The organism is Rubrivivax sp. A210 (assembly GCF_904426505.1).
Lineage (GTDB): Bacteria > Pseudomonadota > Gammaproteobacteria > Burkholderiales > Burkholderiaceae_C > Rubrivivax.
Genome location: NZ_CAJGBN010000012.1, coordinates 557,960 through 613,444 on the forward strand (window position 1 = coordinate 557,960; position 55,485 = coordinate 613,444).

A 55,485-nucleotide genomic window follows, 5' to 3' on the forward strand; every position below is an offset into this window, starting at 1 on the left:
TGGTCATGGTGAGCGTGGTCGTGATGGTCGTGATGATCGTCGTGACCCTGGTGACCCTTCTGTGCCGCCTCGCCGCCAGGGCCCGCCTCCGGCGCCGCGCCGCGCGTCAGCAGCCAGACGCTGGCCAGGTTGACCACCAGCCCCAGCACCGCCACGCCCAGCGCGTCGCGGTAGGCCACCGGGTGCGGCGCGCGCAGCGTGGCGATGCCCTCCCAGGCCAGCCACAGCGCCACCGCCAGCAGCACCAGGCCGCTGGTGTAGGCGGCCAGCACCTCGATCTTCCAGCCGCCGAAGGCATAGCCGGCCCTGGCGCCGGCACCGGCACGGCGGCCGGCGGCGCGCTGCGACAGCCGGTAGGCCAGCACCGCGCCGCCCAGGGCCAGCGCGTGGGTGCCCATGTGCCAGCCGTCGGCGGTGAGGGCCAACGAGCCGGTCCACCAGCCCACCACCAGTTCCAGCAGCATGGTCAGCAGCGTCAGCGCGGTGACGGCGGCCAGCGCGCGCTCGCGCCGGCTCTGGCCCTCGTCGCCGAAGCTGTGGCTGTGGGCCAGGGCCTGCAGATCGTGGTGGTGGGAATCCATCGCAGGACTTGTCACGGCGCCTTGACCAGGGCCGTGACGACGTGGCGGCCCTCCAGGCGCTCGGCCGTGAAGCGCACGCGGTCGCCGGCGGCCAGGCCTTCGAGCAGGCTGGGGCTGGCCACCTGGTAGGCCATGGTCATGGGCGGCATGTCCAGGTGTTTGATCTCGCCGTGCTTGAGCGTCACGCGGCCGGCCGCGCGGTCGACGCGCACCACCTCGCCGCGCGTGCTGGCCGCCTGGGCCTGGGCCTCGAACGCCGCCAATGCCGGTAGCGCCAAAGCCAGTGCGCATATCGCCGTGCGCAGGAAGCTGCCTCTGTGCATCACCCACCTCCGCGCCCGCGGGCGCCTTGTCGACCCCCCAGTTTGCCGCAGACCGGCAGCGAAGGCCGTCCCGGGCCGGTGTCGACCGCCTTCCTACAATGCCTCACCCCATCAAAACCAGCCCACCCACCATGAGCGACGAGCACAGCCTGGCCCACATCACGCCGCGCGACCAGGCCGAGATCCTGGCCCAGGCCCTGCCGTACATCCGCAGCTACCACGGCAAGACCCTGGTCATCAAGTACGGCGGCAACGCCATGACCGACCCGGCGCTGCAGCAGGACTTTGCCGAGGACGTGGTGCTGCTCAAGCTGGTGGGCATGAACCCCATCGTCGTACACGGCGGCGGGCCGCAGATCGACGACGCGCTGGCCAAGATCGGCAAGAAGGGCACCTTCATCCAGGGCATGCGCGTCACCGACGAGGAGACGATGGAAGTCGTCGAGTGGGTGCTGGGCGGCGAGGTGCAGCAGGACATCGTCGGCCTCATCAATGCCGCCGGCGGCAAGGCCGTGGGCCTGACCGGCCGCGACGGCGGCATGATCCGGGCGCGCAAGATGAAGATGGCCGACCGGGACGACCCGAGCAAGGAACACGACATCGGCCAGGTCGGCGAGATCACCGCCATCGACCCCAGCGTCGTGAAGGCGCTGCAGGACGACCAGTTCATCCCCGTCATCAGCCCGATAGGCTTCGGCGAGAAGAACGAAAGCTACAACATCAACGCCGACCTCGTGGCCAGCAAGCTGGCCACCGTGCTGAAGGCCGAGAAGCTGGTGATGCTGACCAACATCAAGGGCGTGCTCAACAAGGCCGGCGAGCTGATCACACGGTTGACGCCGCGCGAGATCGACGAACTGGTGGCCGACGGCACCATCAGCGGCGGCATGCTGCCCAAGCTGGCCGGCGCCATCGACGCGGCCAAGAGCGGCGTCAACGCCGTCCATGTGGTGGACGGGCGCGTGCCGCACGCGATGCTGCTGGAAATCCTCACCGACCAGGCCTACGGCACCATGATTCGCTCGCATTGAGCATTCCTTCCATGCTGCCCACGCGAGTCTGGCTGTTCGATCTCGACGACACGCTGCACGACGCGAGCACGGCCGCCTATGCCGGCATCAACGAGGGCATGAACAGCTTCATGCAGCGCGAGCTCGGCCTGTCGCGGGCCGAGGCCAGCGCGCTGCGCGCGAAATACTGGCAGCGCTACGGCGCCACGCTGCTGGGCCTGGTGCGCCACCACGGTGTGGACGCGGCCCATTTCCTGCACCACGCCCACCTGCTGCCGGGGCTGGAAGAGCGCGTGTACGGCCATCGCCACGACCTCGCCGCGCTGGCCGCCCTGCCCGGCCGCCGCGTGCTGCTGACCAACGCGCCGGCCGCCTACACGGCGCGTGTGCTGGGCGTGCTGGGCATCGCCCACCTGTTCGAGCGCATCCTGTCCATCGAAGACCTGCGCATGTTCGGCCACTGGCGCCCCAAGCCCGACGCGCGCATGCTGCGCGCGCTGGCGGTGGGCCTGGGCGTGGCGCCGTCGCGCTGTACCCTGGTCGAGGACACGCTGGTACACCAGAAGGCGGCGCGCAGCATCGGCATGCAGACGGTGTGGATGCAGCGCTGGCTGCGCGCCGGCGGCAGGGCGCGCCGGCTGGCGCGGCGGCCGGCCTACGTCGACCAGCGCATCACGCGGCTGCGCCAGCTGCGCTGACGCCCTCATCCGCAGGGAGGACAGGCCGGGTCGGGCGGCGCCGGGGTCGGTGTTTTCCTGCGGGCAAGCCCCTACAGGCCGTGTGCCAGAATGCCCCGGCCGTCCCTCCCCCCGCCCGCCCATGTCTGCCCTGCCCGACGATTTGCCCCCGGCAGACGCAGCCGAGCCACCGCGCAAGCGGCCGCGCCCGGGCGAGCGCCGCGTGCAGATCCTGCAGACCCTGGCCGGCATGCTGCAGGAGCCGGGCGCCGAGCGCATCACCACCGCCGCGCTGGCGGCGCGGCTGGCGGTCAGCGAGGCCGCGCTCTACCGCCATTTCGCCAGCAAGGCGCAGATGTTCGAGGGCCTGATCGACTTCATCGAGACCAGCGTCTTCACCCTCGTCAACCAGATCGCCGAGCGCGAGCCCGACGGCTCGGTTCAAGCCCGCCGCATCGCCACCGTGCTGCTGCAGTTCGGCGAGAAGAACCCCGGCATGGCGCGGGTGATGGTGGGCGACGCCCTGGTCTTCGAGCACGAGCGCCTGGGCGCGCGCATGAACCAGTTCTTCGACCGCGTCGAATCGCAGCTGCGCGCCGGCCTGCGCGCCGCCGCCGAGGCCGCCGGCTCGACCACGCCCACGGCCGATGCCCAGGCCCTGGCTTCGGCGCTGACGGCGCTGCTGATAGGCCGCTTGCAGCGCTATGCGCGCTCGCAGTTCAAGCGCCTGCCCACCGAGCACCTCGAGCCGGCACTGCAACGCCTCTGCAGCTGAGCCGTGGCGTAGTCGGCGCCCCGCGCGCCCCTAAACTCCGCCGCCATGAATGCCGCCTTCGAACACCTGCTGGTGCGCGCCGAGTCGCTGCTGGCCCGCCTGGAAACCATCCTGCCGCACGCAGCCACGGCGCCCGACTGGGCCGCCTCGGTCGCCTTCCGCTACCGCCGCCGCGGTGGCGTCAGCAGTGCCGGCGTGCTTGAGCCGGTGCGCCATGTCGCCGGCATCCGCCTGGCCGACCTCAAGGAGGTCGACCCGCAGAAGGAGCGCCTGCTGCGCAACACCGAGCAGTTCGTGGCCGGCCGCGGCGCCAACAATGTGTTGCTCACCGGCGCCCGCGGCACTGGCAAGAGTTCGCTGGTCAAGGCCTGCCTGAACGAGTTCGCGCCGCGCGGGCTGCGGTTGATCGAGGTCGACAAGGCCGATCTGGTGGACCTGCCCGACCTGGTCGATCTGGTGGCGGCGCGGCCCGAGCGCTACATCGTCTTCTGCGACGACCTCAGCTTCGACGAGGGCGAGCCCGGCTACAAGGCGCTCAAGAGCGTGCTCGACGGCTCGGTGGCCCAGCACAGCGACAACCTGCTGATCTACGCCACCAGCAACCGCCGCCACCTGCTGCCCGAGTACATGAAGGAAAACCTCAGCTACCAGCACACCGAGGACGGCGAGGTCCACCCCGGCGAGGGCGTGGAAGAGAAGATCTCGCTGTCCGAGCGCTTCGGCCTGTGGATCAGCTTCTACCCCTTCACCCAGGCCGAGTACCTGGCCATCACGGCGCAGTGGCTGCGCGCCTTCGGCGTCGCTGAAGGGGCAATAGCCGCAGCGCGCCAGGAGGCCCTGGTGTGGGCACTCGAGCGCGGCTCGCGCTCGGGCCGCGTGGCCCAGCAGTTCGCACGCGACTACGCGGGGCGGCATGCAGCAGTCTGAGCGCACGCCGGTCGACGTGGCGGTGGGCGTGCTGATTGCGCCCGACGGCCGCTTCCTGCTCACCAGCCGGCCGGCCGGCAAGGTCTATGCGGGGCACTGGGAGTTTCCGGGTGGCAAGGTCGAGCCCGGCGAAAGCATCGAGCAGGCGCTGCGGCGCGAGCTGCACGAGGAACTCGGCATCACGATTGGCGCGGCCGAGCCCTGGCGCATCGAGCTGATGGACTACCCGCACGCCCGCGTGCGCCTGCACTTCTGCCGCGTCCACGCCTGGCGCGGCGAATTCGAGATGCGCGAGCAGCAGGCCATGGCCTGGCAGACCTTGCCGGTGCAGGTGGCGCCCGTGCTGCCCGGCACGGTGCCGGTGCTGGCCTGGTTTGCGGCCGAGCGCGGCCACGTCGGCCCGACTCACCGGGGCTGACGCTACGGGCGCCCCCTGTGCAGGTGATTGCAGACGCCGACCACGCACCGCTAGAGTGCCGAACGTGCCGGGCCGCTGCCGGGCCCGTGCCAACCCCTGGAGCCCGCATGCGCCGTGTGCTGATGCTGTCCCTGGTCGCCGCCAGCCCGCTGGCGCAGGCCCTCGAAATCACCTGGGTGCCGATCCAGCACAAGCTGGAGCTGATCGGCACCTGCGCCGCCGCCGCCAGCAATGGCGCCGGGCAGTGCGTCTTCCCGTTCAACAGCCTGGGCTCTGCGGCCAGTTTCGACGATTCCCTGCTGCCCGCGCCGGTGGTGGATCGCAACGACGCGAACGACGAGATTGCGGTGGCCTTCGGCTCGGCATCGCAGGCCACCTTTCTGCTCGCGCTGGGCGCCGATTCCAATGGCAATGTGACCACCGGCAATTCAATCTTTCGCGCCGGGGATTCACGGGCCATCGCACTGACGGAAACGAAGTCGCGCTTCTTCGCCTCCGAGGACTTCTACTTCCGCATCGACGCCCGTGTCGGCTGCGCCCTGGCCACGGCATCGAGCGATTGCGAGTCCTTCGTCACCATCCTGGAAGACCTGGTGCCGGTGTTCGCATTGCGCAGCACGCAGGGCAGCCTCGGTGACTCGATGGCCGGCCAGTTGCAGGCCAACCATGTGTACACCCTGTGGGCCAGCAGCCGGGCCGCCGCGGTCCAGAGCACGCCGGGCCTGAACTCTGCAAGTGGCGACTACAGCCTGCAGCTGCAGTTCGCCACCGGGCCCATCACCACGCCGGTGGTGCCCGAGCCCGCCACCTGGGCGCTGGGGCTGGCGGGCCTGGGCGTCGTCGCCGCGGCGCTGCGCCGGCGCCGCCGGTTCTGAGACGACGGGGCGCGGCGGCGGCAAGCACTAGACTTGCCGCCATGAACTGGCTGCAAGACATCAAGTGGGACCGCGACGGCCTGGTGCCGGTGATCGCGCAGGAAGCGGCCACCGGCGACGTGCTGATGTTCGCCTGGATGAACGCCGAGGCCCTGGCCGAGACCGCCGCCAGCGGCCGCGCCGTCTACTGGAGCCGCTCGCGCCAGCGCCTGTGGCGCAAGGGCGAGGAATCGGGCCACGTTCAACAAGTGCATGAGTTGCGCCTGGACTGCGACAACGACGTCGTGCTACTCAAGGTCACGCAACTGGGCCACGAGCCCGCGTCACCCTCGATTGCCTGCCACACCGGCCGCCACAGCTGCTTCTACCAGCGCCTGCAAGACGGCGCCTGGCAGGCGGTCGAGCCGGTGCTGAAAGACCCGCACCGCATCTACACAAAATAAGCCGCATGAGCAACGACACCCTGGCCCGCCTGGCCGCCGTCATCGAAAGCCGCAAGCCCGAGCACGGCGGCGACCCCGGCAAGAGCTATGTCGCGCGCCTGTTCGCCAAAGGCCACGACGCCATTCTCAAGAAAATCGGTGAAGAAGCCACCGAGGTCGTGATGGCGGCCAAGGACGGCGACCGTACACGCATCGTCGGCGAGGTCGCCGACCTCTGGTTCCACAGCCTCATCGCCTTGGCCCACCACGGCCTGGCGCCGGCCGATGTGCTGGCCGAGCTGGAGCGGCGCGAAGGGCTCTCCGGGCTGGAGGAATTCGCGCTGCGCAAGGCCCAGCAGCGGGAAGCCGAGCGCGAAGGCGGGACGCCGTGAGCCAGGTCATCGTGCCCGGCAGCGAGGCCGCGCGCCTGTCCGACCTGCGCCTGCTCACCCATGTGCTCTATGCCCTGCACGCGCTCTCGGCCTTCTCGGGCGGCACCTTCGCGGTGGTGGCCATCATCGTCAACTACGTCAAGCGCGGCAGCCTGCCCGACGACCACTACCGCAGCCACTACCGCTGGCAGGCGCGCAGCTTCTGGTTCACGCTGTTCTGGCTCGCGCTCACGTCGCCACTGTTCCTGGTCTTCATCATCCCCGGCGCCATCGCCTGGGGCCTGGTGTGGCTGTGGTACCTCTACCGCTTCATCCGCGGCTGGCTGGCCTTCCACGAAGGCCGCTCCATGCCGATGCCCAACCCCTGAACCTCGCACCGCCATGAACGCAGACCCCACCTGCATCTTCTGCAAGATCGTCGCCGGCCAGATTCCCGCCAAGAAGGCCTACGAAGACGAGGAACTGCTCGCCTTCCACGACATTCACCCCTGGGCGCCGGTGCATGTGCTGGTGATTCCCAAGACCCACATCGCCACGCTGGCCGATGTCGGCCCCGAGCACGACGCCCTGCTCGGCCGCATGCTGGGCCTGGCGCCGAAGTTGATGCGCGAGTTGGGCGTGACGAACGGCTTCCGCACGCTCATCAACACCGGACCCGACGGCAAGCAGGAGGTCTACCACCTGCACATGCACGTCATGGGCGGGCCGCGGCCCTGGTCCAAGGGCTGAGCCAGGACACGGGACCGTCCCTGCGGACTGTCCTGCGCCGGGCGAAGGCCCCGGTCCTGTCGCGCACGCGCGGGCCGAGCCCGCACGCGCAGGGCTGACATCGTCGGCCCCGTAGAATTGCACGCATCAGAATTGCAGGAGATCGGTCATGGGTGGATTCAGCATTTGGCATTGGCTGATCGTGTTGCTGGTGGTCATCGTCATCTTCGGCACCAAGAAGCTGCGCAACATCGGCGCCGACCTGGGCGGTGCGGTCAAGGGCTTCAAGGAAGGCATGCGTGGCGCCGACGAGGTGGCCAACGAGGCCGCGGCGCAGCAGCCGCCGGCCCAGCAGGTGAGCACGGCCAAGCGCGCGGTCGACGCGAACACGGTCGACGTCGAGACCAAGGCCAAGAGTTGACCGGCGTCTTCGCGACCCGCGCTCGCACCACGCGGCGGCCTGACCGCCTGCCCCTGACATGATCGACTTCGGCTTCGACAAGATTGCCCTCATCGGTGCCGTGGCCCTGGTCGTCATCGGGCCCGAGAAGCTGCCCAAGGTGGCGCGCACCATAGGCCATCTGTTCGGCAAGGCGCAGCGCTACGTGGCCGACGTGAAGGCCGAGGTCAACCGTTCCATCGAGCTCGACGAGCTCAAGAAGATGAAGACGCAGTTCGAGGATGCGGCGCGCAATGTCGAGAGCACGGTGAGGCAGGAGGTGCATTCGGCGCAGTCGGCCTTCGAGACCGAATGGAGCAGCGCCACCGCGGCCATCGAAGGCGGCAGCAGCAGCAGCGGCAGCAGCTATGAGCCGCTGGAAGCGCCGCCGCCGAGCTACCGCCATCCGGGCAAGAAATGGCGCCTCAAGCGCGGCGCCACGCCGCAGTGGTACAAGCAGCGCCAGGGCATACGCACCAAGGCGCAGTCGGGCGCGGCGCGTGTGGCGCGCTTCCGGCCTCCCGGCCTCAACACCAAGGGTCCGCGATGAGCGAGGGCCCGCAGAAGGACGAACTCGAAGGCACGGAAGCCCCGTTCGTCTCGCACCTGGTCGAGTTGCGCGACCGCCTGGTGCGCGCCGTCATCGCCATCGCCATCGCCTTCACGGTGCTGGCCTTCTGGCCCGGCCCGGCCGGCCTGTATGACCTGCTCGCCGCGCCGCTGGTGGCCCACCTGCCCAAGGGCGCGACGCTGATCGCCACCAACGTCATCTCGCCGGTGCTGGTGCCGCTGAAGATCACGCTGATGGCCGCCTTCATGCTGGCGCTGCCGGTGGTGCTCTACCAGCTCTGGGCCTTCGTGGCGCCGGGCCTGTATTCACACGAGAAGCGCCTGGTGCTGCCGCTGGTCATCTCGAGCACGGTGCTCTTCGTGATGGGCGTGGCCTTCTGCTACTTCCTGGTGATCCCGGGCATGAGCAAGTTCATCCAGGCCTTCGCCCCTGCCAGCATCACGGCGGCGCCTGACATCGAGCAGTACTTCGGCTTCGTGCTGACGCTGTTCCTGGTGTTCGGCATCGCCTTCGAGGTGCCCATCGCCGTCATCGTGCTGGCCCGCATGGGCGTGGTCACCATCGAGCAGCTGCGCAAGTGGCGCGGCTATTTCATCGTCGCGTCCTTCATCGTCGCTGCCGTGGTGACGCCGCCTGACGTGATCTCGCAGCTGGCGCTGGCGGTGCCGATGTGCATCCTCTACGAACTGGGCATCATCGCCGCGCAGATCTTCATCAAGACCACCAAGGCGCCGGAAGACGCGGCCGAGGACAAGACAGCGGCCTGACCGGCCGCTACTTCACCCAAGTATTCAGCTGGATGATGGGCAGCAGCACCGCCAGCATGATGACCACCACGATCAGGCCCATGCCGACGATGAGCAGGGGCTCGAGCAGGGTGGCGGCGGCCATGGCGCGGCGCTGCACCTCGGCCGAGAGCTGGGTGGACGCGCGGCCCAGCATCTGCGGCAGCTGGCCGGTCTGCTCGCCCAGGCGGGCAAACATCGAAAGCAGGCCCGGAAAGCGCTTCTTGGCCGCCAGCGCGCTGGCCAGTGGCGCACCTTCGCGAACCTGGGCCAGGGCGTCGAGGGCGTCGGCGCGCATGGCGCGGTTGCCCAGGGTCTCGGCGGCGGCCTGCAGCGCCTTCAGGATGGGCACGCCGGCGCCCGCCAGCATGGCCAGCGTGCCGCCAAAGCGCGCCGCGTTGTAGCCGCGCGCCAGCCGGCCCAGCAGCGGCAGGCGCAGCAGCGCTGCGTCGCTGCGCTCGCGGAAGGCCTCGTTGCGGCGCATCAGGCCGAACAGGCCCACCGCCGCCGCCGCCGCCAGCGCCAGCAGCCAGCCCCAGTTGCGCAGAAAGCCGCTGATGGCGAGCATGCCCACCGTCAGCGCCGGAAGCGCGCGCTTGGAGCTGGTGAAGACATTGGCGATCTGCGGCACGACCCAGGTCATCAGCACCATCACGATGACCAGGGCCACGGTGGAGACGATGGCCGGGTAGAGCATGGCGCCCAGCACCTTGCTGCGCAGCGCGTGCTGCTGCTCCAGGTCGTCGGCCAGCTTCTCCAGCACCTGGCCCAGCGCGCCGCTCTGCTCGCCGGCGGCCACCACGGCGCGGTAGATCTCGTCGAATTCGCGCGGCGCCGTGGCCAGCGCGCGTGCGAAGGAACTGCCGGCGTTGACCTCGCTCTTGAGGTGGGCCACCAGCTCGCGCTGGTGGTCGCTTTCCGATTCCTCGGCCAGCGCCGTGAGCGCGCGTTCCAGCGGCAGGCCCGAGCCCACCAGGCCGGCCAGCTGGCGCGTCCACACCGCACGCTCGGTGGCTGAGAAGGCGCGCCGCGTGTAGCGCGGCGCGGCGCCATCGCTGCTGGCGGCGGTGACCGGCGCCACGTCCAGCGGCACCAGGTTGCGCGCCCGCAGCTGCTGGCGCGCGGCGCGGGCGTTGTCGGCCTCGAGCAGGCCGCCTTGCGGCTTGCCGGCGGCGTCGAGCGCCTCGTAGCGGTAGGCGGGCATGGCGGCAGCGTCAGTCGCGCGTCACGCGCACGACTTCTTCCAGCGACGTGACGCCGCTGCTGACCAGCCGCTCGCCATCTTCACGCATGGCCCGCAGCCCGGCCGCACGCGCCGCGGCCAGCAGTTCCTGTTCGGGGGCGCGGTTGTGGATCAGTGCCTGCACATGTTCGTCCACCCTCATCAGCTCGTAGACGCCGGTGCGGCCCTTGTAGCCGGTGTTGCCGCAGTGGGCACAGCCCACCGGATGCCAGCGGCCATCGTCGCCCTGGCGCCGGCACTGCGGGCAGAGCTTGCGCACCAGGCGCTGGGCCAGCACGCCCAGCAGGCTGCTGCTCAGCAAAAAGGGCTCGACCCCCATGTCGATGAGCCGCGTCACGCTGCTGGGCGCGTCGTTGGTGTGTACCGTGGCCAGCACCAGGTGGCCGGTGAGGCTGGCCTGGATGGCGATCTGCGCCGTCTCGAAATCGCGGATCTCGCCGATCATGATGACGTCCGGATCCTGGCGCAGGATGGCGCGCAGCGCCTTGGCGAAGGTGAGGTCGATCTTCGGGTTGACCTGGGTCTGGCCGATGCCGGGCAGCTCGTACTCGACCGGGTCTTCCACCGTCAGCACATTGGTGGTGCCGGTGTCGACGCGGCCCAGGCTGGCGTAGAGCGTGGTCGTCTTGCCGCTGCCGGTGGGGCCGGTGACCAGCACGATGCCGTGAGGCTGCTGGATCAGGCGGGCATAGGCCTCGAGCACCGCACCGTCCATGCCCAGGCCTTCGAGCGTGAAGCGGCTCTCGGTCTTGTCCAGCAAACGCAGCACGGCGCGCTCGCCGTGCGAAGACGGCAGCGTGGAGACGCGCACGTCGATGGCACGCCCGCCGATGCGCAGCGAGATGCGGCCGTCCTGCGGCAGGCGCTTCTCGGCGATGTCGAGCTCGGCCATGATCTTGAGCCGGCTGATCAGCGCCGCATGCAGCGCCTTGTTGGGCTGCACCACCTCGCGCAGCGTGCCGTCGACGCGAAAGCGCACGCTGCTGCTGCGCTCATAGGGCTCGATGTGGATGTCGCTCGCGCCGTCCTTGGCCGCCTGCGTGAGCAGGGCATTGAGCATGCGGATGATGGGGGCGTCGTCGGCGGCTTCGAGCAGGTCTTCCACCGCCGGCAGGTCCTGCATCATGCGGCTCAGGTCGACGCCGCTCTCGACCTCGCCGATCACCGCCGCCGCGCTGCTCTCGCCTCCGGCATAGGCGGCGGCGATGCGCTGGCCCAGCGTGGCCGTGGCCTCGCGCTCGAAGCGGGCCACGTCGAAGAGCCGGCCCACCTCGGCCAGCGCCGGCAGCGGTGTGGTCTCGCCGGCCCACAGCACCAGGCGCTCGCCGTCGTCCTCGAGCAGCAGGGTGTGGGCCTTGGCGTAGGCGTAGGGCAGCGGGTGGCGGGTGGCCATCGCGCAGCCTCCTCAGGGCGCCCTGGCCGGCGCCGGCGCGCTGGCGCCGGCGGCCGGCATCAGGCTCTTCAGCTCGGGCAGCACCGGCGCTTCGTTGATCGGCATCAGCACGCTGGGCGCCGGTTGCGCGCCCTGCTGCTGGCCGCGCATCTGCTCGTAGCGGTCGGTCGAGAAGCGGGTGGCCGACTCGGCATCGCGCATCACGATGGGCCGCAGAAAGACCATCAGGTTGGTGCGCTTGCGCTCGCGGCTCTCGCTGCGGAACAGCGCCCCCAGGAAGGGGATGTCGCCCAGCAGCGGCACCTTGTTCTTGGTGGTGACGAAACGGTCCTCGATGAGGCCGCCCAGCACCAGGATCTGGCCGTCTTCCACCGACACCGTGCCCTCGATGGAACGCTTGGTGGTGGAAGGCCCGGCATTGCTGGTGCCGGCCGCGGTGGTGGGCTGCACCGCGCTCTGCTCCTGGAAGATCTGCATGCGGATGGCGCCGTTCTCGCCGATCTGCGGCCTGATGCGCAACGTGATGCCGACGTCCTTGCGCTCGATGGTCTGGAAGGGGTTGGTGGTGGCGCCGCCGGTCTGCGTGAACTGGCCGGTGATGAAGGGCACGTTCTCGCCGACGACGATCTTGGCCTCTTCGTTATCCAGCGTGATCAGGTTGGGGGTGGAGACGATATTGGTGTCCGACTGCGACTGCAGCACGCGCGCCACCGCCGCCAGCGAGGTGATGCCGTTGATGGTGCGCAGCAGGCCGATGTTGAGACCGGCGCCGACGTTGACCTGGTTCTGGGCCGCCGAGACGTTGGTCTCGATGATGCTGGGCCGGCCGGTGGCGCTGAAATTGGTACCGCCCACGAGGCCGCTGCTGTCGCCGCTGTTGTGCAGCAGGCCCTGCCACTGGAAGCCGAAATCGGCCGAGTCCGAGGGCGAGACCTCGACGATCATGCTCTCGATGTAGACCTGGGCGCGGCGCGAATCCAGCTGGTCGATGAGGGCGCGCACCTGCTTGTACAAGGGTTCCGGCGCCGTGATGATGAGCGAGTTGGTGGCCGGATCGGCCTGGATGAAGCCGCCGGTCGAGGGCTGGGCACTGGCAGTGACGGTGCCGCCGCCCGTCCCCGTGGCCGTGGCGCCGGGCGTCACGGCCGCGGTGGGGGCCGGCGCCGCGCTGGCGGTGGCGGCACCGCCGCCGCTACCACCCACTGCACCGAAGGCGGCGCGCACCACGGTGGCCAGGCGGGCCGCATCGGCATGCTTGAGGTGTACCACCCACATGCCGCCGCCGGCACCCACCAGCGTGCTGGGGCGGTCCAGCCGCGCGATGGTGGCGCGCGCCGCCGCCAGCCGCGCCGGGTTGTTGGCGCGCACCAGCAGCGCGTTGTTGCGCGAATCGGCCACCACGGCAAGGGCACCGCTGCCCTGGGCGCCGGGCACGGCGGCGGCGCTGCCGCCTTCGCTCAGGCGCTGCACCAGCGGCGCCAGGTCGGCCGCCACCGCGTGCTGCAGTGGCACCACCTCCACCTCGGTGCCGCTGGGGTTGTCGAGCGCGGCGATGATCTTGGCCAGGCGCCCCAGGTTCTCGGCGTAGTCGGTGATGACCAGCGAGTTGCTGCCCGGATTGGCGTTGATGGTGTTGTTGGCGCTGATCAGCGGCCTCAGCACCGCCACCAGGTTGTTGGCGTTCTCGTAGCGCAGCGTGAAGATCTGCGTGATGACCTGGTCGCCGCGCACGCCGACCTCGCCCACCGACACGGTGCCGGTCTGCAGCTTGGCATCGGCCTCGGGCACCACCTTGAGCAGGCCGCCGCTTTCCACCACCGCGAAGCCCAGGCCGCGCAGCGCCGACAAGTAGCTGGCATAGGCCTCGCGCACGCTCTGCGGCTGCTCGCTGTAGACGGTGACCGTGCCCTTGACGCGCGGGTCGACGACGATGGCGCGCTCGATCATGGCGGCGAAGGCGCGCGTCACTGCCTCGATGTCGGCGTTGACGAAGTTCACCGTCACCGGCGCACGCGAGCGCGGCGCCTTGGCCTGGGCCTGGCCGTCCTGCACCGCGAGCAGGGCCGCGAGCGCGGCCACCGCGACAAAGGCCCGGGCGCCTGCGGCCCGGAACAAGGCTTGGATCATGGTCATCCGATCGAAATGAGAGACAGGGCGCCCTGGCGCCGGCCGATGATGTTGAGCAGGTTGTCGAGCGCCGCCTCGGCGCCGGGCGCCGCGCTGGCCTGGCCGTTGAAGCGCAGCCGCGAAGCCGCCCACTGGCCGCTGCCCGAGAGCAGCAGCGCGCCGCTTGAGGTGCTGAGTTCCATCCCTGCCGGGCCGCCGGCCTTGCCCTGCAGGCGCAGGTGGTAACTGCCCAGAACCTCGAGCGTGGAGACGCGCGAGGCCATGGCGCCCAGTTCCAGGTCGGCGCGGCCGTCGAGCAGCCAGTGGCCCTGCACTGCTTCGAGCACCAGGCCGGGGCTGGACAGTTGCAGCGAGCCGCTGGGCCGCAGCGTGTTGAAGGGCGTGCCCAGGCCGGCCAGCCAGGCCGCCGGCCATTGGCCGATGGCGCCGGCACTGGGCGGCAACTCGATGCGCAGGCGGCCGATGCCGGGCCTCAGCAGCAGGCGCAGCTCGCCATTGATGCAGCAGGCGTGGCTGGCGCGCAGCGCCAGCGCTGTGCCTTCGGGCCGCAGCGTCCAGTGCAGGCGGCCGGGCAAGGCGCTGGCGTCGCGGCTGCCGGCGCCGCCGGTCAGCACCAGCGCGGCGCTGCCGGACCAGACGCTGCCGCGCGCATCGGCCAGCAGCAGGCGTTCGCCGCTGGCCGCGGCCAGCGCCGCCGCCAGCCAGGCCGCCGGCGCAAAGGCCAGCAGCGCGACAAAGCCGCCCAGGGCAGCGCCGACCAGGCCCCAGGCCATCAGGCGCCGCCTCCGAAGGCCAGCACCAGGGTGCCGGTGTGGCCATTGGCGCCACGCACGAAATTGGCCTCGACCGGCCGCGCACGCGCGCCCGAGCGCGCCTCGGCCAGCCAGTCGCGCAGCTGGCCGGTGCTGACGCCATTGATCATCAGCACCGCGCGGTCGGCCTGCAGCGTGAGGCGGGCCTTGTCGCCCAGGCGCGCGGTGGCGGCCTTGAGCGCCGCCGCTGCCTGCTCAGCGCTGACCGGCGCCGCGGCGCGCAGCTGTTGCGCCTCGGCGGCCAGGCGCTGCATGGTCTGCAACTGGGTTTCGAGCGCGTCGAGCTCCAGCGGCGCGCGTGCGATGCTGCGCCAGGCTGGCAGCACGGCCAGCGCCAGCAGCGCATAAAGGGCCAGCGCAGCGCCGGCCAGCGCGAGGCCCGTGCGCTCGCGCGAGGCCAGGCCGCGCCACCAGGCGGCGATGGGGGCCAGCCAAGGCTGGACGCTGTTCTCGCTCATGTCTTGGCCCCGCCGGCGGCCGGCTTGGGCGCGGCAGCGCGCGTGATGTTGACGCGGCCCTCGGCGAACTCGGCCGCATAGCCGCCGCCGCGCAGGCGCTGGCGGAACTGCTGCACCTGGGGCTCGCCCCAGGCGCCGGCAGCCAGGGTCAGGCGGCCGTTCTCGAAGCGCAGGTTCTGCACCGGGCCCTGGCCGTCGGGCCAGGCGGCGGCGGCGGCGGCCATCAGCGCCTCGAGATCGGCCTCGCCGGGGCGGCCGGCGGCGGCGCGCAGGCGGTCGGTCTCGCGCTCCATCTGCACTGGCGCGTCAAGCACCACGCGCACGCCCGGGTGGGCCGTGCGCAGCAGCGCGTTCATGGCCTCGCGTTTGGCGGCGATGGCCTGGCGCTGCTGCCAGGCGTGAACATTGAGCCCCACCAGCTGCAGCGCCATCAGGGCAGCAAGGCCCCAGCGCACCGGCCGCCATTCACGGCTGAGCAGGCGGCGGCCCACATCGGCCAGCTTGCGCGTGCCGCGCGTCTGTGCCGCCAGATCGAACTGGCGCAGGTTGACCGCGGCCTGGGCCGCCTCGAGCAGCCTTTCGGCCTCACCCAGCAGGGGCACGGGGCGGCCCAGCCAGTGCTCGGCGGCGGCGGCGGCGGCAGGCGTGGCCGACCAGTTGACGGCTGCCTCGGCATCGGCGGGCAGCAGGGCGCGCGCCAGGGTGCCGGCCAGGCGCGTGCAGGCCACGCCATCGGCGCGCGCCAGACTGAGCCAGGGCGCGGCGTCCTCGCCCTCGCTGGCGCGACTGTAGAAATGGCCGCGCACCCTGCCCTCGACCAGCGGCAGGCTGGCCGGCACCACGCGCTGCACGCCGGGGCCGGCGGCCTCCAGCGCCACCAGGGCTGCGGCCAGGCGAGGGCCCTGGGTCACGGCCACCCAGCCTTCACGGCCGGGCGCGGCATCGGGGCCCAGCGCCAGATGCACCGCCTCGTCGCCATCGAGCAAGGCCTCTTCCATGGTGCCGGCCAGCGCGGCGCGCAGGCGCGAGGCCGGCGCCTTGGGCACGGCCACGCGCTGCCAGGCCACGTCGTCCTCGGCCAGCACCAGCACGCTGGCGTCGGCGCGCGGCAGCAAGGCCGTCGCGGCGGTGCCGCTCTGGGTGACGCTGCGGCCATCGGCACTGAGGACGAAGAACCATTCCTGCGGCAGGCGCGCAGCCGCCGCGGCATCGCTGCCGGCCGCACGGGCGCCCAGGCGTTCGCGCGGCGGGAGCTGGATCACGAGTAAGGACATGCGGGGCCGGGGGGGACAGCAGGAATCAGGCCGCTATTCTCGCCTTCAATGATGAAGGCCAGCCGCGGGGCAATCTATCTACACGCAGGCTCATCCGCCAGAGGCCGAAAAGCTGTGGCGCTCGCGGCGCAGCACGTCGATGCGGCCGTCGCGCCGCACCAGCAGCGAGCGCTCCTCGAGCACGCGATCTTCCAGGCGCAGGCGGCCTGCGACCAGGAAATACGCCGAGGCCACGCTCACCCGAGCCGAGTCCAGCGTGATGCCGGGCAACTGGGCCGTCACGTCGGCCAGGCTGGCAAAGGCCTTGCGCTGGCGCTGCTGCACCAGGCGTTCGGCGCTGCCGAGGTCGATGCCGTCGATGGCCGCCACCAGCACCTCGCGCCGGGCCGTGTTGACGTTCACCGGCGTGGCCGCCGGCAGCAGATCAAGGTAGTCGTCGAGCACGGCCAGCGTGGCCGCGTCCAGGCCCTGCCAGGCCAGGTCGGCCAGCCGTGCCGGGCGCAGCGGGGCCTGGAGCGGATCATCGTCGCCCGGGTTGGTGGCGGCCCGCATCACGGCGACGATGCGCGCCGCGGTGTCGGACGCGGTGCCGGCCAGGTTGCACAGGCGCTCCAGCGCCGCCACCTGGGCCGGCACCGGCTTGCCGGCGCTGTCGAGCACGCCGGCGAGGTTGAAGCGCGCCTGGGCATCGCTGATCTGGCCGGAGATGAAGGCCTCGGGCCCGCCCTCGGCGTTGTTGTCGCGGTCGGCGGCCAGGAAGGTGGACAGGCGCGATTCGGCCAGCGGCGTGGCCCAGGGCTCGTCCAGCGAATCGTGCGGCTCGCCGCCCTGCGGGTTCTTGCGCTGGTCTTCGCGCAGGATCAGCCGCGCCCAGTCGAGGGCGCCATTCAGTATCCAGGCCGCCTGGGCGCGCGCTCGCTCGGCCGACTCGATGCTGATGGCGCGCGACTGCTGCCACACCATGCCGGCGGTGGCCGTCACCACCAGCACCATGATGATCATGGCCAGCAGCAGGGCCGCGCCGCGTTGCGATCTGCGCGGGCTTTGCATCAGCCGCCCCCGGGGCCGAGCGCGATGTCACGCGTGAGCTTGGCGCCGCCCAGCGAAATCACCAGGCGCACCGCCGTCGGCAGGGCCTCGCGCGGCGGCAGCACGCCACTGGCCGGCACCGCGGGCGGCAGGGCCGCGTCGCCGGTGGACTGGGCATTGCTCCAACCATTGCCGCGGTAGAAGTAGATCTGCCAGTCGCCGGCCTCATCGGCCACGTTCAGATGGCCCGGCTCCGTGCCCTGGAACTGCTGGCTGCGCAGCCAGTGCTCCTGCAAGCCGCCCACGCTGGCCTGGGGCGGCCCGGCCCAGCGCTGCCAATGGCCCTGGCGCACGCTCCAGGCCACCAGCGCCACGCCGCCTTCCATGCGCCGGGTCAGGCGCAGCGTCTGGCCGTCGAAGGCCAGGGCCGGCACGGCGGCGGTGTCATGGACCGCCTGCAAATCCTGCTCCCACTGCGTCAGCACGGTGGCCAGTCGTGCCGTGCGGTCGACCACGGCCCGGCTGGCATCGCGCGTGCGCATCACGCCGTCGAGCGCGCGCCAGGAAAAGCCCGAGAGGATGGCCATCGCGAACAGCGCCACCAGCACTTCGACCAGGGTGAAGCCGGCGGCACCGCGGCGCTGGAGGTTGCGCCTCATGGCCGCCCCAGCACGGTGGACAGGGTCAGCAGCGGGCGCCCGGCCTCGTCGCTGACCTGGGCGTCGACACGGCGGAAGTTGGGGTTGGGCGTGGGCCGCGTCACCAGCGTGCCGCGGTAGTTGCGGCCCAGTTGCTCGCAGGCGAAATCGGCGTCTCCGACGCCGGGGAAGGTGCGCGCCAGGCGCAGCCCGGTGAGCTGGTTGTCGGCGCACCACTGGGCCGCCACCACATCGGCCAGGCGCTCGGCGTTGTCCGACAGCGCTGCTGCAGCGCGCAAGCCGGCGCCCAGTGCGATGGCCACCACAGCCAGCGCCACCAGCACCTCGAGCAGCGTAAAGCCACGCGCCGGCGGCTTCATGGCTGCGCCGCCCCCTCGACCATCACGAAAGGCCCGAGGCCGTCGCTGGCCAGTTCCAGCCGGCGCTCGCCCAGGCTCAGCACCACGCGCTGCGGCGGCAGGATGGCCTCGGGGCCCAGCAACAGGCTCGCTCCACCCGCCACCTGGGCGGCTACGCGCGCATCCAGCCAGCGCGTGGGCATGGCCAGGGCTGCGGGCAGGCCGATGAAGCGAAAGTCGGACGGCGGCAGGTTCGAGTCGCTCATCGGCTCGGCCTCGCCGGCGCCCCGCGGCACCCAGCGCACCGTCACGCCGCTGACGCGCGCCTCGGCGCGTGCCATCTCGAGCAGTGCGGACAGGCGCGCACCCTCTTCGTCGAGGCGACCGGCGTCGCCATCGGGCAGCGACATCGCGACCAGGCCCACCGAGACCGCGATGATGGCGATCACGATCAGCAGCTCGACCAGCGTAAAACCGGCCGCGCCGCGCCGCGGCGCCGCCGCGCCTGCGCCCTTGTCAGCGTTACTGCCAGGAGCCGATGTCGGCATTCTTGTCTTCGCCGCCCGGCTGGCCATCGGCACCGAAGCTGAAGACATCGATCTCGCCGCGCACGCCCGGGTTCAGGTACTGATAGGGCCGGGTCCAGGGGTCGTTGGGCAGCTTGTCGAGATAGGGCTTCCAGTTCGGCGGCACTGGCGCCGCCGTGGGCTTGGCCACCAGGGCGTCCAGGCCCTGCTCGGAGCTGGGATAGCGCTGGTTGTCGAGCTTGTAGCGCTTGAGCGATTGCACCAGGGTGTTGATGTCGGTGCGCGCCGCAGTGGCGCGGGCATCGTCGAGGCTCGAGAAGAGGTTGGGCACGATGAGCGCGCCCAGCACGCCGATGATGACCAGCACCACCAGCAACTCGATCAGAGTGAAACCGCCCGCAGTGCGGGAGCGGCGGCGTGGCAGTGCGGCGGCGGGCATGTCAGGGGTCATGGGCGGGCCGGGCGGGGCCGGCGCAGATAGGTGGCTGCATGATAATCGCCGCATGACGGCACGCTGGATGAGCTTGGTGGTGTGGGCGCTGGCCGCGGCCAGCGCGCTGTTCTGGGGCTTGCGCCTCTTCGTCAAGGCGCCACAGGCTCCAGCCGCCACGCAGCTGGCCGAGCCCGGCGCCGGCCAGCGCGGCGATCTCACGCGGCTGCTCGGCATCGACCCGCCGCCGCCCCAGGTGGCCGACGACGGCGAGCCGGCAACCGATGCGCGCTTTGCCCTCATCGGTGTCGTCAGCCCGCGCTCGCCGCAGGCGGCGCGCGAAGGCCTGGCGCTGATCGCCGTCGACGGCAAGCCGCCGCGGGCCTACCGCATCGGCGCCGTGGTCGACGGCCAGAACGTGCTCAAGACCGTCAGCGCGCGTGGCGCCTCGCTGGGCCCGCGCGACGGCGCGGCGGCCATTGCGCTCGACCTCGCCCCGGTGGCGCCGGCCGCCACCGGCACCCTGCCCGCGGCGCCGGCCAACGGGGGCGCCGCCCCGCCACCGCGCCAGCGCGCCCTGCCGCAGCGCCTGCCAGTGCAGCAGCAGCCGCAGAACGCGGTGACCAATGCAGCCCAGGCCGTCGCACCCGTGGCGCTGCCGCAGGACGGCGGCGATCCGCCCCACCTGTCGCCGCAGGGCAGCGCCTCGATGCGCTGAGCTCAGTAGAGCGCGTCGCCGAAGGGCGAGGGTTCCAGCGTCGGCGGTGCGAAGGGTTCGATGGCCTCGCTGGCCGCATCGGCCGCCACCGGCGTGTCGTCACCCAGGTTGGCCACCTCGGACAGCAGGGCCCCGGCGCTCTTGACCAGGGGCCAGACCAGGGTGGCGCCGGTGCCGTCGGTGCTGTCCATGCCCAGCTCGAGCAGGGCCGCGGACTGGAAGACATTGAGCGCCTGGTCCAGCCCGTGGTGGTTGTGGCTGCGGCAGAACAGGCAGTAGTCGGTCACCGGCTGGGCAATGCGGGACGCCACCAGCAGCGCGGCGCAGGCCGGCACGCCGTCGACGACGAGCAGGTGGCGCTTGCTGGCCGCCATCAGCATCACCCCGGCCATCACTGCAAGCTCGAAGCCTCCGAAAGCGGCCAGCACCTCGATGGGCTCGGCGACATGGCGGTGGCGCGTCTGCACCGCGCTGAGCAGGCCCAGCAGGTGGCCTTGCAACTCGGGCTCCATGTGCGGGCCGCTGACGATGAAATCGCGCACCGGCCGGTCGCTCAGGCGCGACAGCACCAGGGCCGCACTCTCGTGCGAGCCGACGCCGACACCGGCCAGCAGCGTGACATTGCCGCGCAGCTTGTCGCCGATCTCCATGCCGGCGCGCATGCCGGCGTGGGCCTGCTCGAGCGTCATCGCCACCCCGGTGCGCGCATTGCGGGTGCCGTGGGCGATCTTGCGCATCATCAGGCGGTCGTTGGGCGGCAGGTTCTCGGCCATGCCGCAGTCAACCACCGTCAGGTCGATGTGCTGCGAGCGCGCAAAGGCCGTCACCGGCAGCTGCTGGGCCAACAGCATACGCACGGTGTCCACCGTGACGCGGCCACCCTGGCCCGGTGGCGGCTGGATGCCGTCCACCGCGATGCCGTGGTCAGCCGCGAACACCAGCAGCTGCGGCGCCTTCAGGCGCGGCTTGAGCGTGTTCTGCATCAGCCCCAGGCGGATGGCGAGCGGCTCGAGCTCGCCCAGGCTGCCGCCGACCTCGCTGCGGCGCATCAGCTTGTCGGCCAGCGCCTTTTCGAGCAGCGGGTTGGCGGTGGGCGAGACGAGTGAGCGGTTGGCCATGCGCAGAAGTCTAGCGAAGCCCCGTCAACGCAGGAACAGCGCGTACACCGGGTTGTGCGTCTCTTCGACGAACGGGTAGGCCAGACCGTGCAGAAAGGCGTCGAACTCGGCCTCGTCGCCGGCCGGCACCTGGATTCCGACCAGGATGCGGCCGTAGTCGGCGCCCTGGTTGCGGTAGTGGAAGAGGCTGATGTTCCAGCCCGGGTGCAGCGCCGCCAAAAAGCGCATCAGCGCGCCCGGCCGCTCGGGAAACTCGAAGCGGAACAGGCGCTCGTCGCGCGCCAGCTCGCTGCGCCCACCCACCATGTGGCGAACATGCTCCTTGGCCAGTTCGTCGTCGGTGAGGTTGACGTTGGCGAAGCCCTGCTTGACGAAGAGGCGCTCGATGCGCTCGGCCTCGTCGCGGCGCTGGATGGCCAGGCCAACGAAGACATGGGCCTGGCGCTGGTCGGAGATGCGGTAGTTGAATTCGGTCACCGAGCGCGGGCCTATGGTCTCGCAGAAGCGCTTGAAGGAGCCGCGTTCCTCGGGGATGGTGACCGCGAACAAGGCTTCGCGCTGCTCGCCGAACTCGGCCCGCTCGGCGACGAAGCGCAGGCGGTCGAAGTTCATGTTGGCGCCGCAGGTGATGGCGACGAAGGTCTGGCCCTTGAGCCTGTGCGTGGCCACGTACTGCTTGATGGCCGCCACGCCCAGGGCGCCCGCGGGCTCCAGAATGCTGCGCGTGTCCTGGAACACATCCTTGATGGCGGCGCAGACGGCGTCGGTGTCGACCACCACGTAGTCGTCGACCAGCGTGCGCGCGATGCGGAAGGTCTCCTCGCCCACCAGCTTGACGGCCGTGCCGTCCGAGAACAGGCCGACATCGGCCAGCGTCACGCGCTTGCCGGCCGTCACCGAGCGCCGCATGGCGTCTGAATCGGCGGTCTGCACGCCGATCACGCGCACCTCGGGCCGCACGGCCTTGATGTAGGCCGCCACGCCCGAAATCAGGCCGCCGCCGCCGATGGCGACGAACACCGCGTCGATGGGCCCCTGGTGCTGGCGCAGGATCTCCATCGCCACCGTACCCTGGCCGGCGATCACGTCGGGGTCGTCGAAGGGGTGAACGAAGGTCAGGCCCTGGTCCTGCTGCAGCTGCACCGCATGGGCGTAGGCGTCGGAATAGCTGTCGCCCTGCAGCACAACCTCGCCGCCCAGGGCCTGCACGGCATCGATCTTCAGCCGCGGCGTCGTCACCGGCATCACGATGACGGCGCGGCAGCCCAGGCGCTTGGCCGACAGCGCCACGCCCTGGGCATGGTTGCCGGCCGAGGCGCAGATGACGCCACGCGCCAGTGCCTCGGGCGCCAGCTTGACCATCTTGTTGTAGGCGCCGCGCAGCTTGAAGCTGAACACCGGCTGCTGGTCCTCGCGCTTGAGCAGCACATGGTTGCCAATGCGCCGCGACAGGATGCGCGCCGGCTCGAGCGCGGTCTCGCGCGCCACGTCGTAGACGCGCGCCGTGAGGATGCGCTTGAGATAGTCGGCCGCAATGCGCTGGCCCTTGGGCGCCACGGGCTGGGCAGGGGCTTGCGTCGGGGTCGTGGGGGTGCGGGTTCGGGTTGTGCCGGCGGCCATCGTTGCGCTTTTCTGGGGCCCGTCAGGGGCGGCGGATGATACGGCGGCGCGCGCCGGGCAGCCGCCCAAGAAAAGAGCCCGGGGCCTTTGCAGGCTCCGGGCTTAATCCACCATTGAAGGAGGTGGAGGAGACAATCGGCGGGTGTCCGGCACTGCAGCCTCGACACCCTGGCGGCCAGTCTAACACCGCTATGCTGCAGTGCAATATCCATTGCCGTGACGAATATAGAGAGAAGAGTCGATTTCTCACCCTGCCCCCGGCGCGCCGGCGCCGCCACACCCCCGAAAGAAGCACTGAAGCCATGGAATGCACGATCAACTGGATGCCCGCCACCGGCATGGGCTTTGTCGCCGAGACCGGCAGTGGCCACTTCCTCACCATGGACGGCGCGCCCGACGGCGGTGGCCGCAACCTGGCGCCGCGGCCGATGGAAACCGTGCTCGCAGGCACCGGCGGCTGCACCGCCTACGACGTGGTGCTGATCCTCAAGCGCGGCCGCCACGATGTGCGCGGATGCCAGGTCAAGGTCGAGGCCGATCGTGCCGAGACCGACCCCAAGGTCTTCACGCGCATCCGCATGCATTTCACGGTCAGCGGGCGCAATCTGCCGACCGCCGCGGTGGAGCGCGCCATCGCGCTGTCGCACGAGCGCTACTGTTCGGCCAGCATCATGCTCGGCAAGACGGCCGAGATCACGACCAGTTTCGAGCTCGTCGAGGCCTGACGCCGGGCGCCACGAAGCCGCCGGCGCGCCTCAGTAGCCGTGCAGCGCCTCGTCCGGGAAGCGCCCGGCCTTGACGTCGACGACGTAGCGGCGCAACGCCTCGGCCACGCCCAGCGTGGCACCGCCAGCGTCGGGGTCGCGGGTGAAATCGCGCACGAAGCGCGGCCGGCGGCCCGTGGTCAGGCCCAGCAGATCGTGCAGCACCAGCACCTGGCCGGCCGTGCCGGCGCCGGCTCCTATGCCTATGGTCATCATGGCTGGGTGGGCCAGCGTGATCTCGCGCGCCAGCGCCGAGGGCACGAGTTCCAGCACCAGCATGGCCGCGCCGGCCGCGGCCATGGCCGCGGCATCGGCGCGCAGCAATGCCGCCGCCGCGTCGTCGCGCCCCTGGACGCGAAACCCGCCCAGCGCATGCACACGCTGCGGCGTCAGGCCCAGGTGGGCACAGACGGGGATGCCGCGGTCGACCAGAAAGCGCACCGTGGCCACCATCTCGCCGCCGCCCTCGAGCTTGACCATTTGCGCGCCAGTGCGCATCAGCTGGGCCGCGGCCTCGAAGGCCTGGCGCGGGTCGGCCTCGTAGCTGCCGAAGGGCATGTCGGCCACCAGCCAGCCCGTGGGGCGCGCACGCGCCACGCAGGCCGTGTGATAGGCCATGTGCTCCAGCGCCACCGGCAGCGTGCTGCTCAAGCCCTGGATGACATTGCCGAGCGAATCGCCGACCAGCAGCACATCGACCCCGGCTTCATCCAGCAGGCGCGTGAAGGTGGCGTCGTAGCAGGTGAGCGCGACGATCTTCTCGCCGCGCCGCGCCATCTCGTGCAGGCGCACGAGGTTCAGCGCGGGGCGCGCAGTCGCTGCGGCGGCGGGCTCGCTGGGATGGACGCTCATGGCTTCAGATCCGGTGGGCGGTGGTGGTCATTACCTTGGCCGCCGCGCGCATCAGCCAGCGCACCGGCTGCGGCAGTTCGCGTGCGCCGGCTGCCAGCGCGTTGTCGGCGTGGCGGGCCTCGTCCTGCTTCATCACCTCGACGATGGCGCGCGAGCGCGCGTCTCCGGCGGGCAGGCGTTCCATGTGGCTGGCCAGGTGCTGCTCGACCTGGCGCTCGGTCTCGACGACGAAGCCCAGGCTGACGCGGTCGCCCAGGCGTCCGGCAAGCAGGCCAATGCCGAAGGCGCCGGCATACCACAGCGGGTTGAGCCAGCTCGTGCGGTCATCAAGTTCCGCCAGACGCTGCTGCGTCCAGCCCAGGTGGTCGCCCTCTTCGCGCGCCGCCACCTCCATCTGGCGCCTCAAATCCTCGCTGCGGGCGGTCAGCGCCTGGGCCTGGTAGAGGGCCTGGGCGCAGACCTCGCCGACGTGATTGACGCGCATGAGCGCGCCGGCAAGGCGCTTTTCCTCGGGCGCCAGCGACTCCTCGGCGGCCGGGCCGGCGGGGTTGGGGCGGCCCGCATGCACCGCGCCGGCCACCGTGCGCAAGGCGTTGTCCACACTGATGATCAGACGGTCTGCAAGCATGCTCATCGCGCCAGAATACTGCAAAGGCCGCCGCCCCTAACGCGACCGTGTCACGTTGTTACGGGACAACAGATGGCATGCATTTGCGCGCCAATCCTTGGCAATGCGAGGAGGGGTCTGGTGCAATACGCCCAACTTCCGCTGAGGAGGTTGGCCTGATCTGCCCCTCGCCGGGTGGCCTCCCCGATCGGGACCTCTTGTTCAACCTAGGAGATAGTTGCAATGAAAAAATCTCTGCTCGCCCTGGCCGCGCTGACCGCGTTCGCCGGTGCCGCTTCGGCCCAATCGTCGGTCACCCTGTTCGGCATCGTTGACCTCAACGTCCAGAGCGTCAAGAACGGCTCCGCCGGTTCGCTGAAGTCGCTGTCGACCGGTGGTATCAACACCAACCGCCTCGGCTTCCGCGGCATCGAAGACCTGGGTGGCGGCCTGCGCGCCGGCTTCTGGATCGAAGGCCAGATCAACCCCGACACCGGTGCCGGCCCGCAAGACTGGCGTCGCCGCTCCACCGCCAGCCTGATCGGCGGTTTCGGTGAAATCCGCCTCGGCCGCGACTACACCCCGACCTTCAACAACTGGGCCGCCTTCGACCCGTTCGGCACCAACGGTGTCGCCGACTCGAACAAGCTGCGTCTGGCCCTGGGTTCGGGCGCCGGCACGGTCACCCGCGCCGACAACACCATCGCCTACTTCCTGCCGGCCATGGGTGGCCTGTATGGCCAGTTCCAGGTTGCCGCCGCCGAAGGCGCCACCGGCAACAAGGAACTCTCGGGTCGCGTCGGCTATGCCGCGGGTCCGCTGAACGTTGGTGGTGCCTACATGGTCACCAAGAAGACCGGCACCATGGCCGACGACTACAAGACCTTCAACATGGGTGCTTCGTTCAACCTCGGCATGGCCACCCTGCAGGGCGCCTACGAAAAGAACAAGTACAACAAGGAAGACCAGAAGCTGGTCATGCTGGGTGCCCTGGTGCCGCTGGGTTCGGGTACCTTCAAGGTCTCGTACATCAAGTCCAAGGGTGACACCGGCAGCACCACGCTGACCAACCAGTACGACTTCAAGCAGTTCGGCTTCGGCTACGTGTACGACCTGTCGAAGCGCACTGCGCTGTACGGCGCCTACGCCCGTCTCGACAACGCCGGCACCACGGCCAACGGCGCCAACCAGGCCATCGCGGGCGGCAACGCCGGCATCCTGCGCGGCGAAAACTCGACCGGCTACCAGTTCGGTATCCGTCACATGTTCTGATCGCCGGCGGGGTGCCGCGCGCACCCTGCCAGCTGTTCGAGCGGCCGCCTTCGGGCGGCCGTTTTCATGGGCGCGCCCCGCGCCGCCAATTCCGGTATGACCCCGCCATGACCTCGCGCCTCGCCTTCTGCCTGTTCGCCTTTTTGCTGGCGGGCTGCGCCTCGGCACCCCTTGACACGGCCCCGGCCGCGGCCATCGATGCCTGGCAGCCGGTGCTGCTGCCAGGCAAGCCCGCCACCCGCTACAGCCGCGAGGACAAGGAGGGCCGCAAGGCCATCGCCGCGGTCTCCGAACAATCGGCCAGCCTGTGGCGACGCCAGGCGGCCATTGCGCCCGAGCGCGTCGGCGCGGTGCATTTCTCGTGGTGGGTGCAGGATCTGGTGCCCGGCGGCAACGTCGCCGACATCGACCGCGAGGACGCACCGGCGCGCGTGATCTTCGGCTTCGCCGGCGATCTCTCGCGCCTCAACCTGCGCACGCGCATGATGTACGACCTCGCCGAGGCCCTGACCGGCGAGAAGCCGCCCTATGCGACGCTGATGTATGTCTGGGACGCGACGGCTCCGGTGGGCTCGGTCATCGTCAACCCGCGCAGCGACCGCATCCGCAAGATCGTGGTCGATTCCGGACCGGGCGAGCTGCGCCGCTGGCGCGACCACCGTCGCGACCTGGCGGCCGACTTCCGGCTCGCCTTCGACGAGGCGCCCGGCGCGCTGACCTCGATCGCGGTGATGACCGACAGCGACAACACGCGCTCGCAGGCGACCTCCTGGTACGGATCGGTCGAACTCGACTGAGGCTTCCCGGAGGTGGGGGGGGGAATCCGGGCCGCCGGAGGGCGGGTCTGCCATGTAGAGCGGCTGCGGCCCTGCCTCCGTCTTGCCACGCTAGGGGTAACTGAGCGTGGACGGCTTGCAACAAGCCGCCACCGGAGACCCCCCTCTGCAGAAAAATAGAGTGTTAGCGACTGCTCGCCCGGAGACACCCCCATGAAGAAGCTTTTCGCGCTCTCGGCGCTGGCCCTGGCCGCCACCACCTGCGCCGCCCAGTCCAGCGTCACCATCTACGGCATCCTGGACGGCGGCGTGACCCGCGTTTCCGGGCTCAAGGGCGGCTCGGTCAAGGCGCTGTCCAGCGGCATCATGGACGGCTCGCGCCTGGGCTTCCGCGGCAATGAAGACCTGGGCGGCGGCTACCGCGCCATCTTCACGATGGAACACCGCTTCGAGATGGACAACGGCACCGTCAGCAACCGCCCAGCCTCGGGCTCGCAACTGCCCGACCGCGTCTCACAGGCCACGCAGCTGGGCCTGCCCACCGTCTTCCAGCCGGTGGTCACCGCGGTAGCCGCCAGCATCGGCAACACCATCGGCGTCAACCTGGCCGGCGGCTTCTGGGACCGGCAGATCTATGCCGGCCTGATCACCCCCTTCGGCGCCATCATCGCCGGCCGCCAGTACACGCCGGCCTATGAGATCAGCGCCACCTTCGACACCATGGGCACGCAGTCGGCCCTGGCCGCCGGCCAGGTCGGTGCCATCCCCTCGGCCATCGACATCCGCCTGTCCAACTCCATCGCCTACCGCATCCAGAAGGACGGATTCACGGCCTCGCTGATGGTGGCCGCGGGCGAGAATTCAACCACCACCGGCCACATGATGGGCGGCATGGTCATGTACAAAGGCGAGCGCTTCTCGGTGGGCTTCGGCTACAACTCGCGCGAGAACGAGCGCGCCGAAAAGTCGCTTACCAGCACCATCATTGGCGGCACGCTCAACCTGGGCCCGGGCACGGCCTATGCGGCCATGGTCCAGGTCAAGGACGACCACCCCTCGGGCCTGTCCGGCATCGCGGCCTCGGTCACCGGCGCCGTCGGCCCCACGAATGCGGCCATCATCCAGAACGCCTTCATCAACGGCTTCAAGCAGGACGGCCGCATCCTGCACGGCGGCTACAAGCTGACCACGGGCCCGAACACGGTCTATGTGGCCTACAGCCGCTTCGACGACAAGCGCATCATCAATGCCGACACCAGCTCCTATGGCGTGGCCTACACCTACTCGCTGTCCAAGCGCACCGATCTCAATGCGGTGCTGACGCGCTTCGTCAACAGCGGCAGCGGCCAGGCCGCACCGGGCGGCGCCGGCTACCTGGGCGGCGTGACCTCGGCCGCCGGCGTCGACTCCACCAGCATGGCCCTGGGCCTGCGCCACCGCTTCTGAGCCCGGCCGCCGCACGCTGCTTGCGGCATCATCGAGCCCGCACGGCCACCGGCCGAGCGGGCTCGCTTCATTGGGGCCGTCCAACCCTGGCCGCCCTGCCCTGACCCATGCTGGCCTTCATCCTCCGCCGCCTGCTGCAAGCCCTGGTCGTGATGCTCACGGTGGCCTTCATCGCCTTCATGCTGTTCCAGTATGTCGGCGACCCGGTCACCAGCCTGCTGGGCCAGGACGCCACCCAAGAGCAGCGCGAGCAGCTGCGGCGCGATCTCGGCATCGACAAGCCCTTCCCGGTGCAGTTCGCGCGCTTCGCGGCCAACGCCGCACAGGGCGAGTTCGGCCTCAGCCTGCGCCAGGGCCGCAAGGTCTCGACGCTGATCGCCGAACGCTTTCCGGCCACGCTGGAGCTGGCGCTGGCCGCGGCGGTGATCGCGCTGGGCCTGGGCCTGCCGCTGGGCGTCTATGCGGCGCTGCGGCGCGGCCGCTTCGGCGCCCAGCTGGTGATGACGCTGTCGCTGCTGGGCGTCTCGCTGCCGACCTTTCTGATCGGCATCCTGCTCATCCTGGTGTTCTCGGTGACGCTGCAATGGCTGCCCAGCTTCGGCCGCGGCGAGGTCGTCACCTTCGGCTCCTGGAGCACCGGCCTGCTCACGCGCGACGGCTGGCAGCACCTGCTGCTGCCGGCGCTCACGCTGAGCGTGTTCCAGCTCGCCCTCATCATGCGACTGGTGCGGGCCGAGATGCTGGAGGTGCTGCGCAGCGACTACATCCGCTTCGCCCGCGCCCGCGGCCTGCGCGACGGCAGCATCCACTTCGGCCATGCGCTGCGCAACACCCTGGTGCCGGTGATCACCATCACCGGGCTGCAACTGGGCAGCCTGATCGCTTTTGCCATCATCACCGAGACCGTGTTCCAGTGGCCCGGCATGGGATTTCTCTTCATCCAGGCGGTGCAGTTCGCCGACGTGCCGGTGATGGCGGCCTACCTGTGCCTGATTGCGCTGATTTTCGTTGCCGTCAATCTGGCCGTGGACCTGCTGTATTTCGCTGTCGATCCGCGCCTGCGCGTCGAGCGACCCTTGGGCGGGCACTGAATGGCGCCGACGGAAGAAGAAGCTCCCGGCGGCCGCCTCGCGCGCTGGCTGGACAGCGATGTCTGGCACAGCTTCCGCCACTCGCCCACGGCGATGGTGGCGGCGCTGATCGCGGCGCTGTGCCTCGCGGTCTCGCTGTTCGCGCCCTGGGTGGCGCCGCACCAGCCCTTTGACCTGGCCACGCTGGACCTGCTCGATGCCCGCCTGCCGCCAGCCTGGCAGGAGGGCGGCAAGGCCACCTACCTGCTGGGCACCGACGACCAGGGACGCGACATCCTCTCGGCGCTGTTCTATGGCGCGCGCATCTCGCTCTTCGTCGGCTTCGCCTCGGTGCTGTTGTCCATGCTGGTGGGCGTGGGCCTGGGCCTGCTGTCGGGCTTCGTCGGCGGCGCGGTCGACGCCTTCATCATGCGCGTCTGCGACGTGATGCTGTCATTCCCGTCCATCCTGGTCGCGCTGCTCATCGACGGCGTCGGCCGCGCGCTCTTCCCCGATGCCCACGAGAGCCTGGCCTTCGGCGTGCTGATCCTGGCCATCGCCCTCACCGGCTGGGTGCAGTACGCGCGCACGGTACGTGGCAGCACGATGGTGGAGCGCAACAAGGAATACGTGCAGGCGGCGCGCGTCATCGGCGTGGCGCCCTGGCGCATCATGTTCCGCCATGTCCTGCCCAATGTGCTGGGGCCGGTGCTGGTGCTGGCCACCATCCAGGTCGCGGCCGCCATCCTGACCGAGGCCACGCTGTCCTTCCTGGGCGTGGGCGTGCCGCCCACCTCGCCCTCGCTGGGCACGCTGATCCGCGTCGGCAACGACTTCCTGTTCTCGGGCGAGTGGTGGATCACCATCTTCCCGGGCGTGATGCTGGTGCTGATCGCGCTGTCGGTGAACCTGCTCGGCGACTGGCTGCGCGACGCGCTGAACCCGAGGCTGCGCTGATGGCCGCGCCGCTGCTGGAAGTGCGCCATCTGCGGGTCGAATTTCCCGGCCGCCGCGGCACGCTGCGGGCGCTGGACGACATCAGCTTCGGGATCGCGCCCGGCGAGATCCTGGGCGTGGTGGGCGAGTCGGGCGCCGGCAAGTCGCTCACCGGCGCCGCCATCATCGGCCTGCTCGAGCCGCCCGGGCGCATCGCCGGCGGCGAGATCCGGCTCGCCGGCCAGCGCATCGACAACTTGCCGCCCGAGGCGATGCGCGCACTGCGTGGCCGCCACATCGGCGCCATCTTTCAGGACCCGCTGACCTCGCTGAACCCGCTCTACACCGTAGGCCGCCAGCTCACCGAGACGATTCGCACGCATCTGCCGGTGGATGCGGCCGAGGCGCGCCGGCGCGCCATCGCGCTGCTGCAAGAGACCGGCATCCCGGCCGCCGAGCAAAGGCTGGCCCAGTACCCGCACCAGTTCAGCGGCGGCATGCGCCAGCGCGTGGTCATCGCCCTGGCCCTGGCCGCCGAGCCACGGCTCATCGTCGCCGACGAGCCGACGACGGCGCTGGACGTCTCCATCCAGGCCCAGATCATTGCCCTGCTGCAGCGCCTGTGCCGCGAGCGCGGCGCCGCGGTGATGCTGGTCACCCACGACATGGGCGTCATCGCCGAGGCCTGCGACCGCGTGGCCGTGCTCTATGCCGGGCGGATGGCCGAGATCGGGCCCGTGGCCGACGTCATCCACCGCCCCCGCCACCCCTACACCGTGGGCCTGATGGGCGCGATCCCGGCGATGGACGAAGACCGCGAGCGCCTGCTGCAGATCGACGGCGCCATGCCGCGCCTGGGCGCCATCCCGCCAGGTTGCGCCTTCCACCCGCGCTGCCCCCAGGCCCTGGCGCGCTGCCGCAGCGAGCGGCCGGAGTTGCTGGAGGCGGGCGCCAACCAGGCCACCCGCGCCGCCTGCTGGCTGGTGGCGCCATGACAGGTCCGCTGGTCGAGGTACACGATCTCGCCAAGACCTTCGAGGTCTCGGCGCCCTGGCTCGAACGCGCCATCGCGCGCAAGCCGCGCCTGTTCGTGTACGCGGTCGACGGCGTGTCCTTCGCCGTCGAGCGCGGCCAGACCCTGGCCCTGGTGGGCGAATCCGGCTGCGGCAAGAGCACGGTGGCGCGGCTGCTGCTGGGCCTGCACAGGCCCACGCGCGGACGTGTGGTCTTCGACGGCCAGGACTGCGGCGCCGCCCGCGCGGGCGCCGAACAGCGCGCGCTGCGGCGGCGCATGCAGATGATCTTCCAGGATCCCTACGCCAGCCTCAACCCGCGCTGGAAGGTGGAGGACATCATCGGCGAGCCGCTGCGCGAGCACGGCCTGGCGGCCGGCGGCACCGAGCTGGCCGAGCGCGTGGCCGCGCTGCTGCTCTCGGTGGGCCTGGCGGCAGCCGACGGCGCCAGGTTTGCCCACCAGTTCAGCGGCGGCCAGCGCCAGCGCATCAGCATCGCCCGCGCGCTGGCGACGCAGCCCGAGTTCCTGGTCTGCGACGAGCCGACTTCGGCCCTCGATGTCTCGGTGCAGGCCCAGGTGCTCAACCTGATGAAGGACTTGCAGCGCGAGCGCGGCCTGACCTATCTCTTCATCAGCCACAACCTGGCGGTGGTGCGCCATGTCGCCGACGCCGTGGGCGTGATGTACCTGGGCCGCCTGGTCGAGCTGGCGCCCAAGCGCCAGGTCTTCGCTGCACCGCGCCACCCGTACACGCGCATGCTGCTGGATGCCATTCCCGACATCCACTTGAGCGGCCGTGCCCGCACGCCGGTGCAGGGCGAGGTGCCCAATCCGCTGGCGCCGCCCAGCGGCTGCGCCTTCCATCCGCGCTGTCCCCATGCCCAGGCGCGCTGCGCCGCTGAAAGGCCCGAGTGGCTCGAGTGCGATGGCGGGCTGGTGGCCTGCCACGCGGTGCAGGAAGGGCGGATCTGAGAGCCGGCTAGATCAGGCTAGATCAGACGTTCATCGGCGAAAAGCGTGGCCACCTTCTCGCGCTGGCGGATCAGATGCACCGCATCGCCGTCCACCATCACCTCGGCCGCACGCGGCCGTGTGTTGTAGTTGCTGGCCATCGCCAGGCCATAGGCACCGGCCGAGAGCACGGCCAGCACATCGCCGGGCGCCACCGCCAGCGCGCGCTCGCGGCCCAGCCAATCGCCCGATTCGCAGACCGGGCCGACGACGTCCCAGGTGGTCGCCGCAGCGTCGCGCGGGGTGCAGGGCTCGATGGCCATCCAGGCCTCGTACATGGCCGGCCGCATCAGGTCGTTCATCGCGGCGTCGACGATGCAGAAGTTCTTCGCCTCGCCCGGCTTGAGGTAGAGCACCTCGGTCAGCAGCACACCGGCATTGCCCACCATCGAGCGGCCCGGCTCCAGCAGCAGTTGGCGGCCACCGTGGCCGCGGGCATCCAGGCGCTGCAGCACGCGGGCCACGAGTTCGTCGGCGCGCGGCGGCTGCTCGTCGGTGTAGGTGATGCCCAGGCCGCCGCCGATATCGACGTGGTGGATGGGGATGCCGGCGGCCTCGACCGCCTCAACCAGGTCAAGCAGGCGGTCGAGCGCGTCGATGAAGGGCTCGATCTGGGTGATCTGCGAGCCGATGTGGCTGTCGATGCCCTGCACCTGCAGGCCCGGCAGCGCGGCGGCGTGGCGGTAGGCGGCCAGGGCACGGTCGTGCGCGATGCCGAACTTGTTGCCCTTGAGCCCGGTGGAGATGTAGGGATGGGTGCCGGCGTCGACATCGGGGTTGACGCGCAGGCTCACTGGCGCGCGCCGGCCCAGGGCCAGCGCCACCTCGTTCAGGCGGTCGAGCTCGCCTTCGCTCTCGACATTGAAGCAATGCACGCCGGCGGCCAGGGCCTGCTCCATCTCGGCTCGCGTCTTGCCGACGCCCGAGAAGACCACGCGCGAAGCGTCACCGCCGGCAGCCAGCACGCGCTGCAGCTCGCCGCCGCTGACGATGTCGAAGCCGCAGCCCTCGGCGGCAAAGGTCTGCAGCACGGCCAGGCTGCTGTTGGCCTTCATCGCGTAGCACACCAAATGCGGCCGGCCCTGCAGCGCCTGGTGGTAGGCGCGCGCCGCAGCGCGCATGGCCTGGCGCGAGTACACGTAGAGCGGGGTGCCGAATTCGCGCGCCAGCGCGGCGAGCGAGTGGCCCTCGAGCCGCAGTTCGCCGCCCGCGCGGGCCAGCCAGGGGGCGCCGGGCAGGCTCATCGCGGCGCCGCCGCGCTGGCCGGGGCGGCGGGCGCTGCCGCCTTCGGAAGCGTCAGCGGGCCCTTCTGGCCGCAGCCGGCGACCAGCAGACCCATACCCGCGCAAAGCAGGGTGGCAAGCCTCAGGGCTAAACTCGATTGCAACATCTCACGCATGCAAGGGATTCTATGAGCACGGCCCCCGCCGGATCGACTCTCAGCGACGCCGACTACCACCGCGAGGCCGCGGCCCTGCTGGCGCGCATCGAGGCTGCCACCGACCGCTGGCTGCAGGATGATGTGATCGATATCGACGCCCAGCGCACCGGCGGCCTGCTCGAACTGAGCTTCCCCGACGGCAGCAAGATCGTCGTCAACACCCAACCGCCGCTGCACGAGGTGTGGCTGGCGGCACGCGCCGGCGGCTATCACTACCGCTGGCAGGCCGGCCAATGGCTGGACACGCGCGACGGCGGCGATTTCCTGGCCGCACTGTCGCAGCACGCCAGCACCCAGGGCGGCAAGGAGTTGCGCTTCTAACGCCGGCAACGTCAGCGTTTGAAGAGATCCAGGATGCTCTTGCGCTCTTCCTCGTTGGCGGGATCGGGCAGCTTGTCGTCCAGCCCCAGGCTGCCGACGCCGCGACCCTGGGCGAATTCGTCGAACGACCAATAGGCGCCCGACTGCAACACGCCCTCGGGTGGTTCGATCGCCTGCACCGGCACATTGCGCAGCGCATGCTGCATGAACTCGATCCAAACCGGCAGCGCGAGGCCGCCGCCGGTTTCGCGGTCGCCCAGCTTGCGCGGGTTGTCGTAGCCGATCCAGACCACGGCCGTCAGCTTGGGCTGGAAGCCGGCGAACCAGGCGTCCATCGAATCGTTGGTGGTGCCGGTCTTGCCGTAAAGGTCGCCGCGCTTGAGGGTGGCCTGGGCACGCGCCGCCGTGCCGCTGCGCGCCACTTCCTGCAGCAGCGTGTCCATCACGAAGGCATTGCGCGCGGGCAGCGTGCGCAGGCTGTCGTCCAGCACCGGCACCTGGGTGCCGAGCAGCACCTTGCCCTTGTTGTCGGTGACACGGGTGATCAGCGTCGGCGCCAGGCGGTAGCCACCGTTGGCGAACACGCTGTAGGCCACCGCCATCTGCATGGGCGTCACCGAGCCCGCGCCCAGCGCCATCGTCAGATAGGCCGGGTGTTTGTCGGCCTCGAACCCGAAGTGCTGGATCCACTCCTGCGCGAAGTCGGTGCCGGTGGCACGCAGCACGCGGATCGAGACCATGTTCTTGGACTTGGCCAGCGCCGTCTGCAGCGCCATCGGCCCCTCGAACTTGCCGTCGTAGTTCTTGGGCTCCCAGGGCTGGCTGCCGGTCTCGGCGGCGTCGAAGAACAGTGGCGCGTCATTCACCACCGTGGCCGGCGTGAAACCCTTTTCCAGCGCAGCCGAGTAGATGAAAGGCTTGAAGCTAGAGCCCGGCTGGCGCCACGCCTGGGTGACGTGGTTGAACTTGCTCTTGTTGAAATCGAAGCCGCCCACCAGGGCGCGGATGGCGCCGGTGTCGGGCTCCATCGCCACCAGAGCGCCCTCGACCTCAGGCACCTGTGTAAGCGTCCACTCTCCCTTGGCGCCCCTCATCATGCGCACCACCGCGCCACGGCGGATCTGCTTCTTGGGGCCTGCCTTGTCCGACAGGCCCGAGGCCGCCGGCTTGAGCCCGTCGCCGACGACGGTGACGCTGTCGCCCGACTGCAGCATGGCCACCACCTTGCGCGGCGAGGCCTCGAGCACGACGGCGGCGCGCAGGTCGTCGTTGTCGGGATGCTCGGCCAGCGCCTCGGCAACGCGGGCGTCGATCAGCGTCGCGTCGGCCGGCAGGTCGACATAGGCCTCGGGCCCGCGGTAGACCTGGCGCAACTCGAAATCCATCAGGCCGCGGCGCAGCGCGCGGTAGGCCACCATCTGGTCGGCCGCATTGACGCTCAGGTAGACATTGAGGCCGCGCGTGTACGTCTCTTCGCCGTACTGCGCAAAGACGAGCTGGCGCGCCGTCTCGGCCACGAACTCGGCATGGACGGCGGCGTCTGACTGGGTGCGGTAGCGCAGCACCTGGACCAGGGCCTCGTCGTGCTGGGCTTCGGTGATGTAGCCGTTCTCGAACATGCGGCCGACGATGTAGCGCTGGCGCTGCGTCGCACGCTTGGGGTTGGCGATGGGGTTGTAGGCCGACGGCGCCTTGGGCAGGCCGGCCAGCATGGCAGCCTCGGCCACCGTCACGTCCTTGAGCTTCTTGCCGAAATAGATCTCCGCCGCCGAGGCAAAGCCATTGGCGCGCTGGCCCAGGTAGATCTGGTTCATGTACAGCTCGAGGATCTGGTCCTTGGCCAGAAGGTTCTCGATCTTGAGCGCGAGCAGGATCTCGTAGATCTTGCGCGTGAAGGTCTTTTCGGTCGAAAGGTAAAAGTTGCGCGCGACCTGCATGGTGATGGTCGACGCGCCCTGGCTGCGCGCGTCACGCAGGTTCTCCAGCGCGGCGCGCGCCACGCCCTTGTAATCGACGCCCCCATGTTGGTAGAAACGCGAATCCTCGGCCGCAAGAACCGCGTCCTTCATGATTTGCGGGATCTGCGCAATCGGCGTGAGATTTCTTCTTTCCTCGCCGAATTCACCAAGCTGCACGCCATCGGCCGAGAAAACGCGCAGGGGAAGCTTGGGCCTGTAGTCGGTCAGGCTACTGATCTCAGGCAGGTTCGGGTAGGCCACCGCAAGCGCCACACCGACCACGAAGAGCAGCGTCAGCACGCCCGCCAGGAGCAGGCCGAAGGCCCAGAACAGGGCGCGGCTCAGCATGCGCAGGCCCGCCGGCGAAGCAACGTTGGCCGGCTCGGAGGCGGCAGAATGAGGAGGTGCAGGATCGGTAGGGGCCATGAAGAACCCGTCGATCGGGCCGAAAAGATTATAGGAAGGACCGCAGCCGGGGCCGCCACCGCACTCTGGCGCAAAAAATCGCTTGCGCTGCAGGGTTTGCGGCTTGTTTCAACTCGGGACATGCGCGTCAGCGATTGGCAACGTACCCTACGTGCCGAAACTGCTTTTTTCTTTGTTGCACAAGGGCTTTACTGCTAGCATTGAAGTAACTTCTTAACAAGCTCGGGGCCAGTGTGCGGTGCCCATACGGGTGCTGTGAACTGATCAGCCGCGCGGCGGGGGAGTAGGTAACTTGGGTTTTCTTGATGCATTGCTGGGCCGCAAGCACCCGCCCATGATCGGGCTCGACGTCAGTTCATCCAGCGTCAAGTTGGTCGAACTCGACCAGACCTCGACGGGTGAGCTGGTGCTTGAGCGTTTCGCCTACGAACCCTTCGAGAAGGGCTGGATCACCGACGGCCAGATCGAGAAATTCGACGAGGTCGCGGCGGCCGTCAAGAAGGTCATCGCCAAGAGCGGCACCCGTACCAAGAACGTCGTGATGGCGATGCCGCAGTCAGCGGTCATCACCAAGAAGATCATGCTGCCGGCCGGGCTGCGCGAAGAAGAGATGGAACTGCAGGTCGAGTCCGAGGCCAACCAGTACATCCCGTTTTCGCTCGACGAGGTCAGCCTCGACTTCTGCGTCATCGGCCCCAGCGCCACCTCGGCCGGCGATGTCGAGGTACTGATCGCCGCCTCACGCAAGGACCGCGTGCAGGATCGCCAGGGCCTGGCCGAGGCCGCCGGCCTGAAGTCCACCATCCTCGACATCGAGTCGCACGCCTCGCGCCTGGCCATGAGCCGGGTCGTCTCTGCCCTGCCCAACCAGGGTCGCGACATGCTGGTGGCGCTGTTCGAGATCGGCGCCGACACCACCAGCCTGAAGGTGCTGCGCGACGACGAGATGCTGTATGACCGCGACCAGGCCTTCGGCGGCTCGCAACTCACGCAACTCATCAGCCGCCAGTACGGGTTCTCGTTTGAGGAGGCCGAAGCAAAGAAGCTCTCGGGCGACCTGCCCGAGGACTACGACGCCTCCATCCTGACGCCCTTCGTCGACAGCCTGTCGCAGGAAATCGGCCGTGCGCTGCAGTACTTCTTCACCAGCACGCCGCACCACAAGGTTCACTACGTGATGCTGGCCGGCGGCACCGCCACCCTGCCTGGGCTGAAGGAAAGAGTGACCGACCTCACCGGCTTCTCGTCCAACGTGGTCAACCCGTTCGAGAACATGCATCTCGGCTCGGCCGTGCGCGAAAGCCGCGTGCGGCGCGAAGCACCGGCATATCTCACGGCCTGTGGCCTGGCGATGCGGAGGTTCCCGCAGTGATCCTGATCAACCTGCTGCCGCACCGCGAAGAAAAGCGCAGGCAACGCAAGCGGTCCTTCTTCATCACGCTGGGTGCCTGCGCCGCCATCGGCGTCGGCATCACGGCCGCCTGGTACCTCGCGCTGCAACAGATGACGGCGGCGCAGGACGAGCGCAATGCTTTCCTCAAGACCGAGATCGCGCGCCTGGACAATCAGATCAAGGACATCGCGACGCTGCGCACCGAGATTGAAGCGCTCAAGGCGCGCCAGAAAGCGGTCGAGGATCTGCAGACTGACCGCAACGTGCCGGTACACCTGCTCGACGAACTCGTGCGCCAGACGCCGGAGGGCGTCTACCTGAACAACATCCGCCAGAACGGCGAGGTGGTCACGGTCAGCGGCGTGGCGCAGACCAATGAGCGTGTCTCGGAGTTCCTGCGCAACACCTTGTACAGCTCGCCCTGGCTTGAGAGGCCCGAGCTGATCGAGATCAAGGCGGCCAACGTCACCGCCGCCAACCGGGAGCAGCGCCGCCTCTACGAGTTCTCGATGCGCGTCACGCTCAAGCGTCCCCAGAGCGCCGCAGCCGCGGCGACCCCGGCCTCGGGGGCCGCATCGTCGGCGGCCCGGGCCCCCGTGAAGGCCTCGTGAGGTAGGCATGGCCAAGGCATCGACACAGAGTTTCGAGTTGAGCAGCTACTTCGAGAACGCGGCCGGTCAGTTCCGCAATCTCAATCCCAACGAGCCGGGTCAGTGGCCCGTCCTGCCCAAGACCGTGGCGTGGTTGGGCGCGGTGTTGCTGGCGGTGGTGGCGGGCTGGTTCCTGATGCTGTCCACGGCCACCGACGAGCTCGACGCCTCGCGGGCCCAAGAGCCCAAGCTCAAGGAAGACTACCGCAGCCGCCTGGCCCAGGCCGTCAACCTGAGCGAGCTGCGCAAGCAAAAGCTGCTGGTGCAGGAATACGTGACCCAGCTTGAGAAGCAGTTGCCCGGCAAGGCCGAGATGGACGCGCTGCTCTCCGACATCAACCAGGCAGGCCTCGGCCGCGGCCTGCAGTTCGAGCTGTTCCGGCCCGGCCAGGTGCAGGTCAAGGATTACTACGCCGAGTTGCCGATCGCGATCCGCGTCACCGGCCGCTTCCACGACGTAGGCTCCTTCGCCGCCGACGTGGCCAATCTTTCCCGCATCGTGACGCTGCAGAACCTGGCCATCACCCCGCTGCCGGTGCGCGACACCACCGGCATACTCGTGATGGAAGCCACCGCGCGCACCTACCGCTACCTCGACGCCTCGGAAGTGTCGGAGCAGAAGAAGGCGGCCAACCCCAAGGCGGCCAAGAAATGAGCGCCCTTTCCAACCGCGCCAGCGCCGCTGCCGGCCTCGTCCTGACCGCACTTCTCGCCGCTTGCAGCGCCGACCACGACGAGTTGCGCCAGTGGATGGAACAGCAGCGCCGCGAGGTCAAGCCCAATATCACGCCGCTGCAGGCACCCAAGAAGTTCGACCCCCAGCCCTATACCTCGGCGCAATCGGTCGATCCCTTCAGCCTGCAAAAGCTCACCGTCGCGCTCAAGCAGGAGGCGCGGCAACCCAATTCGCTGCTCTCGGCCGAACTCAACCGCCGCAAGGAACCGCTGGAAGCCTACCCGCTGGACAGCATGGGCATGGTCGGCAGCGTCAGCAAGCAGGGCCAGCCCTTCGCACTGCTGCGCGTGGACAACCTGCTCTACCAGGTCAAGGTCGGCGACTACCTGGGCCAGAACTACGGCCGCATCACGCGGATTGGCGAGACCGAGATTGCGCTGCGCGAGATCGTGCAGGACGCGGCCGGCGAATGGATCGAACGCCCCGCCACCTTGCAGCTCCAGGAGAGGGCGCGATGACCACAAGACAGGAGAAACCGAACATGATCCACTGGAGAGCCGTTGCCGCAGCCGTCTGCGTCGCCATCGGTGCCGCCGGCGCGCTGGCGCAGCCCGCGGCCGCGCAGGTGCAGAACGCGATCCAGTCGATCACGAGCAGCCAGCAATCGGGCACCGAGGTCATCCGTGTCGAGATGTCCGCCCCGCTGGCCGCCGTGCCCGCCGGCTTCTCGGTGCAATCGCCCCCACGCATCGCCATCGATCTGCCCGGCGTGGTCAACGCCATAGGCCGCAACAACGTCGAGGTTAACCAGGGCAATCTGCGCTCGGTGGTGGTGGCCACGGCTGGCGAGCGCACGCGCCTGGTGCTCAACCTGAAGCAGGCCTCGGGCTACCGCGCACAGTTGCAGGGCAAGACGCTGCTGCTCATCCTCGACGTCGCCGGCCCCACGCAGGCAGCGACCACGGCGCCCGAAGCCGCTGCCGCATCGCAGTTCGCGCCGGCCCAGAACACCGCGCCGCTGGCCCTGCGCGAAATCGACTTCCGCCGCGGCCCCGACGGCACGGGCCGCGTCATTGTCAGCCTGCCCAGCACCCAGGTTGGCGTCGACATCCGCCAGCAGGGCCAGAGCCTGGTGGTCGAATTCCTGCGCTCGACCTTGCCCGAACCGCTGCGCCGCCGCCTCGACGTCACGGACTTTGGCACCCCGGTGCAGACCGTGTCCACCTTCCAGACCGGCGACCGCGTGCGCATGGTGGTCGAGCCCAGTGGCAACTGGGAGCACAGTGCCTATCAAAGCGACAACCAGTTCGTGCTCGAGGTGCGGCCGGTCAAGGTCGATCCCAACAAGCTCGTCCAGGGCCCCGGCTTCCAGGGCGAGAAACTGAGCCTGAACTTCCAGAACATCGAGGTGCGGGCCCTGCTGCAGGTGATCGCCGACTTCACCAACTTCAACGTCGTCACCAGCGACACCGTCACCGGCACCGTGACGCTGCGCCTGAAGGACGTGCCCTGGGATCAGGCACTGGACATCATCCTGCAGAGCAAGGGTCTGGGCGTGCGCAAGAACGGCAACGTGCTGTGGATCGCGCCCAAGGACGAACTGGCCTCGAAGGAGCAGGTCGACCTCGAATCGAAGAAGAAGATTGCCGACCTGGAGCCGACGCGCACGCAGTCGTTCCAGCTCAACTACACCAAGGCCGAGGACGTGGCCAAGCAGCTCACTGCCCAGGCAGCCGGCCAGCTTGGCGGCACCGTGGGCAGCACCACATCGCGCATGCTCAGCCCGCGCGGCAGCGTGATCTTCGAGCCGCGCACCAACCAGCTCTTCGTCACCGACATCCCGAGCAAGCTCGAGGAAGTGCAGTCGCTGATCTCCAAGATCGACATCCCGGTGCGCCAGGTGCAGATCGAGGCGCGCATCGTCGAGGCCGACGACACCTTCGGCCGCGCCCTCGGCGTCAAGCTCGGTGGCGCCGACCTGCGCGGCGCCCGCGGTGGCACGCCGGGCTACAGCGTGGGCGGCGACAACCGTGTGGCCTTCGGCGGCAATTACGCCGCCATCGGCGCGCAGACCGGCCAGACCGGCACGGCGGCCACCATACCGTCGGCCACCGACCAGCAGTTCGTCAACCTGCCGGCCAATACCGCGGCACTGGGAGCCAACGCCGCCACCTTCGCGCTGTCGCTGTTCGGCGCCACCGCGAACCGATTCCTCAACCTTGAGCTGTCGGCCCTGGAATCCGAAGGCAAGGGCACGGTCATCTCCAGCCCACGCGTGATCACCGCCGACCAGAAGAAGGCCAGCATCGAGCAAGGTGTCGAGATCCCGTACCAGCAGGCCACCTCCAGCGGCGCCACTTCGGTGTCGTTCAAGAAGGCCAGCCTGCGCCTGGAAGTGACGCCGCAGATCACGCCCGAAGGCAATGTGATCCTGACGCTGGAAGTCAGCAACGACAGCCGCGGCGACCCCTCACCGGCCGGCCCGGCGATCAACACCAAGAAGGTCAACACCGAAGTGCTGGTCGAGAACGGCGGCACGGTCGTGATCGGCGGCATCTTCACGCAGAACGACCGCACCACCATCAACAAGGTGCCGCTGCTGGGGGACATCCCGGTGGTCGGCTATTTGTTCCAGAACCGCGTGAAGAGCACGTCCAAGACCGAGTTGCTCGTCTTCATCACCCCCAAGATCGTGACCGACCGCCAGGCAGCACGCTGAGCCAGCGCGCAGGCGCACCGCACCGGCCCACGCACCGTTCCAGGAACTCGCCCATGAAGCTATTCAAACGCCTGCTCTCCACCATCGTCCTGCTGGCCCTGGTGGCCTGCGGCGGCGGTGGCGGCAATTCGGGCACCTCGCCCTTCGGTCCCGGTTCCGGCACTGATCCCGGCACGGGGGGCTCCACCGGCACGCCGACGGCGGCCGATCTGGTGCTGGTGCTCAGCGCCCCGGCCATCGCCAGCAGCGGCTCCGAAACCGTCACGGCCACGGCCACGGCCCTCGATGCCAACCGCAACGCGGTGGCCGGCGTTCCCATCTCCATCCGGGTCGACAGCAACGCGATAGCCACGCCCAGCGGCACGGTCAGCGGCTCCGGCGGCAGCCTCACGGCGGGCATTGGCATCGGCTCTGACAGTTCGCTGAGGACCATCACGGTCACGGCCACGAGCGGCTCGCTCACCCGCACCGCCTCGCTGCTGGTGCAATCCGGTACCACCGCGGCCGGACAGGCTTCGCTGGCACTCGCGCTCGACAAGAGTTCGATCAGTTCGGCCGCACCGGCTACCGTCACCGTCACCTTGCGCGATGCCCGGGGCGCGTTGATGGCGGGGCAGGTGATCAGCTTCGCCGTGGTGCGAGGCCTGGCTGCCACCAATGTGGCGACGGCCCTGACCCGCAGCGACGGCACCGCCGTGGCCTTCTTGGCGCCCGCCAGTTCAACCGGCGCCGGCGCCGACGAGGTCACCGCCACGGTGACGGTGGGCGGCTCGACCCTTACCGCAGTCCAGGGTTTCACGGTCCAGGCCACCAATGTCGCGATTTCCTCCTTCACATCGGCGGTGGCCAACCTGGGCGCCTACGGCCAGACCAGCCTGACCGTGGGCCTGTCCGGCGCCAGCATAGGTTCGCCGGTCCAGGTCACCGTGTCCTCATCCTGCGTCACGGCCGGCAAGGCAGCGCTCTCGCCCACCAAGTTTGGCGCCACAACGGCGTCCGTCACGCTGCAGTACCGCGACATCGGCTGCGGCGCCATACAGGCCAGCGACGTGATTCAGGTCGTGATCGACGGCTCGGCCAGCGCGCAGACCCTCTCGCTGCCCATCGCCTCGCCAGCGGTGTCCAGCATGGCCTTCATCTCCTCCACACCGGAGCAGATCTTCGTCAAGGGATCGGGCTTTACCGAGGCCTCCCTCGTCGTCTTCGAGGTGCGCGACGCCAACGGCAGTCCCATCCCCAACGTGAGCGTGGCTCTCAAGCTGCTGACGCTGACCGGCGGCGTCACCATGGAAGGCGGCACAGCCGATCTGGTGCGCGCCTCTGACGCCCAGGGTCGCGTGACGCTGCGGGTCAACTCCGGCACGCAGCCGACGCCGGTGCGCATCTCGGCCACCATCGTCAACACCGCCATTTCCACGGTCTCGAGCAATCTCAGCGTCGCTGTCGGCCTGCCGTCGCAATTGAACTTCTCGATGTCTCAGACCACGCGCAACATCGAGGGCTACAACATCGACGGCACGGCCAATGCCTACCAGATCATCGCTGCCGACCGCAGCGGAAACCCCGTGCCTGTGGGCACCTCGATCAACTTCGTCACCGAAGGCGGTCAGATCGAAGCCATCAAGCAAACCCAGCTCGCAGGCGGACTTGCGCGTACCTCGGCAAATTTCGTCAGCGCCGAGCCCAGGCCCGCAGACGGGCGCGTCACGGTCACCGCCTATGCGCTGGGCGAAGAGTCATTCATCGACCTGAACGGCAACAACATCTACGACGGCCCGGGAACCGCCGATCCGCTGGTTCCCGCAGGCGGCGAACCCTTCCAGGATCTCGGCAACATCTTCAAGGACCGCAGCGCCAATGGAAAATTCGATGCCAATGTCGATGAGTTCATTCCGCTGGCCATCAACAACAGCGCTGCCTGCAGCGCAACCACGACGCCGTTGCTGGCGCTGGACCCCAGCATACCCACGGTGGGACGCAATGTCGGCGAGCCGGCCACCTGCGACAGCCGCTGGAGCGGGGCAGGCCAGGTCTATGTGCGCCGCGCCGTCGAGACCGTGTTTTCTACGTCGACCGCTAGGCCGCTCTGGGGCAATCTGGGGGGTCTGGACAATGCCACCTGCCGCGGCAGCACCGTCACGTTGCAAGTCGGCCCCGAGGCAAGCCAGATCGCAACCTTTGTGGCTATGGGCGGTGACACCTGGTATGGCGCAAGGACAGGGCAGTTCAGCATCATCGTGGCCGACGCCAACGTTCTGCGCCTGAATCCGATGGCGGCCGGCACCACCGTTGCGGCCAACACGCCCACGAACGGGATGACGGTTCGACTGGGTGGCGGTTCACCCGTGGTCAACACGACCGAGGCCACCGGGGCGGTGGTCTCTTACCAGTTCACCGACCCGCTGATCACAGCCGGCACCGTGTTCGTCACCTTCACCTCGCCCAGCGGCACGGGTACCACCGTTGCCGTTCCCGTGGACACCCTCAAACCGCCGGGTTTCTCGGCGTGCGTCCTGCCCTGAAGCTTTCCCTCGTCGGCATGCCCGGCTGTGGCAAGACCACGGTCGGGCGACATCTTGCCAAGCAGCTTTCCCTGGCCTTCGTCGATTGCGACATCGAGATCGAGCAGCGCCTGGGCTGCAGCATTCGCGATTTCTTCGCGCAGCAGGGCGAAGCCGCATTTCGCGACCTCGAGCAGGAGACGCTGGACGAACTGGCGCAGCGGCCTCGCACCGTACTGGCCACCGGCGGCGGCGCGGTGCTGAGGCCTTCCAACCGCGACGCCCTGCATTCGCGCACCCACGTCTTCTACCTGCGTGCCACGCCCGAAGAGCTGTTCCGGCGCCTGCGCCACGACACCCAGCGGCCTCTACTACAAGTGGCCGACCCGCTGCAGCGCCTGCGCGAGCTCTACCGCGACCGCGACCCGCTGTACCGGCGCACGGCTCACTTCGTGGTGGAGGCGGCGCGGCCCTCGGTGCCGGCGCTGATCGGCATGGTGCTGATGCAGCTCGAACTGGCCGGACTGGTCGAGGCCGGCAGCGGCGAAGCAGCGCAAGGCCTGCAGGACGCCGGCTAAGTGCCTGAACCACCGGCCGTAAACTCGGCGGCCATGAGTTCAGCTCCATCTCCAGCCCCATCGCTTGCGGTCGATTTGCCGGCTCCGCTGCCTGTCGCCACCCCCGGCGGCCGCTACGACATCCTGATCGCGCCCGGCCTGCTCGCCAATCCCGCCGCCTGGCAAGGCCTGCCGCCCGCGGCGCAGGCGGTCATCGTCAGCAATCCCACCGTCTGGGCCCTGCACGGCGAGACGCTGCAGGCGGCGCTGGCGCCGCACTACCGGCGCGTCAGCGTGGCCCTGCTGCCGGATGGCGAGCAGCACAAGGATCTGGCCACGCTCAGCCTCGTGTTCGACCACCTGCTGCGCGAAGGCTGCGACCGCCGCACTGTGCTGTTCGCGCTGGGCGGTGGCGTGATCGGCGACATGACCGGCTTTGCCGCCGCCACTTACATGCGCGGCATACCCTTCGTGCAGGTGCCGACCACGCTGCTGGCCCAGGTGGATTCGTCGGTGGGCGGCAAGACCGCCGTCAACCACCCGCTGGGCAAGAACATGATCGGCGCCTTCTACCAGCCGGCGCGCGTGATCTGCGACCTCGACACCCTGGCCACCCTGCCCGAGCGCGAGTTGCGCGCGGGCCTGGCCGAAGTCATCAAGTACGGGCCCATCGCCGACGAGGCCTTCCTGGCCTGGCTGGAAGCCCATGTCGACGCGCTGCTCGCACGCGATGCCGCAGCGCTGGCCCATGCGGTGCGGCGCTCCTGCGAGATCAAGGCCTGGGTCGTGGGCCAGGACGAGCGCGAAAGCGGTCTGCGCGCCATCCTCAATTTCGGCCACACCTTCGGCCACGCCATCGAGTCGGGCCTGGGCTATGGCCAGTGGCTGCACGGCGAGGCCGTGGGCTGCGGCATGGTGCTGGCGGCCACGCTCTCGGCCGAGCTGGGCCTCGTTCCCGCCGCCTATGCCGAACGCCTGCACGCTCTGATCGCCCGCGCCGGCCTGCCGGTGCAAGCGCCGGCCATGGACGAGTCGCGCTGGTTCCAGCTGATGCGGGTGGACAAGAAGGCGCAGGACGGCGAGATTCGCTTCGTCGTCATCGAGGCCCCCGGTCGCGCCGCCATGGTTGCCGCGCCCGACGCGCTGGTGGCGCGCGTGATCCGCCGGCACAGCGCCGCGCGCCCGTGAACCCGTGAATCCGTGAGCCAGGAAACGCTCGCCCCTTGGGCCAGCCAGCCCGGCCGCTCGCGCGGGCGCCGCATCCAGGAGCCGCCCTCGCCCCCGCGCAACGAGCACCAGCGCGACCGCGACCGCATCGTCCACAGCACGGCCTTCCGGCGCCTGGTCTACAAGACCCAGGTCTTCATCAACCACGAGGGCGATCTCTTCCGCACGCGGCTGACCCACTCGCTCGAAGTGGCCCAGCTCGGCCGCTCGGTGGCGCGTGCGCTGCGCCTCAATGAAGACCTGGTCGAGGCCATCGCCCTGGCCCACGACCTCGGCCACACGCCCTTCGGCCATGTCGGCCAGGACGCGCTGAACCACTGCATGGCGGCCCACGGCGGCTTCGAGCACAACCTGCAAAGCCTGCGCGTGGTGGACGAGCTCGAGGCGCGCTATCCCGCCTTCGACGGCCTCAACCTCAGCTTCGAAACGCGCGAGGGCATCCTCAAGCACTGCTCGCCGGCCAACGCGCGGGCGCTGGTAGCGCGCGACCCCGCGAGTCCGGCGCGGCGCTTCATTGAACAGACCCAACCCGGGCTCGAGGCGCAGCTGGTCAATCTGGCCGACGAGATCGCCTACAGCGCCCATGACATCGACGACGGCGTGCGATCAGGCCTGATCCATTTCGAGCAGGTGGCGCAAGTTCCCCTGGTGGCGCGCTGGCGCGACGCCGTGCTGGACGATCACCCGCAGCTGGCCGACCAGCCCGGCCGCCGCCTGCTGTTCGAGACGCTGAGGCGGCTGCTCTCGGGCCTGGTGGGCGATCTCATCGCCGCCACCGCGGCCGAGATCGCCACCCACGCGCCGGCCGACGAAGTGGCGGTGCGCGCGCTGCCGCCCCTGGTGCGCCTGAGTCCGGCCGTGCGCGCCGAGCTCACCGAGCTGCGCCGCTTTCTCTTTCGCGAGCTCTACCGCCACCCGCAGGTGCAGCAGGTCACGCAGCAGGCACGCCAGGTGGTGGTGGAGTTGTTCGCCGCCTATCTGGATCGGCCCCAGGAGCTGCCGAGCGAGCACCAGCGCGGCGACGACCGCCACCGCGCCGTCACCGACTACGTGGCCGGCATGACCGACCGCTACGCGCTGCGCGAACACCACCGCCTGACCGGGCGGCGGGCCTTCGAGGTCTAGCATGGCCCGCCTCGCCCGCCTGGCGGTGGCCGGGGAAACGCATCTGGTGCTGCAGCGCGGCCACAACGGAGCGCGAGTTTTCGCCGATGGCATCGACCGCGCGGCCTACCTGGCGGCATTGCGCGAAGCAGCAGCGGTCGAGGCGGTGCAGGTCCACGCCTATGCCCTGCTCGACGACGAGGTGCGGCTGCTGCTCACGCCACCGCTGGCCGAGGCCCTGGGCCGGCTGATGCAGGCCGTGGGCCGCCGCTATGTGGCCGGCCACAACCGCCGCCACGGCCGCAGCGGCACGCTTTGGGATGGGCGCTACCGCTGCGGCGTGGTCGAACCCGGCCCGGCCCGCCTGGACGCGCTGCGCTGGATAGACGGCGCATCGGCCGAGGCCGGCAGTGCGGCCCACCGCACCGGCGCGGTGCATGATGCCCTGCTCAGCAACCCGCCCGAGTACTGGCAGCTGGGCAACACGCCCTTCGACCGCGAAGTTGCCTGGCGCGCGCTGCTGGCCGCCGGCCTGCCGCAGGCCCGGGCCGAGGCGCTGCGGCATGCGTCCAACGGCGGCTGGGCCGCGGGTTCGGCCGCCTTTGCCGCCAACGTGGCCGAGATCAGCGGACGCCCGGCACGCCCGCGCGCCCGCGGGCGCCCGCCCCGACCCGGTGCCTGAGACCAAGGTCTGGCACGTCGCCTGCTTTCGATACCAGGATGAACAGCGAGCATTGATGTGTCCCCATTTTTCTTTTCACTCGCGCATTGATTGCGATAACGCGATCTGACCCCATTTAGTATGACTTGCCGAGCATGCTGCACTGCGGTAGCCTGACGGCCGCTGTTTTTCCGGCGCGACCCCGCCAGCCTTCACAGGTCTCGCCAGCCCCCTTCTTTCTTGCCTGCCCGACAGGAGCACGCCATGTCCCACACACCCGCCACTCCCGAAGAAATCGCCGCGCTCGCGCAAGAGGGCCTGTATGACCCCGCCGGTGAAAAAGACGCCTGCGGCGTCGGCTTCGTGGCCAATATCAAGGGCATCAAGGCGCACGGCATCGTCGAGCAGGGCCTGAAGATCCTGGAAAACCTCGACCACCGCGGCGCCGTCGGTGCCGACGCGCTGATGGGCGACGGCGCCGGCATCCTGATCCAGATTCCCGACGACTTTTACCGCGAGGAAATGGCCGCCCGCGGCGTGCGCCTGCCGCCGCTGGGCGAGTACGGCGTCGGCATGATCTTCCTGCCCAAGGAACACGCCTCGCGCCTGGCCTGCGAGCAGGAACTCGAACGCGCCGTCAAGGCCGAGGGCCAGGTGCTGCTGGGTTGGCGCGACGTGCCGGTCAATCGCGAGATGCCGATGAGCCCGGCCGTCCGCGCCAAGGAGCCGGTGATCCGCCAGATCTTCATCGGCCGCGGCGCCGATGTCATCGTGCCCGACGCGCTGGAACGCAAGCTCTACGTCATCCGCAAGACCGCCAGCGCCGCCATCCAGGCGCTCAAGCTCACGCACAGCCGCGAGTACTACGTGCCCAGCATGAGCTGCCGCACCGTCATCTACAAGGGCCTGCTGCTGGCCGACCAGGTGGGCCAGTACTACAAGGATCTGGGCGACAAGCGCGTCGTCTCGGCCCTGGCCCTGGTGCACCAGCGCTTCAGTACCAACACCTTCCCCGAATGGCCGCTGGCCCACCCCTACCGCATGGTGGCGCACAACGGCGAGATCAACACCGTCAAGGGCAACTTCAATTGGATGCGCGCCCGCGAGGGCGTGATGAAGAGCCCGGTGCTGGGCGACGATCTGAAGAAGCTCTACCCCATCAGCTTCGAAGGCCAGAGCGACACCGCCACCTTTGACAACGCGCTCGAGCTGCTCACGATGAGCGGCTACCCGCTGGCCCACGCGGCGATGATGATGATCCCCGAAGCCTGGGAGCAGCACGAGCTGATGGACGAGCGCCGCCGCGCCTTCTACGAGTACCACGCGGCGATGATGGAACCCTGGGACGGCCCGGCCGCAATGGTCTTCACCGACGGCAAGCAGATCGGCGCCACGCTCGACCGCAATGGCTTGCGTCCGGCGCGCTACATCGTCACCGACGACGACCTGGTGGTGATGGCCAGCGAATCCGGCGTGCTGCCGGTGCCCGAGCGCCGCATCGTCAAGAAGTGGCGCCTGCAGCCGGGCAAGATGTTCCTGATCGACCTGGAACAGGGCCGCATCGTCGACGACGAGGAACTGAAGAACCAGTTCGCCAACGCCCGCCCCTACCGGCAGTGGATCGAGAACGTGCGCATCCGCCTCGATTCGATCGACGTCAACGCCGAGCCGGCCAGCCACGGCGAGAGCCTGCTCGACCGCCAGCAGGCCTTCGGCTACACGCAGGAAGACATCAAGTTCCTGCTCGCGCCCATGGCCGCCAACGGCGAAGAGGGCATAGGCAGCATGGGCAACGACAGCCCGCTGGCCGTGCTGTCGGACAAGAACAAGCCGCTCTTCAACTACTTCAAGCAGCTCTTCGCCCAGGTCACGAACCCGCCGATCGACCCGATCCGCGAGGCCATCGTGATGAGCCTGAACAGCTTCATCGGGCCCAAGCCCAACCTGCTCGACATCAACGCGGTGAACCCGCCGATGCGGCTGGAAGTGACCCAGCCCATCCTCGACTTCGACGACATGGCGCGCCTGCGCGCCATCGAGCAGCGCACTGGCGGCAAGTTCAAGAGCTACGAGCTCGACATCACCTACCCGCTGGGCTGGGGCCACGAGGGCGTGGAGGCCAAGCTGGCCAGCCTGTGCGCCGAGGCGGTGGACGCCATCAAGAGCGGCCACAACATCATCATCGTCACCGACCGCCGCATGGGCCGCGGCCAGGTTGCCATTCCGGCGCTGCTGGCGCTGAGCGCCGTACACCATCACCTGGTGCGCGAGGGCCTGCGCACCACGGCCGGCCTGGTGGTCGAGACCGGCTCGGCGCGCGAGGTCCACCACTTCGCGGTGCTCGCCGGCTACGGCGCCGAGGCCGTTCACCCCTACCTGGCGATGGAGACACTGGCCGAGTTGCACCACACCCTGCCCGGCGCGCTGAGCGCCGAGAAGGCGGTCTACAACTACGTCAAGGCCATCGGCAAGGGCCTGTCCAAGATCATGTCCAAGATGGGCGTGAGCACCTATATGTCCTACTGCGGCGCCCAGCTCTTCGAGGCCATCGGCCTCGAGAAGAGCTTCGTCGCCAAGTACTTCCGCGGCACCGCCAGCCAGGTGGGCGGCATCGGTGTCTTCGAGGTTGCCGAGGAAGCCCTGCGCATGCACGTCGCCGCCTTCGGCAACGACCCGGTGCTGGCCACCATGCTCGACGCCGGTGGCGAATACGCCTGGCGCGTGCGCGGCGAAGAACATATGTGGACGCCCGACGCCATCGCCAAGCTGCAGCACAGCACGCGCGCCAACCGCTACGACACCTACAAGGAATACGCCCAGCTCATCAACGACCAGAGCAAGCGCCACATGACGCTGCGCGGCCTGTTCGAGTTCAAGGTCGACCCCAGCCGCGCCATCCCGCTCGACGAGGTCGAGCCAGCAGCCGACATCGTCAAGCGCTTCGCCACCGGCGCGATGAGCCTGGGCAGCATCAGCACCGAGGCCCACAGCACGCTCGCCATCGCGATGAACCGCATCGGCGGCAAGAGCAACACCGGCGAGGGCGGCGAAGACCCGGCGCGCTATCGGCAAGAGCTGAAGGGCATCCCGGTCAAGGCCGGCACCTTGGTCAGCGACATCATCGGCGCCAAGGTCATCGAGAGCGACTACACGCTGAAGGACGGTGACAGCCTGCGCAGCCGCATCAAGCAGGTGGCCTCGGGCCGCTTCGGCGTCACCACCGAATACCTGGTCAGCGCCGACCAGATCCAGATCAAGATGGCCCAAGGCGCCAAGCCCGGCGAAGGCGGCCAGTTGCCCGGCGGCAAGGTGTCGGATTACATCGGCATGCTGCGCTACAGCGTGCCCGGTGTCGGCCTCATCAGCCCGCCGCCGCACCACGACATCTATTCCATCGAAGACCTGGCCCAGCTCATCCACGACCTGAAGAACGCCAACCCGCGCGCCAGCGTCAGCGTCAAGCTGGTTTCCGAAGTGGGCGTCGGCACCATCGCCGCCGGCGTGGCCAAGTGCAAGGCCGACCATGTGGTCATCGCCGGCCATGACGGCGGCACCGGCGCCAGCCCCTGGTCATCGATCAAGCACGCCGGCACGCCGTGGGAGCTGGGCCTGGCCGAGACGCAGCAAACCCTGGTGCTCAACCGCCTGCGCGGCCGCATCCGCGTACAGGCTGACGGCCAGATGAAGACGGGCCGCGATGTGGTGATCGGTGCGTTGCTGGGTGCCGACGAGTTCGGCTTCGCCACCGCGCCGCTGGTGGTGGAGGGCTGCATCATGATGCGCAAGTGCCACCTCAACACCTGCCCGGTAGGCGTGGCCACGCAGGACCCGGTGCTGCGCAAGAAGTTCGCCGGCAAGCCCGAGCACGTCGTCAACTTCTTCTTCTTCATCGCCGAAGAGGCGCGCAGCATCATGGCGCAGCTCGGCATCCGCAAGTTCGACGAACTCATTGGCCGCAGCGACCTGCTCGACACCCGCAAGGGCATCGCACACTGGAAGGCCAAGGGCCTGGACTTCAGCCGCGTCTTCCACCAGCCGCAGATCGCCGCCGACGTGCCGCGCTATCAGCAGAGTGAGCAGGACCACGGCCTGGCCAAGGCGCTGGACGTGAAGCTGATCGAGCGCTGCCAGCCCGCCATCCAGCGCGGCGAGAAGGTGCACTTCATGGAAGACGCGCGCAACCTCAACCGCAGCGTCGGCGCCATGCTCTCGGGCGAGCTCATCCGCCACCGGCCCGAGGGCCTGCCCGACCACACCATCTTCATGCAGATGGAAGGCACGGGCGGCCAGAGCTTCGGCGCCTTCCTGGCCAGCGGCATCACGCTCTACCTGATCGGCGATGCCAACGACTACACCGGCAAGGGCCTGTCGGGTGGCCGCGTCGCGGTGCGCCCCAGCATCGAATTCCGCGGCGAGGCGACGCAGAACATCATCATCGGCAACACCGCCCTCTACGGCGCCACCAGCGGCGAAGCCTACTTCCGCGGCGTCGCCGGCGAGCGCTTCGCGGTGCGCCTGTCGGGCGCCACCGCGGTGGTCGAGGGCACGGGCGACCACGGCTGCGAATACATGACCGGCGGCACCGTCGTCGTGCTCGGCCGCACCGGGCGCAACTTCGCCGCCGGCATGAGCGGCGGCGTGGCCTACGTCTACGACGAGGACGGCCACTTCCGCAGCCGCTGCAACACCAGCATGGTCGCACTCGAGAAGGTGGTGGCGCGCGACGAGCAGGCGGTGCCGGCCATCGGCCTGCACCTCGAGACGCCGGACGAAGACCTGCTCAAGCGCCTGATCGACGAGCACCACCGCTGGACCGGCTCGCTGCGCGCCCGCGAGTTGCTGGACCACTGGGCCGACGCACGCGGCAAGTTTGTCAAGGTCTTCCCGCACGAGTACAAGCGCGTGCTGGCCGAGCGCGCGGCCAAGGCCGAGGCGGCGGCCGCCACCAGCAAGGCGCAAGGCAGCGCCGCGGCCGTGGCCGCGAAGTAACGCCAGCCGCAAGCGCAAACAAGGACATCTGAGAGCACACCATGGGCAAGGTCACCGGTTTCCTCGAATACGAACGCCTCGAAGAGGGCTACGAGCCGCCGCAGGCGCGCTTGAAGACCTGGAAGGAATTCGTCATCACCCTGGCCGAAGACCAGGCCAAGGTGCAGGGTGCGCGCTGCATGGACTGCGGCACACCCTTCTGCAACAACGGCTGCCCGGTGAACAACATCATTCCGGACTTCAACGACCTGGTCTACCGCGGCGACTGGGCCAATGCCCTGACCACGCTGCACCAGACCAACAACTTCCCCGAGTTCACCGGCCGCGTCTGCCCGGCGCCCTGCGAGGCCGCCTGCACGCTCAACGTCAACGACGACGCGGTGGGCATCAAGAGCATCGAGCACGCCATCATCGACCGCGCCTGGGCCGAGGGCTGGGTGCAGCCGCAACCCGCCGCCGTCAAGACCGGCAAGAAGGTTGCCGTCGTCGGCAGCGGCCCGGCCGGCCTGGCGGCGGCCCAGCAACTGGCGCGCGCCGGCCACGAGGTGACGGTATTCGAGAAGAACAGCCGCCTCGGCGGCCTGCTGCGCTACGGCATCCCCGACTTCAAGATGGAGAAGAGCCACATCGACCGCCGCGTGGCACAGATGCAGGCTGAGGGGGTGGTCTTCCGCACCGGCGTGCTGGTGGGGGCCTGGCCGGCGGATAGCAAGGTCACCAACGACGCCAAGGAAACCATCACCGCGGATCAGCTGAAGGCCGAGTTCGACGCCGTGCTGCTGGCCGGCGGCAGCGAGACCAGCCGCGACCTGCCGGTGCCCGGGCGTGAGCTCGACGGCGTGTACTACGCGATGGAGTTCCTGCCGCAGCAAAACAAGGTCAACGCCGGCGACAAGCTCAAAGGCCAGATCAAGGCCACCGGCAAGCACGTCATCGTGATCGGCGGCGGCGACACCGGCAGCGACTGCGTCGGCACCAGCAACCGCCACGGCGCCGCCAGCGTGACGCAGTTCGAGCTGCTGCCGCAGCCGCCCATCGAAGAGAACCGCCCGCTGACCTGGCCCTACTGGCCGATCAAGCTGCGCACCAGCTCCAGCCACGACGAAGGCTGCCAGCGCGAGTTCGCGATCAGCACCAAGGAGCTGGTCGGCAGCAAGGGCCGTGTCACGGCGCTCAAGACGGTGCGCGTCGAATGGCAGGGCGGCAAGATGGTCGAGGTGGCCGGTAGCGAGCAGGAATACAAGGCCGACCTGGTGCTGCTGGCGATGGGCTTCGTGGCCCCGGTGGCCAGCGTGCTCGAGGCCTTCGGCGTCGACAAGGACGGCCGCGGCAATGCGCGCGCCGGCACTGACGATGCGGGCGGCTACGCCACCAATGTGGCCAAGGTGTTTGCCGCCGGCGACATGCGCCGCGGCCAGAGCCTGGTGGTGTGGGCCATCCGCGAAGGCCGCCAGGCGGCGCGCTCGGTGGACGAATTCCTGATGGGTGCCAGCACCCTGCCACGCTGATGAGCGCGCCCCCCACGTTCGGCACGGGGGGCTTTGCAAGGGCGACACATGCGGGTTTGCCCTTGCGTGCGAGAATAGGTCTCATCCCCGCAGGGTTACCGCTGCGGCAATTCCGCACGGATCAGTAGACGCTTGAGTTCCGAAACCCTCATCGAGATCGACCACGTCACGTTCGGCTACGACGCGAACCGCACGATCCTGTCGGACATTTCGCTGAACTTCCCGCGCGGCAAGGTCACCGCCATCCTGGGCGGATCGGGTTGCGGCAAGACCACGCTGATGCGCCTGATCGGCGGCGTCTACGCCCCCAGCAAGGGCCGCGTCGTTTTCGATGGCGAGGTCATCGACACCCACGACAAGGACCAGCTGTTCCGCCTGCGCCGCCGCCTGGGCATGCTGTTCCAGTTTGGCGCCCTCTTCACCGATCTCAGCGTCTTCGACAATGTCGCCTTTCCGCTGCGCGAACACACGGCGCTGCCCGAGGCGATGATCCGCGACATCGTGCTGATGAAGCTCAACGCGGTGGGCCTGCGCGGCGCCGCGGCGCTGCGCATCAGCGAGGTCTCGGGCGGCATGGCACGGCGCATCGCGCTGGCGCGCGCCATCGCGCTCGATCCCGAGCTGATCATGTATGACGAGCCCTTCGCTGGCCTCGACCTCATCAGCATGGGCGTGGCCGCCAAGCTCATCCGCACCCTCAACGACGTGACCGGCGCCACCTCGCTGGTGGTGAGCCACGACGTGCCGGAGTGCATGGCCATCAGCGACTACGTGGTGCTGATGGCCACCGGCGGCCGCATCGTCGCCCACGGCACGCCGCAGCAGCTGATGGAATCGCGCGACCCCGAGACGCGCCAGTTCGTGCGCGGCGAGCCCGACGGTCCGGTCAAGTTCCATTACCCGGCGCCCGAAATCGGCGCCGACTTCGGCCTCGCCCGCCCATGAACTTCCTGGCT

The 55,485-nt window shown here is 69.4% G+C and carries 57 protein-coding genes (2 of these 57 only partly in view); 37 read left to right on the plus strand and 20 right to left on the minus strand.

What is annotated here, in order from left to right:
* Both dmeF and JMV16_RS11250 read right to left on the minus strand, forming a co-directional pair.
* On the minus strand, window positions 1–581 hold the 5' portion of the coding sequence (dmeF, locus tag JMV16_RS11245; protein WP_201494321.1) for a CDF family Co(II)/Ni(II) efflux transporter DmeF. It extends 499 nt beyond the left edge of the window; the window shows 581 of its 1,080 coding nt (coding positions 1–581); the start codon lies at window positions 579–581; its stop codon lies off the left edge, out of view.
* 11 nt (window positions 582–592) lie between these two features.
* A complete protein-coding gene (locus JMV16_RS11250) occupies window positions 593–904 on the minus strand; it encodes a copper-binding protein (RefSeq protein ID WP_201494322.1) in 312 nt (103 codons plus the stop codon).
* A 131-nt stretch (window positions 905–1,035) separates the two neighbouring features.
* Here JMV16_RS11250 and argB point away from each other — a divergent pair, with 131 nt between their 5' ends.
* The 13 genes from argB to tatC all read left to right on the plus strand — a co-directional run bounded on the left by argB (window position 1,036) and on the right by tatC (window position 8,885).
* Window positions 1,036–1,935 (plus strand): acetylglutamate kinase, encoded by a 900-nt coding sequence (argB, locus tag JMV16_RS11255; RefSeq protein ID WP_201494323.1) that lies wholly within the window; start codon window positions 1,036–1,038, stop codon window positions 1,933–1,935.
* An 11-nt stretch (window positions 1,936–1,946) separates the two neighbouring features.
* A complete protein-coding gene (locus JMV16_RS11260; RefSeq protein WP_201494324.1) occupies window positions 1,947–2,612 on the plus strand; it encodes an HAD-IA family hydrolase in 666 nt (221 codons plus the stop codon).
* A gap of 121 nt (window positions 2,613–2,733) precedes the next feature.
* Complete coding sequence (slmA, locus tag JMV16_RS11265) at window positions 2,734–3,366, plus strand: nucleoid occlusion factor SlmA (protein ID WP_201494325.1); 633 nt, start codon at window positions 2,734–2,736, stop codon at window positions 3,364–3,366.
* 45 nt (window positions 3,367–3,411) lie between these two features.
* Window positions 3,412–4,293: an ATP-binding protein gene (locus JMV16_RS11270; protein WP_201494326.1), complete on the plus strand. Its 882-nt coding sequence runs from the start codon at window positions 3,412–3,414 to the stop codon at window positions 4,291–4,293.
* On the plus strand, window positions 4,280–4,711 hold the full coding sequence (locus JMV16_RS11275; protein WP_201494327.1) for an NUDIX domain-containing protein: 432 nt from the start codon (window positions 4,280–4,282) through the stop codon (window positions 4,709–4,711). Before JMV16_RS11270 ends, JMV16_RS11275 begins: the two co-directional genes overlap by 14 nt.
* A gap of 107 nt (window positions 4,712–4,818) precedes the next feature.
* On the plus strand, window positions 4,819–5,586 hold the full coding sequence (locus tag JMV16_RS11280; protein WP_201494328.1) for a PEPxxWA-CTERM sorting domain-containing protein: 768 nt from the start codon (window positions 4,819–4,821) through the stop codon (window positions 5,584–5,586).
* A 41-nt stretch (window positions 5,587–5,627) separates the two neighbouring features.
* Window positions 5,628–6,029 carry a phosphoribosyl-AMP cyclohydrolase gene (gene hisI / locus JMV16_RS11285; protein WP_201494329.1) on the plus strand — a complete coding sequence of 134 codons (402 nt, stop codon included), beginning with the start codon at window positions 5,628–5,630 and terminating at the stop codon, window positions 6,027–6,029.
* Between the two features lie 5 nt (window positions 6,030–6,034).
* Window positions 6,035–6,400 (plus strand): phosphoribosyl-ATP diphosphatase, encoded by a 366-nt coding sequence (locus tag JMV16_RS11290; protein ID WP_201494330.1) that lies wholly within the window; start codon window positions 6,035–6,037, stop codon window positions 6,398–6,400.
* Window positions 6,397–6,768, plus strand: a complete 372-nt coding sequence (locus tag JMV16_RS11295; RefSeq protein WP_236580460.1) for a DUF4870 family protein — start codon at window positions 6,397–6,399, stop codon at window positions 6,766–6,768. The genes JMV16_RS11290 and JMV16_RS11295 overlap by 4 nt, the downstream gene beginning before the upstream one ends.
* Window positions 6,769–6,781: 13 nt before the next feature.
* A complete protein-coding gene (locus JMV16_RS11300; RefSeq protein WP_201494331.1) occupies window positions 6,782–7,129 on the plus strand; it encodes a histidine triad nucleotide-binding protein in 348 nt (115 codons plus the stop codon).
* Between the two features lie 148 nt (window positions 7,130–7,277).
* Window positions 7,278–7,529, plus strand: a complete 252-nt coding sequence (gene tatA / locus JMV16_RS11305; protein WP_201494332.1) for a Sec-independent protein translocase subunit TatA — start codon at window positions 7,278–7,280, stop codon at window positions 7,527–7,529.
* Window positions 7,530–7,587: 58 nt separating this feature from the next.
* Window positions 7,588–8,097 (plus strand): Sec-independent protein translocase protein TatB, encoded by a 510-nt coding sequence (gene tatB / locus JMV16_RS11310; protein ID WP_201494333.1) that lies wholly within the window; start codon window positions 7,588–7,590, stop codon window positions 8,095–8,097.
* Window positions 8,094–8,885 (plus strand): twin-arginine translocase subunit TatC, encoded by a 792-nt coding sequence (gene tatC / locus JMV16_RS11315; RefSeq protein WP_201494334.1) that lies wholly within the window; start codon window positions 8,094–8,096, stop codon window positions 8,883–8,885. The genes tatB and tatC overlap by 4 nt, the downstream gene beginning before the upstream one ends.
* 7 nt (window positions 8,886–8,892) lie before the next feature.
* Here the strand turns inward: tatC and gspF are convergent, their stop codons facing one another.
* From gspF to gspG, 11 genes are all read right to left on the minus strand, one after another.
* Window positions 8,893–10,107 carry a type II secretion system inner membrane protein GspF gene (gene gspF / locus JMV16_RS11320; protein ID WP_201494335.1) on the minus strand — a complete coding sequence of 405 codons (1,215 nt, stop codon included), beginning with the start codon at window positions 10,105–10,107 and terminating at the stop codon, window positions 8,893–8,895.
* 10 nt (window positions 10,108–10,117) lie between these two features.
* Window positions 10,118–11,539: a type II secretion system ATPase GspE gene (gspE, locus tag JMV16_RS11325; RefSeq protein WP_201494336.1), complete on the minus strand. Its 1,422-nt coding sequence runs from the start codon at window positions 11,537–11,539 to the stop codon at window positions 10,118–10,120.
* A gap of 12 nt (window positions 11,540–11,551) precedes the next feature.
* Window positions 11,552–13,666, minus strand: a complete 2,115-nt coding sequence (gspD, locus tag JMV16_RS11330) for a type II secretion system secretin GspD (RefSeq protein WP_236580461.1) — start codon at window positions 13,664–13,666, stop codon at window positions 11,552–11,554.
* A 2-nt stretch (window positions 13,667–13,668) separates the two neighbouring features.
* Window positions 13,669–14,439, minus strand: coding sequence for a type II secretion system protein N (gene gspN / locus JMV16_RS11335; protein WP_201494338.1), 771 nt, complete (start codon window positions 14,437–14,439; stop codon window positions 13,669–13,671).
* Window positions 14,439–14,936, minus strand: coding sequence for a type II secretion system protein GspM (gene gspM, locus JMV16_RS11340; protein ID WP_201494339.1), 498 nt, complete (start codon window positions 14,934–14,936; stop codon window positions 14,439–14,441). The genes gspN and gspM overlap by 1 nt, the downstream gene beginning before the upstream one ends.
* The gene (gene gspL, locus JMV16_RS11345) at window positions 14,933–16,210 is read right to left on the minus strand and encodes a type II secretion system protein GspL (RefSeq protein WP_201494340.1); all 1,278 of its coding nucleotides are present in this window, start codon (window positions 16,208–16,210) and stop codon (window positions 14,933–14,935) included. Before gspL ends, gspM begins: the two co-directional genes overlap by 4 nt.
* A gap of 90 nt (window positions 16,211–16,300) precedes the next feature.
* Window positions 16,301–17,260, minus strand: a complete 960-nt coding sequence (gene gspK / locus JMV16_RS11350; protein ID WP_201494341.1) for a type II secretion system minor pseudopilin GspK — start codon at window positions 17,258–17,260, stop codon at window positions 16,301–16,303.
* Complete coding sequence (locus JMV16_RS11355; RefSeq protein ID WP_201494342.1) at window positions 17,260–17,898, minus strand: type II secretion system protein J; 639 nt, start codon at window positions 17,896–17,898, stop codon at window positions 17,260–17,262. The genes gspK and JMV16_RS11355 overlap by 1 nt, the downstream gene beginning before the upstream one ends.
* Complete coding sequence (gspI, locus tag JMV16_RS11360) at window positions 17,895–18,257, minus strand: type II secretion system minor pseudopilin GspI (protein ID WP_201494343.1); 363 nt, start codon at window positions 18,255–18,257, stop codon at window positions 17,895–17,897. Before gspI ends, JMV16_RS11355 begins: the two co-directional genes overlap by 4 nt.
* Window positions 18,254–18,784 (minus strand): prepilin-type N-terminal cleavage/methylation domain-containing protein, encoded by a 531-nt coding sequence (locus JMV16_RS11365; RefSeq protein ID WP_201494344.1) that lies wholly within the window; start codon window positions 18,782–18,784, stop codon window positions 18,254–18,256. Before JMV16_RS11365 ends, gspI begins: the two co-directional genes overlap by 4 nt.
* Complete coding sequence (gene gspG / locus JMV16_RS11370) at window positions 18,759–19,202, minus strand: type II secretion system major pseudopilin GspG (RefSeq protein WP_201494345.1); 444 nt, start codon at window positions 19,200–19,202, stop codon at window positions 18,759–18,761. The genes JMV16_RS11365 and gspG overlap by 26 nt, the downstream gene beginning before the upstream one ends.
* Window positions 19,203–19,266: 64 nt before the next feature.
* Here gspG and JMV16_RS11375 point away from each other — a divergent pair, with 64 nt between their 5' ends.
* Complete coding sequence (locus JMV16_RS11375; RefSeq protein WP_201494346.1) at window positions 19,267–19,911, plus strand: type II secretion system protein N; 645 nt, start codon at window positions 19,267–19,269, stop codon at window positions 19,909–19,911.
* Window positions 19,912–19,913: 2 nt separating this feature from the next.
* Here the strand turns inward: JMV16_RS11375 and JMV16_RS11380 are convergent, their stop codons facing one another.
* Both JMV16_RS11380 and ilvA read right to left on the minus strand, forming a co-directional pair.
* Window positions 19,914–21,029 (minus strand): nicotinate-nucleotide--dimethylbenzimidazole phosphoribosyltransferase, encoded by a 1,116-nt coding sequence (locus JMV16_RS11380; RefSeq protein ID WP_201494347.1) that lies wholly within the window; start codon window positions 21,027–21,029, stop codon window positions 19,914–19,916.
* 24 nt (window positions 21,030–21,053) lie between these two features.
* Window positions 21,054–22,649: a threonine ammonia-lyase, biosynthetic gene (gene ilvA, locus JMV16_RS11385; protein WP_201494348.1), complete on the minus strand. Its 1,596-nt coding sequence runs from the start codon at window positions 22,647–22,649 to the stop codon at window positions 21,054–21,056.
* A gap of 302 nt (window positions 22,650–22,951) precedes the next feature.
* On the opposite strand from ilvA, the gene JMV16_RS11390 reads away from it, so the two are divergent.
* Window positions 22,952–23,374: an OsmC family protein gene (locus JMV16_RS11390; RefSeq protein WP_201494349.1), complete on the plus strand. Its 423-nt coding sequence runs from the start codon at window positions 22,952–22,954 to the stop codon at window positions 23,372–23,374.
* Between the two features lie 30 nt (window positions 23,375–23,404).
* On the opposite strand, the gene panB is transcribed toward JMV16_RS11390, so the two are convergent.
* Both panB and coq7 read right to left on the minus strand, forming a co-directional pair.
* A complete protein-coding gene (gene panB / locus JMV16_RS11395) occupies window positions 23,405–24,265 on the minus strand; it encodes a 3-methyl-2-oxobutanoate hydroxymethyltransferase (RefSeq protein WP_201494350.1) in 861 nt (286 codons plus the stop codon).
* A gap of 4 nt (window positions 24,266–24,269) precedes the next feature.
* Window positions 24,270–24,893, minus strand: coding sequence for a 2-polyprenyl-3-methyl-6-methoxy-1,4-benzoquinone monooxygenase (coq7, locus tag JMV16_RS11400; RefSeq protein ID WP_411565025.1), 624 nt, complete (start codon window positions 24,891–24,893; stop codon window positions 24,270–24,272).
* A 222-nt stretch (window positions 24,894–25,115) separates the two neighbouring features.
* Here coq7 and JMV16_RS11405 point away from each other — a divergent pair, with 222 nt between their 5' ends.
* The 7 genes from JMV16_RS11405 to JMV16_RS11435 all read left to right on the plus strand — a co-directional run bounded on the left by JMV16_RS11405 (window position 25,116) and on the right by JMV16_RS11435 (window position 32,359).
* On the plus strand, window positions 25,116–26,144 hold the full coding sequence (locus JMV16_RS11405) for a porin (RefSeq protein ID WP_201494352.1): 1,029 nt from the start codon (window positions 25,116–25,118) through the stop codon (window positions 26,142–26,144).
* Window positions 26,145–26,251: 107 nt separating this feature from the next.
* Entirely contained in the window at window positions 26,252–26,941 is a 690-nt protein-coding gene (locus JMV16_RS11410; RefSeq protein WP_201494353.1) for a DUF3047 domain-containing protein, read from the plus strand.
* Between the two features lie 192 nt (window positions 26,942–27,133).
* On the plus strand, window positions 27,134–28,366 hold the full coding sequence (locus JMV16_RS11415; RefSeq protein WP_201494354.1) for a porin: 1,233 nt from the start codon (window positions 27,134–27,136) through the stop codon (window positions 28,364–28,366).
* A 107-nt stretch (window positions 28,367–28,473) separates the two neighbouring features.
* Window positions 28,474–29,457, plus strand: coding sequence for an ABC transporter permease (locus JMV16_RS11420; protein ID WP_201494355.1), 984 nt, complete (start codon window positions 28,474–28,476; stop codon window positions 29,455–29,457).
* On the plus strand, window positions 29,458–30,393 hold the full coding sequence (locus JMV16_RS11425) for an ABC transporter permease (protein WP_201494356.1): 936 nt from the start codon (window positions 29,458–29,460) through the stop codon (window positions 30,391–30,393).
* Window positions 30,393–31,367: an ABC transporter ATP-binding protein gene (locus JMV16_RS11430; protein ID WP_201494357.1), complete on the plus strand. Its 975-nt coding sequence runs from the start codon at window positions 30,393–30,395 to the stop codon at window positions 31,365–31,367. Before JMV16_RS11425 ends, JMV16_RS11430 begins: the two co-directional genes overlap by 1 nt.
* Complete coding sequence (locus JMV16_RS11435; protein ID WP_201494358.1) at window positions 31,364–32,359, plus strand: ABC transporter ATP-binding protein; 996 nt, start codon at window positions 31,364–31,366, stop codon at window positions 32,357–32,359. Before JMV16_RS11430 ends, JMV16_RS11435 begins: the two co-directional genes overlap by 4 nt.
* Window positions 32,360–32,376: 17 nt before the next feature.
* On the opposite strand, the gene lysA is transcribed toward JMV16_RS11435, so the two are convergent.
* The gene (gene lysA, locus JMV16_RS11440) at window positions 32,377–33,642 is read right to left on the minus strand and encodes a diaminopimelate decarboxylase (protein WP_201494359.1); all 1,266 of its coding nucleotides are present in this window, start codon (window positions 33,640–33,642) and stop codon (window positions 32,377–32,379) included.
* Window positions 33,639–33,797 carry an LPS translocon maturation chaperone LptM gene (gene lptM / locus JMV16_RS24595; protein ID WP_411565026.1) on the minus strand — a complete coding sequence of 53 codons (159 nt, stop codon included), beginning with the start codon at window positions 33,795–33,797 and terminating at the stop codon, window positions 33,639–33,641. The genes lysA and lptM overlap by 4 nt, the downstream gene beginning before the upstream one ends.
* Window positions 33,798–33,809: 12 nt before the next feature.
* On the opposite strand from lptM, the gene cyaY reads away from it, so the two are divergent.
* Window positions 33,810–34,160, plus strand: a complete 351-nt coding sequence (gene cyaY / locus JMV16_RS11445; protein WP_201494360.1) for an iron donor protein CyaY — start codon at window positions 33,810–33,812, stop codon at window positions 34,158–34,160.
* A gap of 11 nt (window positions 34,161–34,171) precedes the next feature.
* Here the strand turns inward: cyaY and JMV16_RS11450 are convergent, their stop codons facing one another.
* Window positions 34,172–36,544 carry a penicillin-binding protein 1A gene (locus tag JMV16_RS11450; protein WP_411565027.1) on the minus strand — a complete coding sequence of 791 codons (2,373 nt, stop codon included), beginning with the start codon at window positions 36,542–36,544 and terminating at the stop codon, window positions 34,172–34,174.
* Between the two features lie 292 nt (window positions 36,545–36,836).
* Here JMV16_RS11450 and JMV16_RS11455 point away from each other — a divergent pair, with 292 nt between their 5' ends.
* From JMV16_RS11455 to mlaE, 14 genes are all read left to right on the plus strand, one after another.
* Window positions 36,837–37,916 carry a pilus assembly protein PilM gene (locus JMV16_RS11455; protein ID WP_201494362.1) on the plus strand — a complete coding sequence of 360 codons (1,080 nt, stop codon included), beginning with the start codon at window positions 36,837–36,839 and terminating at the stop codon, window positions 37,914–37,916.
* Window positions 37,913–38,548 carry a PilN domain-containing protein gene (locus JMV16_RS11460; protein WP_201494363.1) on the plus strand — a complete coding sequence of 212 codons (636 nt, stop codon included), beginning with the start codon at window positions 37,913–37,915 and terminating at the stop codon, window positions 38,546–38,548. The genes JMV16_RS11455 and JMV16_RS11460 overlap by 4 nt, the downstream gene beginning before the upstream one ends.
* A gap of 7 nt (window positions 38,549–38,555) precedes the next feature.
* Complete coding sequence (locus JMV16_RS11465; RefSeq protein ID WP_201494364.1) at window positions 38,556–39,242, plus strand: type 4a pilus biogenesis protein PilO; 687 nt, start codon at window positions 38,556–38,558, stop codon at window positions 39,240–39,242.
* Window positions 39,239–39,781: a pilus assembly protein PilP gene (locus JMV16_RS11470; RefSeq protein ID WP_201494365.1), complete on the plus strand. Its 543-nt coding sequence runs from the start codon at window positions 39,239–39,241 to the stop codon at window positions 39,779–39,781. Before JMV16_RS11465 ends, JMV16_RS11470 begins: the two co-directional genes overlap by 4 nt.
* Before the next feature lie 23 nt (window positions 39,782–39,804).
* On the plus strand, window positions 39,805–41,982 hold the full coding sequence (pilQ, locus tag JMV16_RS11475) for a type IV pilus secretin PilQ (RefSeq protein WP_236580462.1): 2,178 nt from the start codon (window positions 39,805–39,807) through the stop codon (window positions 41,980–41,982).
* Window positions 41,983–42,035: 53 nt separating this feature from the next.
* Window positions 42,036–44,504 (plus strand): hypothetical protein, encoded by a 2,469-nt coding sequence (locus JMV16_RS11480; protein ID WP_201494367.1) that lies wholly within the window; start codon window positions 42,036–42,038, stop codon window positions 44,502–44,504.
* Complete coding sequence (locus tag JMV16_RS11485) at window positions 44,501–45,061, plus strand: shikimate kinase (protein ID WP_201494429.1); 561 nt, start codon at window positions 44,501–44,503, stop codon at window positions 45,059–45,061. The genes JMV16_RS11480 and JMV16_RS11485 overlap by 4 nt, the downstream gene beginning before the upstream one ends.
* Window positions 45,062–45,094: 33 nt before the next feature.
* Window positions 45,095–46,228, plus strand: a complete 1,134-nt coding sequence (gene aroB, locus JMV16_RS11490; protein ID WP_201494368.1) for a 3-dehydroquinate synthase — start codon at window positions 45,095–45,097, stop codon at window positions 46,226–46,228.
* A 12-nt stretch (window positions 46,229–46,240) separates the two neighbouring features.
* Window positions 46,241–47,392, plus strand: a complete 1,152-nt coding sequence (locus JMV16_RS11495; protein WP_201494369.1) for a deoxyguanosinetriphosphate triphosphohydrolase — start codon at window positions 46,241–46,243, stop codon at window positions 47,390–47,392.
* A 1-nt stretch (window position 47,393) separates the two neighbouring features.
* The gene (locus JMV16_RS11500) at window positions 47,394–48,053 is read left to right on the plus strand and encodes a transposase (protein WP_201494370.1); all 660 of its coding nucleotides are present in this window, start codon (window positions 47,394–47,396) and stop codon (window positions 48,051–48,053) included.
* Window positions 48,054–48,296: 243 nt separating this feature from the next.
* Window positions 48,297–53,021, plus strand: coding sequence for a glutamate synthase-related protein (locus JMV16_RS11505; RefSeq protein ID WP_201494371.1), 4,725 nt, complete (start codon window positions 48,297–48,299; stop codon window positions 53,019–53,021).
* Between the two features lie 41 nt (window positions 53,022–53,062).
* The gene (locus tag JMV16_RS11510) at window positions 53,063–54,529 is read left to right on the plus strand and encodes a glutamate synthase subunit beta (protein ID WP_201494372.1); all 1,467 of its coding nucleotides are present in this window, start codon (window positions 53,063–53,065) and stop codon (window positions 54,527–54,529) included.
* A gap of 132 nt (window positions 54,530–54,661) precedes the next feature.
* Complete coding sequence (locus JMV16_RS11515) at window positions 54,662–55,474, plus strand: ABC transporter ATP-binding protein (protein ID WP_201494373.1); 813 nt, start codon at window positions 54,662–54,664, stop codon at window positions 55,472–55,474.
* Window positions 55,471–55,485 carry the 5' portion of a lipid asymmetry maintenance ABC transporter permease subunit MlaE gene (gene mlaE / locus JMV16_RS11520; RefSeq protein ID WP_201494374.1) on the plus strand. The gene runs 765 nt beyond the window's last position, so 15 of the gene's 780 nt are visible here — the first part of the coding sequence; it begins with the start codon at window positions 55,471–55,473; its stop codon lies beyond the right edge, outside the window. The genes JMV16_RS11515 and mlaE overlap by 4 nt, the downstream gene beginning before the upstream one ends.

Coding starts and splice junctions, on each gene's coding strand:
- JMV16_RS11260 (WP_201494324.1), top strand. CDS start 1,947: ATGCTGCCCACGCGAGTCTGGCTGTTCGATCTCGACGACACGCTGCAC.
- tatA (WP_201494332.1), top strand. CDS start 7,278: ATGGGTGGATTCAGCATTTGGCATTGGCTGATCGTGTTGCTGGTGGTC.
- gspN (WP_201494338.1), bottom strand. CDS start 14,439: ATGGCCTGGGGCCTGGTCGGCGCTGCCCTGGGCGGCTTTGTCGCGCTG.
- JMV16_RS11365 (WP_201494344.1), bottom strand. CDS start 18,784: ATGCCGACATCGGCTCCTGGCAGTAACGCTGACAAGGGCGCAGGCGCG.
- panB (WP_201494350.1), bottom strand. CDS start 24,265: ATGAGCGTCCATCCCAGCGAGCCCGCCGCCGCAGCGACTGCGCGCCCC.
- tatB (WP_201494333.1), top strand. CDS start 7,588: ATGATCGACTTCGGCTTCGACAAGATTGCCCTCATCGGTGCCGTGGCC.
- JMV16_RS11500 (WP_201494370.1), top strand. CDS start 47,394: ATGGCCCGCCTCGCCCGCCTGGCGGTGGCCGGGGAAACGCATCTGGTG.
- JMV16_RS11410 (WP_201494353.1), top strand. CDS start 26,252: ATGACCTCGCGCCTCGCCTTCTGCCTGTTCGCCTTTTTGCTGGCGGGC.
- JMV16_RS11270 (WP_201494326.1), top strand. CDS start 3,412: ATGAATGCCGCCTTCGAACACCTGCTGGTGCGCGCCGAGTCGCTGCTG.
- gspL (WP_201494340.1), bottom strand. CDS start 16,210: ATGTCCTTACTCGTGATCCAGCTCCCGCCGCGCGAACGCCTGGGCGCC.
- JMV16_RS11375 (WP_201494346.1), top strand. CDS start 19,267: ATGACGGCACGCTGGATGAGCTTGGTGGTGTGGGCGCTGGCCGCGGCC.
- gspE (WP_201494336.1), bottom strand. CDS start 11,539: ATGGCCACCCGCCACCCGCTGCCCTACGCCTACGCCAAGGCCCACACC.
- ilvA (WP_201494348.1), bottom strand. CDS start 22,649: ATGGCCGCCGGCACAACCCGAACCCGCACCCCCACGACCCCGACGCAA.
- JMV16_RS11300 (WP_201494331.1), top strand. CDS start 6,782: ATGAACGCAGACCCCACCTGCATCTTCTGCAAGATCGTCGCCGGCCAG.
- JMV16_RS11430 (WP_201494357.1), top strand. CDS start 30,393: ATGGCCGCGCCGCTGCTGGAAGTGCGCCATCTGCGGGTCGAATTTCCC.
- JMV16_RS11480 (WP_201494367.1), top strand. CDS start 42,036: ATGAAGCTATTCAAACGCCTGCTCTCCACCATCGTCCTGCTGGCCCTG.
- JMV16_RS11250 (WP_201494322.1), bottom strand. CDS start 904: ATGCACAGAGGCAGCTTCCTGCGCACGGCGATATGCGCACTGGCTTTG.
- JMV16_RS11510 (WP_201494372.1), top strand. CDS start 53,063: ATGGGCAAGGTCACCGGTTTCCTCGAATACGAACGCCTCGAAGAGGGC.
- slmA (WP_201494325.1), top strand. CDS start 2,734: ATGTCTGCCCTGCCCGACGATTTGCCCCCGGCAGACGCAGCCGAGCCA.
- JMV16_RS11380 (WP_201494347.1), bottom strand. CDS start 21,029: ATGGCCAACCGCTCACTCGTCTCGCCCACCGCCAACCCGCTGCTCGAA.
- JMV16_RS11275 (WP_201494327.1), top strand. CDS start 4,280: ATGCAGCAGTCTGAGCGCACGCCGGTCGACGTGGCGGTGGGCGTGCTG.
- coq7 (WP_411565025.1), bottom strand. CDS start 24,893: ATGCTTGCAGACCGTCTGATCATCAGTGTGGACAACGCCTTGCGCACG.
- JMV16_RS11470 (WP_201494365.1), top strand. CDS start 39,239: ATGAGCGCCCTTTCCAACCGCGCCAGCGCCGCTGCCGGCCTCGTCCTG.
- lptM (WP_411565026.1), bottom strand. CDS start 33,797: ATGCGTGAGATGTTGCAATCGAGTTTAGCCCTGAGGCTTGCCACCCTG.
- gspD (WP_236580461.1), bottom strand. CDS start 13,666: ATGATCCAAGCCTTGTTCCGGGCCGCAGGCGCCCGGGCCTTTGTCGCG.
- hisI (WP_201494329.1), top strand. CDS start 5,628: ATGAACTGGCTGCAAGACATCAAGTGGGACCGCGACGGCCTGGTGCCG.
- JMV16_RS11415 (WP_201494354.1), top strand. CDS start 27,134: ATGAAGAAGCTTTTCGCGCTCTCGGCGCTGGCCCTGGCCGCCACCACC.
- JMV16_RS11420 (WP_201494355.1), top strand. CDS start 28,474: ATGCTGGCCTTCATCCTCCGCCGCCTGCTGCAAGCCCTGGTCGTGATG.
- JMV16_RS11450 (WP_411565027.1), bottom strand. CDS start 36,544: ATGGCCCCTACCGATCCTGCACCTCCTCATTCTGCCGCCTCCGAGCCG.
- JMV16_RS11290 (WP_201494330.1), top strand. CDS start 6,035: ATGAGCAACGACACCCTGGCCCGCCTGGCCGCCGTCATCGAAAGCCGC.
- lysA (WP_201494359.1), bottom strand. CDS start 33,642: ATGAGCCTGCCCGGCGCCCCCTGGCTGGCCCGCGCGGGCGGCGAACTG.
- JMV16_RS11435 (WP_201494358.1), top strand. CDS start 31,364: ATGACAGGTCCGCTGGTCGAGGTACACGATCTCGCCAAGACCTTCGAG.
- gspK (WP_201494341.1), bottom strand. CDS start 17,260: ATGCAAAGCCCGCGCAGATCGCAACGCGGCGCGGCCCTGCTGCTGGCC.
- pilQ (WP_236580462.1), top strand. CDS start 39,805: ATGATCCACTGGAGAGCCGTTGCCGCAGCCGTCTGCGTCGCCATCGGT.
- aroB (WP_201494368.1), top strand. CDS start 45,095: ATGAGTTCAGCTCCATCTCCAGCCCCATCGCTTGCGGTCGATTTGCCG.
- gspI (WP_201494343.1), bottom strand. CDS start 18,257: ATGAAGCCGCCGGCGCGTGGCTTTACGCTGCTCGAGGTGCTGGTGGCG.
- gspM (WP_201494339.1), bottom strand. CDS start 14,936: ATGAGCGAGAACAGCGTCCAGCCTTGGCTGGCCCCCATCGCCGCCTGG.
- JMV16_RS11405 (WP_201494352.1), top strand. CDS start 25,116: ATGAAAAAATCTCTGCTCGCCCTGGCCGCGCTGACCGCGTTCGCCGGT.
- JMV16_RS11390 (WP_201494349.1), top strand. CDS start 22,952: ATGGAATGCACGATCAACTGGATGCCCGCCACCGGCATGGGCTTTGTC.
- cyaY (WP_201494360.1), top strand. CDS start 33,810: ATGAGCACGGCCCCCGCCGGATCGACTCTCAGCGACGCCGACTACCAC.
- JMV16_RS11465 (WP_201494364.1), top strand. CDS start 38,556: ATGGCCAAGGCATCGACACAGAGTTTCGAGTTGAGCAGCTACTTCGAG.
- JMV16_RS11355 (WP_201494342.1), bottom strand. CDS start 17,898: ATGAGGCGCAACCTCCAGCGCCGCGGTGCCGCCGGCTTCACCCTGGTC.
- tatC (WP_201494334.1), top strand. CDS start 8,094: ATGAGCGAGGGCCCGCAGAAGGACGAACTCGAAGGCACGGAAGCCCCG.
- JMV16_RS11505 (WP_201494371.1), top strand. CDS start 48,297: ATGTCCCACACACCCGCCACTCCCGAAGAAATCGCCGCGCTCGCGCAA.
- gspG (WP_201494345.1), bottom strand. CDS start 19,202: ATGCCCGCCGCCGCACTGCCACGCCGCCGCTCCCGCACTGCGGGCGGT.
- gspF (WP_201494335.1), bottom strand. CDS start 10,107: ATGCCCGCCTACCGCTACGAGGCGCTCGACGCCGCCGGCAAGCCGCAA.
- JMV16_RS11280 (WP_201494328.1), top strand. CDS start 4,819: ATGCGCCGTGTGCTGATGCTGTCCCTGGTCGCCGCCAGCCCGCTGGCG.
- JMV16_RS11425 (WP_201494356.1), top strand. CDS start 29,458: ATGGCGCCGACGGAAGAAGAAGCTCCCGGCGGCCGCCTCGCGCGCTGG.
- argB (WP_201494323.1), top strand. CDS start 1,036: ATGAGCGACGAGCACAGCCTGGCCCACATCACGCCGCGCGACCAGGCC.